The organism is Streptomyces sp. NPDC048191, assembly GCF_040652655.1.
Classification (GTDB): Bacteria; Actinomycetota; Actinomycetes; order Streptomycetales; family Streptomycetaceae; genus Streptomyces.
This window is the reverse complement of record NZ_JBEZMO010000003.1, coordinates 225042-281978: the sequence shown is the minus strand read 5'-3', so window position 1 is coordinate 281978 and position 56937 is coordinate 225042. Positions and strand designations below refer to the sequence as shown.

The window sequence follows — 56937 nt, the reverse complement described above, 5'->3', positions numbered from 1 at the left end:
GCCGTAGGAGTCGGAGCCGTCCGGCTTCGCCGCGTGGACCAGGAGCGGGGACATCCACATGGGGAAGAAGAGCACGACCGGCCACACCAGCCACAGGATCGCCGACAGGCGTGCCCCGCGCTCGGCCTCGTGCGCGCTGCCCGTCGCCATGTAGCGCTGGGCCTGGTTGAGCATGCCGCCGTTGTACTCGAAGAGCTTGATGAAGAGGAAGGCGAGCAGGAAGACCGTGCCGTAGGGGCCGACCAGCGGCTTGCCGTGGCCGTGCAGTGCGGGCTGGTTCCAGGCGTCGAAGAAGCCGATGTGCTTGTCGTTCAGCTTCAGTACGACCGCCACGAACATCGAGACACCGGCGAGCAACTGGATGACGAACTGCCCGAGTTCGGTCAGCGCGTCCGCCCACAGGCCGCCGATCGTGCAGTACACGGCCGTGATGGCGCCGGTGATGAGGATGCCCTGGTTGAGGGTGACCCCGGTGAACACCGACAACAGGGTGGCGATCGCCGCCCACTTGGCGCCCACGTCCACGATCTTCAGCAGCATGCCGGACCAGGCGAGCGCCTGCTGGGTGGACAGGTTGTAACGGTTCTTCAGGTACTCCAGCGGTGAGGCCACATGGAGCCGGGAGCGCAGCCGGTTGATGCGGGGCGCGAACAGCCTCGACCCGATGGCGATGCCGAGCGCGATGGGGAAGGACCAGGTGATGAAGGAGGTGACGCCGTAGGTGTAGGCGATCCCCGCGTACCCGGTGAACATGACCGCGCTGTAGCCCGACATGTGGTGCGAGATGCCGGAAAGCCACCAGGGCATCTTGCCGCCGGCCGTGAAGAAGTCGGAAACGTTGTCCACGCGCTTGTGCGACCAGACGCCGATCGCGACCATCACACCGAAGTAGCCGATGAGTACGGCCCAGTCGAGACTGTTCATGTGCTCGATCGTGAGTGCGGTCACATGAACGCGACAAGCAAGCGGCGGGTCAAGTCAGAGTAAAATTGTTCGACTTGATGACTGTCGTTCATCTACATGAACACTCCCGAAGGTGGCGGGAGTTGCCTCAACGCATCAGCTCCCCCGCGTTGACCAGCAGCGACTGCCCGGTGATGGCCCGCGCCCGGTCCGAGGACAGGAACACCGCCGCGTCCGCCACGTCCCCGTCCGTCGCCAGCTCCGGCAGCGCCATCCGCTCCGTCAGCCGCCCCAGCACCTCCGCCTCCGGCACCCCGTCCGTCTGTGCGGTGAATGTCACGTACGCCTGCACCGGCGGCCCCCACATCCAGCCCGGCAGCACGGTGTTGACCCGTATCCGGTACGGCCCGAGCTCCCGCGCCAGCGAGTACATCGCACTGGTCAGCGCCCCTTTCGACGCGGCGTATGCGGCCTGCCGCACCTGGGAGGGCGCGGCGAGTGCCGACTGCGTCCCGATGAAGACCACCGAGCCGCCCCCGCCCGCCCTCAGCGCGGGCAGGCAGGCCCGCGTCATCCGCAGCGTGCCCAGCAGGTTCACGTCGATCACCGACTGCCAGGTCGCGAAGTCGGCGTCCTGGAGCCCGCCGAAGCAGGAGTCCCGGGCGGCCACGTGGACCACCGCGTCGACGCCGCCGAACCGCTCCCGCGCCAGTTCCGCCAGCGCCTCGCACTGGCCCTCGTCGGTGATGTCCGTCGCCCGGAACGCCGTACGCGCGCCCTCCGGGTCGATCTCGGCCGCGCTCTTGGCGAGGTTCGCCTCGGTGCGCGCCCCGAGCACCGCGTTCCCGCCGTCCCGTACGACGGCCGCGGCGACCTGGTGGCCGAGCCCGGCACCCACTCCCGATACGACCACTGTCTTGCCCGCGAGCAGGGACATGCGCTGCCTCCCGCGCTATGGCGCTTTATCTGACGGAGCGTCAGAGTATGGCCCACGGCAGGAAAGGGGAACCGCATGAGCGAGGACACCCGCAGCGGGACGTACGGCGAACTGGCCGCCGTGGGCCCCTACGGCATCCGCCCGGGCCACGCCCTGATCACCATGGTCGAGCCGCACCCCGGCCACGAGTACGCCTACAACCGCTGGTACGAGGACGACCACTACTACGCCGGCGCGATGGCCATGCCCTGGATGTACGCGGGCCGCCGCTGGGTGGCGACCCGGGAGCTGCAGCTCCTGCGGTACCCGGAGAAGTCGGCCGTCGCCCAGCCGGTCACCGCCGGCTGCTACCTCTCCACCTACTGGATCACCGACGGCCGCTACGACGACCACATGAAGTGGACCGTCGCCATCAACAAGCGTCTCAACCGCGACGCCCGCGTCTACCACGACCGCACCCACGTCTTCACGGCCTTCCAGGACCACGAGACGACGGTGTACCGCGACGGCGCGGCGGGCCCACGCGACTTCCACGCCCTCGACCACCCGTACGCCGGGCTGGTGCTGGAGGTGGTCGACAGCGAGTCGCCGCAGCAGCGGGCCGAACTGGTGGAGTGGCTGCGCGCCCGGCACCTGCCCCGCCGCCTCGCCGGCTCCCCGGCGGCCATGGTCACGGTCTTCCGGCCGACGCCCCTGCCGGGCGACCGCATGACCTACGTCAAGCAGGTCGAGGGCGTCGACACCCGGGTGACGCTCCTGTGGTTCCTGGAGACGGATCCGAGGGACTGCTGGGAGGACCGCTTCACCGGGCTGGACGCGGACGTCTCCGGCTCGGGGCTGGGGCGGGTGGAGCTGGTGGCACCGTTCATCCCGACGATTCCCGGCACGGACGCCTACGTGACCGAGCTGCGCGGCTCTACTTGAGCTCGTCCGGGCAGGGAGTGCCGCGCGGCAGCTGGTACGGCGCGGCCAGCCGGTACGTCCCCGCACGCGGCGCCAGCAGCACCGTCCACTTGTCGCCGTTCGCGTCCTGCGGCGACTCCGTCAGACACCCGTTGACGTTCCGGTACGTCTTCGGCGGACCGGAGGAGACCACCTGCGGAGGCTTCAGGCTCTTGCCGTGCTCGTCGACGACGCTCAGCCATGGCGAGTAGGGGATCCTGATCAGGATCCGCCCGGCCTTGCGCACCTGCAGCGTCATCTCGCCCTGCTCGGCGCGGTCCACCACCGCGTTGGGCTCGGCGAGCGGCGTCGCGTCGGTCACCCTGAACAGCTGCCAGTTGGCGTCGCCCCAGACCTGGTTCAGATACGGCATCCCGCGCCGCAGCAGCGCCCGCTCCCGCTCGCCGCCGTCACCGTCCGGGTTGTCCTTCGGCAGGACGACGAAGTGGACGGCCCAGCGCTGGAGCCACTCGTGGTAGTTCGCCGAGTTGAGGGTGTCGTCGTAGAAGAGCGGGTTGCGCTCCATGTCCGCCTGGCGGTTCCAGCCGCGCGCCAGGTTGACGTACGGCGCGAGCGCGGAGGCCTCCCGGTGCGAGCGCGCCGGGACGACCTCGACCCGGCCCTTCTCGGCGCCGGCCTTCTGCAGCTGGTGGACGAGCGGGGCGAGCTCCCGGGCCCAGGAGGCGGCCGGGGTCGTATGGATGATGTCGTCCACCGACTTGAAGCCGATCCAGCCGGCGAAGCCGAGGAGCGCCAGCACCGTCGTGTACCACCTGCGCGACTTCGGCACCGTGAACGGCAGCGCGGCCACCAGCGCCGCACCCGCGAACATCATCGGCAGCCGGGAGATGTTCGACCCGATCTGCGAGCTGATCAGCCACACCAGGACCACGCTGACGCTGTAGACGGCGGCCGTCAGCCGGACCGTCACCCACTCCCGGGGCACGAGGAACAGGCACAGCAGTCCGTACAGCAGGGGCAGGATCACCGAGCCGATCGTCATCGGCTGGGTGCCCGAGAAGGGGAAGAGGAAGTACGACGCGGCGACCACGACCGTCGGCGCGATCCCCAGCGCCCAGGCGCCCGGCCGCCGCTTCTGCAGGAACAGCGCGACCGCGACCAGGCCCACGAACAGCCCCGAGACGGGCGAGGCCATGGTGGACAGGCCGGCCAGCGGGGCGGCCACCGTCGCCTTCGCCCAGCGTTTGTGCCGCCACCGGTACGGCCAGCAGAAGACGGCCGCGACGGAGCCGAGCGCGAACATCGTGCCGAGACCGAAGGTCACCCGGCCCGAGATCGCGTTGCACAGCAGCGCGACGACCCCGGCGAGTGAGGCCCACAGCGGGTTGCGCACCGCCCGGCTGCGGATCAGCACCATCGTCAGCAGGCCCGCCGACACGGTCCCGGCGATCATCATCGTCGTACGGACGCCGAGGACGGCCATCAGATACGGCGACACCACGCTGTACGACACCGCGTGCATACCGCCGTACCAGGCGAGGTTGTACGCCGAGTCCGGGTGCCGGCCGACGAACTCCGCCCAGGCGTCCTGCGCCGCGAGATCCCCGCCGCTGTTCGCGAACGTGAAGAACCAGATGATGTGCAGGACGCCCGCGAGGGCCGTGACGGACAGCACGGGGTGCCGCAGCAGCCGCTGCCGGAGGGGTTCGGCGGCGTCGAGAAGACGCGCGAGTCTCGTCGGGCGTACGACGGGACCGCCCGGACGATCCCCCGGGGTACGGCCGTCCGGGTGATCGGTGCGACCCTCCGGGTCGGCTTCGGACAGGCGTATTCGCGGGCCGGATCCCGGGCCCGGATCGGCGTCGTCGGCGCGTGTCGGCTCCGCTGTGGCCACCTGAAGGCACTCCCCGTGTCCCGTCTTCTGTTCGCGGCCGTGTTCCACGGTGTTCGCGGCCGGTTCCCGTCCAGTTCGCGGCCCTGTCCCGTGACCGGCGACCTGCCCCGTTTCGTGACGCTAGCACGCACCCCGCCGCGGGGCTCCCGGGTGGGGCACCGTCGACGGGGTGCGCGGGCGGGCCAAGGGCGGCGCGAGCGGCCCGGATGTCAGCCCAGGCGGGTCAGCTTCGCGCCGAAGCCGGGCTCGGCCAGATCCTTCTGCAGGGCCACCGGCACCTTCACGGCCCCGGCCGTACCGTCACCCACGGTGAGCGAGCCGACCTCGGTGCCGGCCTTCGCGGTGTGCGGCACCTCGCCCGTGGTGAAGGACAGCCTGACCTTCAGGCCCGCCCAGCCGGCCGCCGTGACGTCCTTCGTGGTCACGACCGGGGTACGGCCGCCGAGCCCGTCGTCGACGTACCCGACGACCGTGCCCTTCTTCAGGATCGTCGCCGAGGTCAGCGCGCCCTGCCCGGCGCGGATCAGCTTGTCCGCGGCGTTCACCGCCCCGGTGAGGATGGAGTGGTCGGAGGGGTCGGCGGGCTGGCGGATCACGGCGCCGACGATGGTCCGGGTCTCGCCCCCGACCTCCTGCTTGGCCGCGAAGACCAGGTTGCCGAGGGCGGAGGTGGTGGTGCCGGTCTTGATGCCGACGACGTTGTTGTGGCCGACCAGGCGGTTCCAGTTGGAGTGGTTGACGCCCTTGTAGTCGGTGTACGACATCATCGCCGCGACCTCGCGGAAGGCGGGCTCGGTCATCGCGGCCTTCGCCAGCCTCACCTGGTCCACGGCGGTGCTGACGGTGGAGTTCGTCAGACCCGAGGGGTCGGTGTACGTCGTGTTCGTCATGCCGAGCTTCTTGGCGGTGGCGTTCATCTTCGCCACGAACGCCTTCTCCGAACCGGCGTCCCAGCGGGCGAGCAGGCGGGCGATGTTGTTGGCGGAGGCGATCAGGATGCTCTCCAGGGCCTCGCGCTGGGTGATGCTGTCACCGGCCGTGACGCTGACCGTGGACTCCTGGCCCGCGTTCGACTGCTGCTCGGCGGGCTTGTCGATCTTGATCTTGGGGCCGTCGGCGCCGCTCTTGAGCGGGCGGTCGTGCAGGACGATGTACGCGGTCATCACCTTGGCGACGCTCGCGATCGGCACGGGCTTCTCGGCGCCGGAGGAGCCGAACGTGCCGATGCCCTGGACGTCCAGCGCGGCCTGCCCGTCGGCCGGCCACGGGATGTCCGCCTTGCTCCCGCCGAAGGTGTAGCTGTCCTTCGCGGTGAGGGCGAGGGTGGGGTCGGGGAGCGGGCGGAGGGTCTGTACGACTGCGAAGATGATCGCCAGGAGCAGGACCAGGGGGGTCCAGATCTTGACCCTCCGCACGATCGTGCGGACCGGGGTCTCCGGGGGCGGGGGCGTGTTCGTCAGCTCCGCCAGGAGGTCCAGCGGGGGCTTCGGGGGGAGGGGCTGCTGGGTGGTGCGCTCGGGGCCGACCTGGGGGACGGGCGTGGTGGCGTCGGGCTTGGCGGCCGGCTTGGCCTCCGGCTTGGCTTCCGGCTTGGCTTCCGGCTTGGTGGCCGGCGCCATGTCGTTCTTGAGCGCGACGAACTTGCTGGTGCGCTCGGGGTCGGGCGCGGGCTTCGCCCCGAGCTTGAGCATGGTGGTCGGCTGGTCGACCTGGGGGTCCCGCTTGGGCTGTATCGCCTTGAACGCGGTGGTGGGCTGGTCGACGGGGCCCTGCGGGGCGTCCGCGTCCTCCGCCTCGACTCCGCCGTCGGCGTCCGCGCCGCTCCCACCCGCACCACCCGTGCGGGCATCGTCCTCGGCCGTGGGTGACCCCTGTGGGGCGCCCTCGCCATCGGCGTCCTCGGACCCGTCCCCGGCCTCCTCGGCCTCGGCTTCGCCTTCGGCCGCCTTGACCTTCGACTTCGCGTCGGCGTCGGCCTCGTCTTTCCCGTCCGCGTCCGCGTTCGCGTCGGCTTCGTCCTTCGCGTCCGCGTCGGCCTCGCTCTTCGCGTCCGGCTCGGCCTTCGCCTTGCCGTCGGTCTCGGCTCGCGCGGCCTCGTCGGTCTCGGCCTTCGTCGCCGACTCGGCGTCACCCTCCGAGCCGGCCCCCGTGTCCTCGTCGGCCTCGGGGCCCGGCTCTGCCTTCGCGTCGGCGTCAGCCTTCTCCTCGGCGACAGCCCCTGCCTTGGGGTCAGCCCCCGCCTTGGCGTCGGCGTCAGCCTTCGCCTCGGTGTCAGGCTCCGAGTCGGCGTCAGCCTTCTCCTCGGCGTCAGCCTTGGCATCGGTGGTCTTCGACTCGGCGTCAGCCTTCGCGTCGGCGGTCTCCGACTCGGTCTCCGACCTGGCGTCCTCCACCTCGGCCTCGGCCTTCACCTCGGTCTCGGCCTCGGCCTTCCCCGTCTCCGTCTTGGCGTCGGCCTCCCCGGGCTTGGCCTTCTCCGGCTTGGCCTCGGGCTTCGTGTCCGCCTCGTCCGTGGGCGCGTTGGAGTTGTCGGTGCCGGCGCCGCGTACCCACGCCGAGACCGCCTTGCGGAGGGCGGCGTCCTCCTCGGGGGTCTCCTCGGGGGCGGGCTTCTTCGCGTCCCGCACCGACAGGATCTTCGTCGCGGTGTCCGCGCCACCGGGCGCGGAATCCTTTTCGCGGGCGACCGCGAGGCGCGGATCGCGTGCCTCGGGAACCGGACCCGCGCTCCCCGACGTCGGTTCTGCCGACGACTCGCGCTGCTTGGACCTGTCGGGGGACTCGCCCGCCACCGATGCCTCCTCATGCGCCGCACGCCCACGCGCGCGCCCTGTCCGAACCATGTACCAGTGTCCTGTGTGAGGGCTTAACCCCTGCGGTAGACGAGAACGACATACCTACCGGTTCCCTCACGAACCGGTCACGCACCCTCGACAGACCAATGTGAGAGGGGTCACCCTGTCATTCATCCACGCGGGGAGGCATGGATGGGCAGGAGCCGCAGAACACTTCCGGAGGAGCTTCTGCTGCTGGCACTGGACCCGGCCACGGGTACCACTGCGCAGCCGCAGTCGCTCGACCTCGGTCTGGCCGGAGCACAGCTAGTGGAGCTGGCGCTGGCCGGACGGATAGCCCCAGACGGGGATCGTATCGCCGTGGTGGTGCCACGGCCGACAGGAGATCCGACTCTGGACTGCGCGTTGGAGTTGCTGCGAAGGCGTGGCGCTCCCGTGCGTGCCGTCCATTGGATCGGCGGGCCCCGGCTGGGGCTCCGTCAGACGTATCTCTCGCATCTGGAGCGGTGCGGCATGGTGCACGCCGTGGCCGGCCAGATGTGCGGGGTGCTGCCGACGACTCGCTATCAGGCGACGGACAACGAGATCAGCCGGGAGATCAGGGCCCGGCTGGATTCCGCGATCCGCACCGGCGTACCGCCGGACCCGCGGACCGCGGCGCTCGCCGCCCTGGCGCACGCCGTCGGACTCGGCAAGCACCTGTACCCGGGCAACGAGGGGCGCTCGTCCCGGTCCCGGTTGCGGGATCTGATCCGGCACGACCCCATGGGCGGTCTTGTCGCGCATGCCGTGATGGACGTGCAGAACGGTGCGGCCGCGCAGCCGCGCCGGGGGCCGGCCGCCACCGGCCGGCAGGGCGCGGCCGGCGCAAGGTCCGCAGCGGAACCCGCTCGGGGGGTTCCGATGCAGCCGCACCGCGGGTCCATGGCACGCGCCGTGGCCCACTGAGCCGTACCGCCGGTTCGAGCCGTAACCCCGGTTCGCCCAGACCCGGTTCGGGAGCCGCTGGTCAGAGCGGGGCGGCGAGACCCTCGTGGACTCGCCGTCCCGCTCGACTGCGTCCACGGCACCCCATCGGGTGGCGAGCCGTGGCGAACTGACGCGTACGCGCCGCATATCCACCATTTCCCAGCGGTAGAAAGCACCTTGGTGGCAGTCTGCTCAACAGCAGATACGGAAAGTGTTAAGCAACAGGCAGGCAGCCGGAGGTGCACGTCCCGTGGCGTCCAATGTCAATCCCACCGTCAGGCGGCGCCGGCTGGGCCAGGAGCTGCGCAGGCTCCGCGAGCTCAAGGGCATGACGGCCGAGGAAGTGGCCGAGCGACTGCTCGTGTCGCAGTCGAAGATCAGCCGGCTGGAGAACGGCCGCAGAAGCATCAGTCAGCGCGACGTGCGCGATCTCTGCGGGGTGTACGAGGTCGAGGACCAGCGGATCGTCGACTCGCTGATGGAGATGGCCCGCGATTCCCGGCAGCAGGGGTGGTGGCACACCTTCGGGGACATCCCGTACAGCGTCTACATCGGTCTGGAGACCGACGCCGAGTCGCTGCGGGTGTACGAACCCCAGCTGGTGACCGGACTGTTGCAGACCCGCGCCTACGCCGAGGCCCTGGTGCAGGGCGCACTGCCGGAGACGTCGACCGCGGAGATCGAGAAGCGCGTCCAGGTGCGCATGCGCCGACAGGAACGTATCACCGCCGAGAACAACCCGCTCCGGCTGTGGGTCGTGCTCGACGAGGCGGCACTGAAGCGCGTCGTCGGCAGCAGGCTGGTGATGCGCGAGCAGCTGGAGCACCTGATCGAGATGTCCCAGCTGCCGCACGTCACCGTGCAGGTGCTGCCCTTCGAGGTGGGCGCGCATCCGGGGCTCAACGGCCAGTACGCCATCCTGGAGTTCGCCGACGCGGCCGACTCCAGCGTGGTGTACCTGGAGGGCGTCACCAGCGACCTGTACCTGGAGAAGGCCCAGGACGTGCAGAAGTACGCCGTGATGTATGAGCATCTGCGGGCACAGTCCCTCAACGTGGAGCAATCCCGGCAATTCATTGCGAAGGTGGCGAAACAGTACGCGGACTGAAGTGCTGTCACGGAGGGCGCCGGATCGTACACCGTCAGTCCGCTCCAGTGGAAGGTCCATCTGGAATATGCCATCCGGTCGAGTGAACGGCCACTCCAGCGGAGGCGGTTGCCCGGTAGCGTCGATCACGCCAATCAGACGACAAGGTTGGCGTGAACCGCACTACCGCAACTCGCAACAGGAGTGGACATGGCACTGATTCAGGGCGCTTCGGAGACGTGGATGAAGTCCTCCTATTCCGCGGGCAACGGCGCCTGCGTCGAGGTCAAGTCGCCCACCAACGCCGAACTCGCCGTCCGTGACTCCAAGGTCATCGAGGGCCCGATCCTGGCCTTCCCCGCCGATGCCTGGAACGCCTTCGTCACCTCGGTCAAGGCCTAGGGGGCCCTCCCTGACCTTCGTCAGTGAAGACCCCACGACGAAAACAACTTCACAAGCACCGCCAGAAGAGCCCTCTCGACCAGTCGCCGTCCTTGCCGAGGGGGCTCGGTCACATCCGGCGGCGCCGGCCGCTCACCGCACCGGGAACGCCACGTCGCACACCAGGTCCCCGGGGCCCGAAGCGTCCCAGTCCGCGAAGTAGACCTCACGGCAGGGGCCGGCCATCTCCAGGCCCTCGGCCGTCATCCACTGCTCCACCGCCTCGAAGGCGGCCAGGATCTGCGGGTGCGCCACCTGGGCCTTGGTGATCCGGGTGTAGGCCAGCCGGGCCGCGGGCTCCACCCGTACCGCCGTCTCCCAGGCCCGCCCCCGCCCGGCGGCCCACGCCCGGGCCGCCGCCTCGTCGGCCACCGGTACACAGGACTCCGCCGGGCCGTCGCTCTCCATCGACACCTCGGAGTGGTAGACCACGAACGGCGCCCCGGTCATGCCCCCGCACTCCCGTGCCGCCGCCTCCAGCCGCCCGAAGGACGCGCCGATCCACGTCGGCAACTCGTCCGCGAGCGTGTGCCGCGACTCGGTGACCACCACCTGTGCCGGCACGTCCACGGTCTCGATCACGAACTTCTCGTACATCTCGGAGCTCCTCCCCGACAGCCGTCCACGGAGGTACTCGGCGAGCGTCCGCTGCCCGGCCACCCGGGTCTCCACGTCCGCCCAGTAGGCGGCGAGCCGGCCGGCGGCCTCGGGACCCTCGGCGCCGAGCACCTCGGCGATCCGGGCCAGCGGCATGTCCAGCTGCCGCAGCAGGGCCACCAGCCGGGCGCGCCCAGCCTGGTCGGCGCGGTAGTAGCGGTAGCCGGTCGCCTCGTCGACGTGCGCGGGGGCCAGCAGGCCCAGGCGGTCGTACAGGCGCAGCGCCTTGGCCGACAGCCGGGCCCGCGCGGCGAACGCGCCGATGGTGAGCAGGCCGTCGGTGGGCACGTCGTCGGTCAGCCGGTCGTCGTCCACCGTGTCATCCTCCGTCACCGGGCGGATCCGCCGCCCGGTGACAGGGACGTTCGGCCCTGCCCCAGGGGCAAGGTCAAGCAATGCTCAGCCGAGATGGGCCTCGATGGCCGTCACGACCGCGTCCGACTCCGGCTCGGTCTGCGGAGAGAAACGGGCGACGACCGTGCCGTCCCGCCCGACCAGGAACTTCTCGAAGTTCCAGCGGATGTCCCCGCTGTGCCCCTCGGCGTCGGCGAAGCCCACCAGGCGCTCGTACAGCGGGTGCCGGCCCTCGCCGTTCACCTCGACCTTCTCGGTGAGCGGGAAGCTCACGCCGTACGTCGCCGAGCAGAACTCCGCGATCTCCTCGGCGGTGCCGGGCTCCTGCCCGAGGAACTGGTTGCAGGGCACGCCGAGCACGGTGAAGCCGCGGTCGGCATAGCGCTCCTGCAGCTTCTCCAGGCCCGTGTACTGGGGCGTGAGGCCGCACTTGGAGGCCACGTTGACGATGAGGACGGCCTTGCCCGCGTACTGGGGGAGGTCGGCGGGGCCGCCGGTGAGGGCGTCGATGTCGGTGTTCAGCACATTGGTCATGTGCGGGATGCTATGCGCTCCACCAGGGCGCCGGGACGGGGCATCGGGCGACCGCGGGCCCACCGCGGCCGGCCGCGCGGTCCCCGCGTCCGTTGCCGCACGGGGGGCGCTCGGGTCGGCACCTCCGGGAGGCACCCGTCAGCCCCGGCGAGCGTTCCCACCCCCGGCCGGCACCCGACCCGGTGCCTCCGCCAGGACATCCCCCGCCGCCGTCCTGCCGTACAGCACCGCCCGCCCCGCCCGCCGGCGCTCCACCAGCCCCGCCTCCCGCAGCACCTTCAGATGGCGGCCCACCGAGCCCAGCCCCTGCCCGGTCACCGCCGTCAGCTGGGTCGTGCTCATGGGGGAGGCGAGGAGGAGCAGGACCGCGGCGCGGGCCGGGCCGAGCAGGGCGCCCAGGGCGGAGGGCACGGCCCGGTCGGCCGGGTGGGCGAGGGCGCCGGCGCACGGGTAGACCGCCGCGTACCGCACCCCCTCCTCCCAGGCCACCCAGCCCGCCCGCTGCACGGTCACCGGGACGAAGACCAGCTCGGCTCCGGAGATCTCGCGCGGCGGGTACTCGTGGAGGTTGATCTGGAGCCGGTTCTCGCCGAGCCAGCGGGTGCGCCCGGGCCGCAGCGTGTCCAGCGCGCTCGCCCAGCCGCCCCGGCTCACCTGCGCCGTCCGGGCGACCACGTCCGCCTCCAGCACCCGTCGGCGCCGCTCCCAGGACGGTCGTACGGCCGCCTCCCACACCCACTCCAGCAGCGCGGCCGCCCGCTCGGGCAGGTCGTCCCGGTCCAGCTCGGCGGGGAGCGGACGGGCGAGGGAGGTCCGCAGATGGGCGCGGGCGACGTCCGGTGGGGTCGCCCGCACCCGGGCGACCGCGTCGGCGAACCCCTCACCGTCCCGGGGCGTGGGCGTCAGGAAGTCGGCGATCCACTCCCGGCCGAGCCCCGCCCGCACCAGTAGAGCCGTCACCGGCTCGGCCGCCAGCCGGGCCCGGTAGGCGGGCAGATGGACGCGCAGCCACTCCTGCTCACCGGGGTGCGCGGGATCGCCCGCGTACAGCAGCTTCAGACAGGCGAAGGTCTCGGCGAGCGGCGAGACGACGAACCGGCTGCGGGCGAGCGTGTCCGCGTTGAGCTGCCACCAGCCCACTTCCGCACCCCCCTCACGGCCGTACGACCGCCGCCTCCGGCACGGCTCAAGGACCTTTCGCGCTGTGGCGAAACAATAACGGGCCCGCCCACGACCGGCCGAGACTCCGGGGCATGCCCAGTTACCGATCCCTGTTCCGGACCCCGGAGTTCACCCCGCTCTTCCTCGGCTCGGCCGCGCAGACCGCCGCCCAGACCGTCGGCGGCCTCGCGCTCGGCACGCTCGTGTACCGGGCGACCGGGTCGCCGCTGCTGTCGGCGGTGAGCATGTTCGGTCCGTCGCTCGCCCAGGTGCTGGGCGCGACCTTCCTGCTGTCCGGCGCCGACCGGCTGCCGCCCCGTACGGCGCTGTCCGCGATCGCGCTGGCCTTCGCGGCCGGTACGGCGGTGCAGGCGCTGCCCGGCCTGCCGGTCGGCGCGGTCTTCGCGGTCGTCCTGGTGCTGGGACTCGTGGCCTCCCTCGGCGGCGGGGTCCGCTGGGGCCTGCTGAACGAGATCCTCGCCAAGGACGGCTACCTGCCGGGGCGTTCGCTGTTCAACATGATGAGCGGGCTGATGCAGATCGCCGGGTTCGCGACCGGGGGCGCCCTGCTCACCGCGCTCTCCCCGCGGGTGTGCCTGCTGCTGGCGGCGGTCCTGTATCTCACGGCTGCGCTCGTCCTGCGCCTCGGCCTGACCGCCCGCCCGCCCCGGACGGCGGGCCGCCCCTCCGCGTCGGCGACCCGGCGCACCAACGCCCTGCTGTGGTCGTCCCGCCCGCGCCGCCTCACCTATCTGGGCCTGTGGCTGCCCAACGGGCTGGTCGTCGGCTGCGAGTCGCTGTACGTGTCGTACGCGCCGCACGCGGCCGGCACCCTGTTCGCCTGCGGGGCGCTCGGGATGTTCGCCGGGGACGTGGCGGTGGGCCGGCTGCTGCCGCCCGCGGTACGGCGCCGGTCGGCGACCCCGCTGCTCCTCCTGCTGGCGACGCCGTACCTGGTGTTCTGCGCGCACCCGCAGCTGCCGGTGGCCGCGGTGTGCGTGACGGTCGCGTCCGCGGGCTTCGGGGCGAGCCTGGTCCAGCAGGAGCGGCTGATGGACCTGACCCCGGCCGAACTCGCCGGCCACGCCCTGGGCCTGCACTCCTCCGGCATGCTCACCCTACAGGGCGTGAGTGCAGCGCTGGCCGGCACGCTGGCCCAACTCACCTCACCTGCCGTGGGGATGACGATGATGGCGGCGGGCTCGGTGAGCGTGACGCTGACGCTGGCTATCGCGGGTCGGCGTTCTCCTGCGCCGGAACGGGAGCGGAAGCGTGCCCGGTCGGGGCCGGAGTCGGCTGGGGCAGCTGAGTCGGCTGAGGCGCGTTGAGATCGCCGTCGATCCTCTGCACGGGCCGGTCGAAGCGACGCGGACTCGGAGCAACCTCCGGCGGAAACCTCCGGTGGACAGGGCGGGTTACTCGCCCGTGGCACCGTCGATGGCTTCGCGGAGGAGATCCGCGTGCCCGATGTGACGGGCGTACTCCTCGATCACGTGCTCAAGGACGAAGCGCACATCGGTGTCACCGAACTCGGGGCTCGACACCGTGCGCGCAGGGTCGTCGGTCACCCGCGCGAACACCCGCCGTGACTCCTCGCAGGCCCTCACGTAGTCCTCGTAGACCTCCCGGGCCGGGGTCGGGTCGGACTCTTCGTACCACTCGTCACCGGCAGCGGTGACGTAGGTCCGGTACGGGAAGAACCGCGGGGTTGTGCCCGCCAGCGTCCGCTGGAACCAGTGCCGTTCGACCCCCTGCAGATGGCGCATGAGGCCCAGCAGGGTCAACCCCGAGGAAACCACGGGCCGTTGCCGCAGCTGCGCGTCGGACAGGCCCTCGCACTTCCACAAGAAGGTCGCCCGGTGGTGGTCGAGGTTCGAGGCGATCACCTCCAGCCATGAGCCCGATACCGTGCGCTCAGGCCGAACGATCTCGTGGACTACAACGTCGCTCACGCCGGGGCCTCCTTGCTCGTCATCGGGCCTGGTCGAGTACGCGCCCGCGCCGCGGGGACCGGGCGGCCCATCGCCACTCCGCGCCGAGCGCGTCCGCTCAGGAAGACTCCCCTCCGCGGCGGAACTCATCGGCGCGCCAGTGGTGGCCACATGGCAGTGGACATGCCGGGCTTGAACGCCCATGACACCGATCTGACCAGCGGACGGGCCGGCATGAATATCACTCGAACGACTCACGCGTCGTGTCCTGATTTGCCCCTTTAGCCCCGTACAAAAGGTCTCGACACTCCAGGCGGTGGTCGGGAGCGCCCTGCGGCGCCTCGATGGCCTGGGCATCCTCATTCACGAAAGGGCGTCACCATGATGGGTTCGGGACCCTGTCCGCCGAAGGGCGGGCTGTGCGGGCTGCTCTACGCTGTCGTGGGGCTTATCTGCGGTATCGGCAAGATCCTGGGATAGAGGTGACGACACTTACCGTCATCGTCCCGGCGCACAACGAGGAGCGCGGCCTGCCCGCCACCCTGGAGGCGCTTCTGCGCCAGACGGTTGCGGCCGAAGAGATCATCGTCGTCGACGATGGCTCTTCGGACCGTACCGGGCAGGTTGCCGCCAGTTATGGGGTGACGGTCCTCAGACCGCCGCGCAACCTCGGAAGCAAGGCCAAGGCGCAGAACTACGCGTTGCCGCACTGCCGGACCGATCTGGTGCTGGCGGTCGACGCGGACACGGTCCTGGCCGACGACTACATCGAGAAGATCAAGCCGGCGTTCACCGACCCGCGGGTCATGGTCGCGGCCGGCTGCGTGCAGAGCCGCTTCGAGCGCACCTGGGCGGAGCGCGGCAGATCGATCGAGTACTTGTACGGCTTCCACTGGAACCGGCCGATCGAGAGCAGCGCGGGCAGCCCGGTGGTGTGCTCCGGCTGCTGCTCGGCCTTCCGGCTCCAGCCCCTGGTCGAGTTCGGCGGCTTCCCGGAGCGGACCATCGTCGAGGACATGGACTACACCTGGTCGGTGCAGATCGCCGGACACCGCGCCGTGTACGTCCCCGACGCCGTCGCCTGGGCCGCCGACCCCGAGGACCTGACCTATCTGCGCAAGCAGAACTGGCGCTGGGCCTGTGGGTACTTCCAAAACGTCCGCCTCCACCTGCGCAAGATGATCGTCCGCAGGCCCATGCTGGCCCTGTGGGTCCTGGCCAAGCTGTGGGACATGGCGACACTGCCGGTCTGGCTGTTCCTGGCCGTGTACACGGCCAGCAGCGGCGGGCCGCTCGCCACCGCCTTCGCCTGGATCATCGCCTGGTGGTTCGCCTCCTGGACCCTGCTGGTCCTGCTCCCCCTGATCTACGCGTCCCGGCGCCGCAAGATCCCCTTCCGGCGCATTGCGCGCAACTACCCCTACTCCTTCGCCACCAAGGCCGTGGACGCCTACTACGGGTGGAAAGGCTTCATCCTCGAACTCGTCCTCGTCCCGCTGGGCCTGTCCAAAGGACTCGTCGTCTACGAGAAAGGCCGGGCCGACACACCCGGTGCCACGCCCGCCGTGCCCAGCCCGAACCAGGGCGGACACCAGGGCGCCGACCGCGAAGGTCTACCCCTTCAGGCCGGAAACAGCCCAGTGGCGGACGCGGTACCGCCGGACCGACCCAAAGCCGATGTCTGACAGGAATTGCCGGACAGAGCCGGACAGCCCAGCGGGGCCTCGACCCCGGCTGACGCCTTCCCGCGAGACCACCTGGTCAAAGGCCCCGGACCAAGACCGGTCCGGGGCTTTTCCCATACACCCCCGACGGGGCACCAGGCAGATGGGAACGGGTGTGCCGCGGTTCCTCGGTGGGAATGGCGCGGTCAGCATCGCTGTGTGGTTGGGGTTCCCGCGGCGACATCAGCAGCAGCGTTTGGCGGAGTCGGTTGTCCGTGAGTACCGGCAGCCGGCCCATGGGCGTGACGGTTGCCGACCGTCGTTGCGCTGGTCCGCGCGCGCCCAGGTTGGGGCGCGCTGGTCGACGGGGACATAGTGGAGCCTCGTACCTGCGCCGTGAACAACGACCATCCACGACGCCGAGGCGGCAGGGCCTGCACTCCTCGGGCATGCCGACCCTGCAGGGCGTGAGCGCCGCGCCGGCCGGCACCCTGGCCCAACTCACCTCGCCCGCTGCGGGGATGACGATGATGGCGACGGGCTCGGTGGGCGTGACGCCGGCGCCGGCTATCGCGGGTCGGCGTTCTCCTGCGCCGGGAGGGGAGTCGGCGGGACGGGGGGCGGAGCGTGCTCGGTCGGGCCCTGCTCGGTCGGGGTCGGAGTCGGCTGATCCTGCTGAGTCTTCTGAGGTGTCCTGACCTCGCTGTCGATCTTCTGCACGGCGCGGTCGAAGTAGCGCAGCAGCTCGACGGGGAACGGCATGACGAGGGTGGAGTTCTTCTCGGCGGCCACCTCGACGACGGTCTGGAGGAGCCGCAGCTGCATGGCCTCCGGCGTGTCCGACATGATCCTGGAGGCGTTGGCGAGCTGCTGCGCGGCCTGGAACTCACCGTCGGCGGTGATGACCCGCGCCCGCCGTTCCCGCTCGGCCTCGGCCTGCCGCGACATGGACCGCTTCAGCGACTCCGGCAGCTGAACGTCCTTGATCTCGACACGGTCGATGTGGATGCCCCAGCCGGCGGCGGGGCTGTCGATCATCAGAGCGAGCCCCTCGTGCAGCCGCTCCCGATCGCTGAGCAGATCATCCAGGTCGCTCTTGCCGATGATGGACCGCAGCGAGGACTGGGCGACCTGCCCGACGGCGAAGACGTAGTCCTGCACCTCGATGGCCGCACGCACCGGATCGGTCACCCGGAAGTAGACGACCGCGTCGACCTTCACCGACACGTTGTCCTTGGTGATGCCTTCCTGGGTGGGCACGGGCATGGTCACGACCTGCACGTTCACCTTGCGCATACGGTCGGCGAAGGGGATCAGGAAGGTGATGCCCGGCTGCCGGTGCCCGGGCAGGGCCTTGCCCCACCGGAACACGACCCCGCGTTCCACCTGGTTGACCACCCGCATCCCGCTCTTCAGCACGAGCAGCGCCAACAGCACAACCACGACGACCGCCACCACAGTGCCTTCCATGGCACTCCATTCCTCGCAACGGCAGGGACACCGGGAAGGACACTGACCACGACCGAATGGATGCGGTGACCCGCGTCAGGAGTGGGTCAAGAATCGGGGGTGGCGGCGGAGGGCGTTGACGAGGCCGCCTCAGCCGCCATCACGGACGCGGACTGTGCAGCCCACAGCCAGGAGGGACGGTTGTCCCGGGACTCTCTGTGCGACGCGGAAAGCGCACGTGTGTCACAGAAGCCAGCTGTGTTTTGTCTCCGCTGTGAAGCAAGTTGCGTGAGGCCCGGAACCGCCCATGCGAGTGGTTAGTTCCGGGCAGCCTACGGAGGTGCAGCACCATGAACGAGAAGCGATCCGAGGATGAGTTCGGCCCCAAAATGCTGGATGACGTCAAGCCGCCCTTCGTACCCGAGGGCGCTTCGGCGATGACCACCCTCGTCGAGTGGCCTCCTGGTCATCCCGGGATGCCTCCGCACCGCCACTCGGGCCCGGCTTTCGGCTATGTGATCGAGGGCGCCATCCGGTTCGAGCTCGAAGGTGAGCCGGAGCGCGTGATCAAGGCCGGCGAGACGCTGTGGGAGCCGGGCGGTGAAAAGATCCATTACCAGAACGGCAACGCCTTGCCGGACGCACCGTCCAAGTTCGTTGTGGTCATGATGTGCGCGCCGGGCCAGCCGATGTACACGTTGGTCGACGAGGAGGAGCTGATGGAGCGGGCCCACCTGCGCGCCCCGCGTCCCACCGACTGACCTGCGGACTGCTTGTCCTGACACGGGGGTTCCGGATGGCGCAGCGGTGCCTCGCGGCCACTTCGCGGGGGCACGGGTCCGCTCACGGCCGCTGCCCTTCGCCGCCGCCAACACGCAGCGTTACCGCCGAGCCCCGGAGGGCGCTCGCCCATGCGTCGCGCACCGCGTCGTCGCAACCTGGACTCATGACCGTATGACGCGGCGGTGCGCGATCGCAGGTGCCCCGGCCCCAGGCATTCCGCAACGCCTCCCCCTCGACGGCATCGGCAGGAGCACCCTGACCGCCCGCCCGCCGCTCCTGCCACGAGTGGCTCCCCTGAGCCGCCCGGCCCACTCCTGGAGGCCCCGACGATGTCGAAGAACGAACCCGCGGCAGGCAGCGCTGAACGCCGACCGCGCTCAGAAGCCTGGAAGACGGCACTCACCGTGCTGCAGTCGGAGAAACCACCGTTCATCCCGGCAGGCGCAGAGGCGATGACGGCCCTCGTCGAGTTCCCGCCCGGCGATCCCGGCACCCCTCCGCACCGGCACTCGGGACCCGTCTTCGGCTACATGCTGGAGGGCGAGATGCTCTTCGAGCTGGAGGGCGAACCGGAGCGGGTCGTCAAGGCCGGCGAGACGTTCTGGGAGCCAGGCGGTGACGTCATCCACTACCAGGACGGCAACAACCGGACGGACGCGTGGAGCCGTTTCCTCGTCACCATGTTGTGTGAGCCGGGTCAGCCCATGCTCACCCTGGTCGAGGAAGAAGAGCTGACCGAGCGCCGACACCTGCGAGCTCCCCGCCCTGGCGCGTGACCTGCGCCGCCCTGCCGCCGCCGGTGCTTGCGCCGGTGCTCTTGCCGGGTGCTTCTCGCGAGCGGCCCCCGAAGGCCGGTTCGGCGAGGCAGCACCCCTGGGGAAGTCGGGAGCGCGAGACGGTCGGCGGAGCCTTGAGGGGCGGGTCAAGAGTCTGGTGCTCTTGAGCAGGGCGTGCGGGTGCTGGTGTCGGCCGAGCTGAAGGGGGGAGCTATTTTCCGCGCCGTACGCGCCGAGTTCCTACGACGGCCGAGAGGAGCAGCACCACGAGGCAGCACATGGTGATCACCGTGCCCCAGGATTCGCCCACCCACCACCGGCCGGCTGCACACGCGAGCCCCAGCACCAACGCGACCCCACCGTGGGACATCTCTTCACGGAGTTGTCGGTCTCGCAACCGTTCCCTTTCCCCCGTGACGCTCCTGACCCGCGGCGCGCTCTTGGAAGTGACCCCGCGCGGGTCATGGCGCCCACCCTCCGGGGGGAGGCTTTGCAGGCGCCGACGTGCTGGGGCGGGTCCGGTTCCCCCCGTGCCGGGCCCGCCCCTGCTATCCCGGAGCGGAGAGCCGTGTGGTGGCGGGCGCCCCAGAGGTGTGACGGCCCGTCACCCTGGTGCGCTGTAGGAGTGGGCCTGCGGACCCAGGGGCCACGGGGCACCCGCTCGCCCCCTGTACTCGAGCGGGTGGTCGCGCAATGAGGGGCAGGCAGGTGAATCCCCCGTCGTCTGCCCGCCCCGTGCTCACCCCGGCGCCCGGTCCGGCAGGGAGTGTGCGTCGGCCTGGGCAACGGGACCCGACGACGGCGAACCACAACCACGGGACATGCACGGGACATGGGGGAAAGACGAGCAACGCGACGATCGGGGTGGGTGTGCAGGGTCTGCTGGCGGACCGCTACGAGTTGCAGGAGTTGCTGGGACGCGGCGCGATGGGTGAGGTGTGGCGGGCCTGCGACCAACTCCTCGGGCGGCCCGTGGCCGTCAAACTGCTGCACGCCGAGGAGGCGGAGGATGCCGAGCGATTCCGTCTGGAGGCGCAGATCTCGGCCCGGCTCAACCACCCCAACGTCGTGGGCATGTACGACTTCGGTTCGTACCATGGTCGGCCCCACCTGGTCATGGAACTCGTCGACGGCTGGAACCTGGCCCAGGAGCGCTCCCTGCGCGGAGCTCTGGATCCGGCCGAGGCGGCAGCCATCACGGCCCAGGCGGCCGCCGGCCTCTGCGCGGCACACCGGCGGGGAGTGGTCCACCGGGACGTCAAGCCCGCCAACGTGATGCTGACCCCCGACCGCATGGTGAAGATCACCGACTTCGGCATCGCGCGCTTCGCCGAGGAGGCCGCCAGCGGCCTGACCGCCACGGGCAAGATCATCGGCACCGCCGACTACCTGGCCCCGGAACGCGCACTGGGCCGTCCCGCGCAGCCCGCGTCCGACGTCTACTCCCTCGGCTGTGTCCTGTACGAACTGCTCACCGGGCGGCCTCCGTTCAGCGGAGCCACGTCACTGGCCGTGGTCCAGCAGCACGTCAGTGCCACACCAGCACCGCCCGACCGCCTGCGCGCGGGCATACCGCAGCCGCTCTCCGACTACGTGCTGCACATGCTCGCGAAGGACCCGGACCACCGGCCCACGGCCGAGCAGGCGGCCGCCTGGCTGGCAACGCAGAACGGGACACCACGACCGGCCGAGCACGACGGCACCATCCACATGCCCGCCCCGGCAGTTCCGTCGTCTCCGGCCCCGCACGCCGGTGAATCCCGCTCCGGTACGCACTCCCGCCCCAGCGGTCGCCGCAAACTGGCCTCAAACGCCGTTCTCGCCGGCGTCGGCCTCGTGCTGTTCGCCGGCGCCACGGCCCTCGGCGCCTCGCTCGGTTCCGGCACCCCGGCACCTACGTCTCCGGCCTCTCCCGCACCCCCTCGCACAGCACCCACATTCGCCGGTCGGACCCCGGCCACCACGCCATCGCCTGCCCCTCCGTCCGCCAGGGCGACACACAGGCCGGAGCACGGTGGCGACCAGGGCGGCGCGTGGTCGGGCAAGCACGCCGCCGGGAACGGAGGAAAAGGACGGAAGCGGCACGCCGCCGACTGAGCCGCCGGGAGGTGCCGCTTCGGACGGAGGTGCCTCCCGTCTTGGGGACAGGTAACGGCCTTGCTGCCATGGTCGAAGCCGGTGATGCTGGGCCGATGCCAGGGCAGCGCAGAAGAAGGCGTCACCAGCAGGACGAGGCGCGGCGGGCTGCTGCTCGCTTCGCCCCTCACGCGGGCCGCTGGGAGGTGCTTTTCGAAACTCAGGACGAGTCGGAATGGCACGCTCATATCCGCCGTCTCCGAGCATCGAAGCAGCTCGACTGGGCGGCTATGCGGGCGGACACGTTCTGTGGTCGTCTGACGCAACCGACCACCTTCCGGTTGAGCCTGTTCGTGCCGAGGGCCAAGCCCGCTTCGGACCAGCACTCATCCAAGTAGTGCCACGCGTGTGGCACGCTCCCGATAATGACGAAGGGCCGGTCCGGGACGGAGCCCCTCCTGAGCCGGCCCTTCTCCCTGTGCCACCCCGGCAGGGTTCGGCCGGCAAGCCCGCCCCTGGCCACATGACGTCGGGCCAGGGGAAACCGCAGTCGCTGACGGCACCAGCCGTGCATTGCACACGTACGGCGCTCAGCTGCGCGCCCCTCGTCATGAGCTCGTAGCCTTGATTCATGGCGGAAGCCAGACCCGACGGCGGGCCGGACGACAGCCACAGAAAGGGTGACGTCTCCGGGCGGACACCTTCCGGCGGCTCAGCGCTCGCTGCCGCCGCGGCCGAGAGTGGCGCCGGAGCCGTCCAGCTCCCCGCATGGATCAAAGCCGTCGGCTGGTGCGGTGTCGCTGGGCTGATCTACCTGCTGATCTGCGCCGTGAGCATCATCAGCCGCGGCTTCGCGGGGCTGGGCACCGACGCGGCGCACACCATGTTCGCCTTCGCGGCGAACCCGTGGGTCGGGCTGAGCGTCGGCGTTCTCGGTACGGTCCTGATCCAGTCGTCGACCACGACGACGGCCATCGCGGTCACCGCCGTAGGGTCGGGCGCGTTGCCCATCCAGGGTGCGATCCCCATCATTTTGGGCGCGAATGTCGGCACCACGGTGACGACGAGCCTGGTCGCGCTGACCTTCATCGGCGACCGCACCGAGTTCCGCAGGGCGCTGGGCGCCTCGACCGTCCATGACTTCTATAACTGGCTCGCGCTGCTGATCTTCTTCCCGATCGAGCTGATCTGGCATCCGCTGCAATACATCAGCGGGACGTTGACCAATGCGCTGTACGGCACGGACTGGCTGCCGAATCCAGCCCACTTCAACTTCATCCGGGCAGCTACCAGGCCGGTGGAACACGGAGTGATCCACGCGACCTCGCACGTCAGCAGCACACTCGGTCCGCTGTTCACCATCGTGATCGGTGCCGCGCTGATCCTGGTCGCCGTCCGCTACCTGGGCAAGCTGCTCAAAGTGCTCATGGTCGGCAGGGCCCGCGACATCCTGATCAAGGCCGTCGGCCGCAACGCCTACCTCGCCATGGCGTCAGGCATGGGAGTAACCGTCGTCACCCAGTCCTCGACCATCACCACGTCCGTGCTGGTCCCCTTCGCCGGCACGGGCATCCTGACACCGACGCAGGTGTATCCCGTCGTCGTCGGTTCCAACCTCGGCACAACGTTCACGGTGGTCTTCGCGGCGTTCGCAGGCGTCGGACAGGACACGAAGATCGGCCTGCAGGCAGCCTTCGTGCACCTGATCTACAACCTCTTCGCGATCGTCGTGATCTACGTGATACCGCTCCTGCGCCCCGTACCGCTGTTCTGCGCCGAGAACCTCGCCCGCATCGCCTCCGAGCACCGGTGGGTCCTCGCCGTCTACCTCGTCACCGTCTTCATCGCGCTGCCCGCCCTGGTCATCGTGTTGGTGGGCGTGCTCTGAGAGCGGCGTCCGACGGCGCAATCGGTCAGGCCGAGTGCCCAGGAGCGATCCACTCGTCCAGCGGAGCGGCCTCCGCACCCACCATGGTCGCCGACAACCGCCGACAGCCAAGCCGCACGACGCAGCGTTGATCGACCGCACGACCTCAGGTCAGAGACCGGCCCGGCACCCGAATCGGGCCGGCAGTGGACGCACGGCGGTACCTGCCGACGCAACGCATCGAGTGCCTGCTCGCGTGTCGCTGGACGGCACGGCCCGCTCTTGGCGGCTGCCCAGCAGTCACCGGCCGGCTGGCGGCTGCGCTGGGCCGGAGTGAAGCTTGGAGCTGGAGTGACGGATGGGGTTCAGCAGCCGAAGTGAGTGTGGAGGCGCAGTGAGCGGCCTGGTCGTCGTAGGAGTGGATGGCTCGTCGTCGAGTGATGCCGCGGTGGTGCACGCCGTCCGGGATGCCCAGCGGCGTCGTGCAAAGCTGCGTGTGGTGCACGCTCTCAGTTGGCCGGTGAGGCCCATGTACGCACCGTTGGATATAGCGCCAATGATTCGCCTGGCGGATGACGCTGCACAACATGCCCGGAGCGTGGCGCCCGATGTTGAGGTCACCGATGCTGTGATGGTCGGCGATGCGGTTTCGGTGCTGTCGGCCGAGTCGCGAACCGCAGACCTGGTGGTCGTCGGCCGCCGAGGCATGGGTGGCTTCATCGGCATGCTGCTGGGCTCGACGGCGGTGTCCCTGACAGCCCACAGCCAGTGTCCCGTGATGGTGGTCCGTGAGGAACCGGACGGCTCCGGGCCGATCGTGCTGGCCGTCGACGGCTCCTCCGCCGGCGAGAAGGCAGTCGAATTCGCCTTCGACGAAGCATCGTTGAGGGGAGCCGAGATCAGAGCCGTGCACGCGTGGCTGCCCGACCATGCGCCGGCCGGTACGGGGGCGGAGAGCGCGGAGCGTCTACTTGCTCAGGCAGTCGCCGGTCGTGGGGGGAAGTATCCCGACGTCACTGTCACACAGGAGGTACTGAGCGGCGAATTCCGCGAGGTCTTGATTGAAGCAAGCAGGAACGCTCAGTTGATGGTGGTCGGAGCCAGAGGGCGCGGTGGCTTTTCAGGGATGCTGCTGGGTTCGGTGAGCCAGGCGCTGCTGCACCACGCGCACTGCCCGGTCGCCGTCGTCCGGGGGACTGCCTGACCAGTGCCGTACGCGGCCGACGAGCCGGTCGCGGAGTCCGGCTGCTCAGGAAGAGGCGACCCGAGCGTGGGTGACCGCCCTCGTAGATGAAGCAGATGTCAAACCCGGTTCCTGGAGTTCCGCCGCTACCTGCGAACCCTCTACCCGCCCGAGGTCCGTATCGCGATCGTCTGTGACAACTTCTCCCCGCACCTGACCACACCCCTACACCACGCCGACAACGACCGACGCCTGCACTCCGTCGTCGACAGGGCCAACGTCGCCCAATGGCACGGCAGTAGCTACACCTGGGACGGGATATGGACAGCCGCCATTACGGCACGTTCCACCCGAGCACGACTGGCAGCTTGTGCTCGTAACCCAGCGTGTTGATCGTCCCCGGATGCGGGTGCCCGAACTGCCGCGCGGCCGACGCGTCGAGCCCGAGCCAGCGCGCGGTGAGTATGCGTGACAGGTGGCCGTGCGCAACGACGGCCACGTCGCCCTTGTCCAGCAGCGGCCGGACCCGGTCGAGGAAGGCGTCGACCCGCACCGTCACGTGCCCGAGGTCCTCGCCGGCGTCGACGCCGTCGCGCCACAGCTCCCAGCCGGGCTTGAGTTCCTGGATTTGCTCGGCGGTCAGCCCCTCGTAGCGGCCGTAGTCCCACTCGATCAGGTCGGTGTCGGGCTCCGCGCCGCTCAGCCCCGCCAGTTCGGCGGTCCGTACGGCGCGAGTCAGCGGGCTGCTGTAGACGGCGACGAACTCCCGTTCGGCCAGCCGAGGTGCGAGCGCACGCGCCGCATCCTCCCCCGCCTTGGTCAGCGGTAGGTCAGTGCGGCCGGCATGCTGTCCGGTCCGGCTCCATGCGGTCTCGCCGTGCCTGATCAACACCAATTCGCCCATGGCTGAGGACCATATCTCACATCGAACACAGGGCGAACGTTGCCTGATACGGCACTAGCCGCAGCAGTGGAGCTCGTTGGCGACGGCAGACCCGCCGACCGCGACCAGGCCACCGTCGCGTGGGAATCGCGCACGTCGTCGCCGGCCTGTTCGGCTGCGCTAACCGAGATCGGGTTCGTCATGGATGGTCAACGCTCCGGCGAGGTCGAGGTCGGCGTTGGTGCCGTGTGCCCCGGCGCGGACGAGCAGCACTGCGCCGAGCGCGGTGCTCCAGAACGTCCTGGTCTCCACGCTGAGCGGTCGACGGGTCCTCCAGCCGCGACTGTCGATGAGCTGGCTCACGAAGCGCTCGGATTGCCGGAACAGCAACTGGAGGTGCTGGTCGACCACGGGGGCGAGTTCGGGCTTGGAGATCCCGGCGGCGAGTGCTCGCGCGACTGACGGGAGCGAGGGCATGGCCAGTACGGCGCGGGCGACGTTGCGCCGAAATGTCGCCGCATCAGGGGCTTGGCGACCGATGCGTTCGATCCGTCGGGCGTCGTGCAGCAAGCCGAGAAAGGCGGCGTGCACGAGCAGCGAGTCCTTGGAGCCGAAGTAGTAGGTGACGTGATTGGGGAAGACGCCCGCCGCGTTCGCGATCTCCGCGACGCTCACCTCAGCACCGGGCCGCTCCTTGCAGAGCCGGGCAGTTGCCTCAATCAGCCGGCGCCTCGTCACGCGACCGCGGTCACGCGACCGAGTCGACGTTGATCGAGCTTCGGTTCGCTTCTTCTCCACACCCAAATTGTATGTGATACAACAAGGCGGTCCACTTGTATCGCATACAAGAAAGGTTGAGGGCATGCACCGGACTGAAGTCGTCGTGACCGGACTCGGCGCGATCACACCACTCGGGGCAGACATGGCGTCCACCTGGAAAGCCCTGCTTGCCGGCGAGTCCGGCATCCGCGGCGGCGTCCTACCCGGCCACGAGGACACTGGTCTTCCCGACACCGTCGCGGGGACGATGGCGATCGACCCCACCGAGTTGCTGCTGCCGGTGCGGGCCAGGCGGCTCGACCGCTCGCAGCAGGCGGCCTTCGCCGCGGCGGCCGAAGCCTGGGCCGACGCCGGTGCCCCAAAGGTGGACCCGGACCGGCTCGCATCGGCGATCGGCACGGGAATCGGGGGCGTACGGACGCTGCTGAAGGAAGACGACGTGCTGGAGGCGGCCGGGACGCGGCGCGTCTCGCCACGTACGGTCCCGATGCTCATGCCCAATGCGGCGGCGGCGCTGATCAGTATCGAATACGGTGCACGAGCCGGGGTCTATACGCCCGTCTCGGCGTGCTCTTCCGGTGCCGAGGCGATCGCCCTGGGGGCCAGGCTCATCCGCGCCGGCGAGGCGGACGTGGTGATCGCGGGCGGGACCGAGGCCGCGATCACCCCGATCACCGTCGCCGGCTTCGCTCAGGCACAAGCACTGTCGCGGCATACCGCCGAACCCGCGTCTGCGTCCCGGCCGTTCGCAGCGGACCGCAGCGGATTCGTCCTCAGTGAAGGCGCTGCCGTCGTGGTGCTCGAAAGCGCCGAGCATGCCGGCGTCCGAGGCGCGCGCGTCCACGCGGTGCTCGCGGGTGCCGGCATCGCCGCCGACGCTCACCACATCACGGCGCCCGCCGCCGACGGCTCCGGTCAGATCTCGGCCATGCGGAAGGCCCTCGCGCAAGCCGGTTTGGCTCCCGAGCAGATCAGCCACATCAACGCCCATGCCACCGGAACTCCGGTCGGCGACGTCGCCGAGGCGCACGCGATCGGGAAGGTCTTCGGCCGCGCCACCGTGACGGCCCCCAAGGCGGCGCTCGGTCATCTCTTTGGCGCCGCCGGCGCGATCGAAGCACTCATCGCCGTCCTCAGTGTGAAGCACGGCGTCATCCCGCCGACCCGCAACATCACCGCAGCCGGCGTCGGTCCCGACATCGATCTCGATGTCGTCGCAGAGCGACGAGACGTCCCGCAGGAGGCCGTGCTCAGTAATTCCTTCGGCTTCGGCGGGCAGAACGTCTCGCTCATCGTCACCAGTGCACGACACCACGCGTCCCGTACCGCCTCGACGACGCCATGACCCACGCGAACGCACCGTAGTACGACCAGATGGTCAAGTACGCCACCGCCCTGCGCCTGGGCACCGCCGAGGCGGAGCAGGTGCTGCGGCGCTTCACCCACGGCGGCCCCAAGCACCCGACCTGCCAGGCCCTCGAAGAGCTGGGCCGCACGGTGCGCACGATCTTCGCGTGTGACTGCGGAGGAAGAAGCCGAGTGACGAGGACCGGCGTCGGCTGGCCCCGCTGTTCTGGTCGAACATCAACCCGCACGGCACGCTCCGCCTCGACAAGGGCCTCGACCTGTCGGGCGTGACCATTGCCGGTCAGCGTGCCGCCGTGAGCGAGCGAGCCGAGGCGGCCCCGCCACCCGCTGAGAACTATGATCACTCACCCAAATGAGTAGACAGTGTCTACGGTGCGTGATAGACACTGTCTATGGCTGATGAGAGCTCCCTTCGGGAGCGGTTGATCGATGTCGGGGTCGACCTTGTGCTGACCGAGGGCTCCGCGTCCGTGGGCCTGCGGGAAATAGCCCGGCGAGCGGGGGTGTCGCACGGAGCGCCACGCCGGTACTTCCCCACGCACCACGCGCTGCTCTCGGCTATCGGCCGTCGCGGCTTCGAGGACCTCGCAGCCATGTTCGAGGCCGCGGTCGCGGGCACGACCACACCGCGCGGCCAGCTGGAGGCCCTCGCACGGGCGTACGTCGGGTACGCAGTGGAACGCCGCGGCATGTTCGAACTCATGTGGCGGCACGACCTGTTCGACGGCGCGGCGCAGGCATCGGACCAACCGAGGCTGCGCGAGTCGACCCTCCCGCTGTTCCGGCACTTCACCGGACTCGTCACCCGATGCCTGTCGGAGAGGGAGGCCGCGCGCAACGCCGACGGGCCGAACGAGGCCGGACCGCCACCTGCGGTGACCGCCGCCGCCCTGTGGTCGAACCTGCACGGCGTGGCCCAGCTCTGGGCCTGGGGCAGCCTGCAACTCGCCCTCGGCGCCCCACCGCTGGACGGTGACCCCGGCGACGACCAACGCGACCGGCTCATCGCGGCAGTGCTGGACGCCCATCTCGGCCCGGAGACCTCATGACCGCCCCCGCACAGCGGCAGATTGCACTTCTGGTCAGCGTCGTCGGCGCGATGATCGTCGCACTGGACGGAACCATCCTGCTCATGGCGCAGCCCGGTATGCGGCGTGATCTCGGCGCGAGCGTGGCGCAGATCCAGTGGACGAGCACCGGCTATCTGGTCGCCGTGGCCGCGTTACTCGTGATCGCCGGGCGCCTCGGGGATCGGTACGGTCACCCGCGCCTGCTGTTCGTCGGTGTCCTCGGTTTCGGGGCTGCCTCGGCCGGGATCGCGCTTGCGCCGGCCGTCGGCTGGGTGATCGTCCTGCGCGCGGTGCAGGGCGGGTTCGCCGCGTTCCTGCAACCTGCGACGCTCGCGCTGCTACGGCTGGCGTATCCCGCGGACCGGCTCGGCACGCCGATCGCCATCCGCACCGGTGCGATCGCGGTGGCGGCAGGGTCCGGTCCGCTCCTGGGCGGTGTTCTCGTGGCTCATCTGGGATGGCGCGCCGTCTTCTGGGTCAACGTGCCCCTCGCGTTCGTCATCGCCGTTCTCGCCCTCGCCGTGCGGACGCCGGCACCTCAACGTGCCAACTCTCCACGGCTCAACCTCACCAGCACGGGCCTGCTGGCGGTCGCGCTCGCAACCCTGGTCCACGCCTTGTCCGACGTACCCGCGCGGGGGTGGACCGCCGCGCCGACGCTGCTCGAATTCCTCGCCGTCATCGGCGTCGCGACGGTGCTCACCTGGCACGAACGCCGCACCACGCACCCGATCGTTCCACCCGCCGTAGCGCGGTCCGTACCGGTGACGGCGTCGATGGCGATCCTGCTGTTCACCACCGCCGGCGTGTTCGGCGCGCTGTTCAGGGCCACGTTCTACCTCCAGGACGTACTTCGCCTCGACCCACTCGCCAGCGGTCTGCGCGTGCTCCCGCTGACCGTGCTCATGGTCCTCGGCTCACCCGCCGCGGTCGCGGCACTGCGCCGGTACGGTGCGCGCCGCATCGCGATCGCCGGTTCGGTCCTCGTCGTGGCCGGCATCGCGGGGCTGTCCCGGCCCGGTCCCGCCAGCACATGGATGGCCATGGCTGCAGTCTTTGCCGCCATCGGTGCCGGGTTCGCCACCGTGATGGTCACCGCCACCGGGACCGTCGTCGGTGACGCACCGCCCGGGTACGCCGGAGTCGTCAGCGGGCTCAAGCAGACCGCCATGAACATCGGGCCGACCTTCGGCATCGCCGTCGCGGCCAGCGCAACCGGCTCAACTGCTTCAACCATGAGCTCCACTCTGCTGATCCTGGCCGCACTCGCCGCTCTCGGCCTGCTGCCCGCGTCGCGGCTGCCCCGGCGCCCGGCCCACCAGGAAGGAGACGACACGACCGCCTCACGCCCGGCGCAAGCACCAACAACACAGGCGGCACCCGCTCGACACACAACCAGTTGAGCAAGGTGATCCAGCCTCTCCGCTGCCACCAGCCGATCGTCTTGCGCGCGATGGACAGCTCCCGGTTGACGGTGTCGGCGTCCATCTCGTCTGCCGAGCCGCCGCCAGTTCGGCAAGGATCTCCGGCAATGCCGGGTCGTCGATCGCGACGACGGGGAAGACGGGCGGCTTCGCGCCCCCGCGGGCCGGGCCGGTCGGCGCCGGGGCGCCCTGCGCCGCTTCACGGGCGAGGAGGAAGTACCCGGCTACGACGCGGGCCTGGTCCCCGACTTCGAGTTTCACGCCAGCCTCGTACGTACCGCTCTCGCCGCACGGAGGCGGACCTGGCGATCGCCGAGGCTGCAGCCCGGCTCACACCGCGCGCCCGCGCCTCCAAGGACGACGCTCCGGAAGCCAAGCGCAAGGCCGGAGAGCCGGAGGCGAACGTGCCGGACGGTGTTGATCCGTCCGGAGAAATCTCGGGATCTGGCGCCCCGTCCGCTCACGCACCGCTCACCCAAACGGCCCCGGACGAGACGTCCGAGGCCGAACAAAACCCTTCCCTGGGGGAGAAGCCCCAGGTCAGAGCGGTAATGCGTAGTGCCCCCGGCAGGATTCGAACCTGCGACACCCGCTTTAAAGGAGTTCGTTCTCGCCCCGGACCGGCGGGGGCCCGCCTAAGGCACCGGTGCCGCACACGACCGCTGGTTGCCGCCGCCGTCCGCTGCCGTTGATGTCACTCGTGGATGTCAGAGGCCCAGCTTCGGGAAGGGGCAGGCCTCCAGCGGCTCGTCCGGCCGGTCGGCCCACCCCCACCAGACATGCCGACCGGCACACCGCCACAACGCGCGGCAAGTCCGCCGGCCATCATCCTCCCGCTTGCAGAGCACGAACCCGCCGAACCGCATGGCCTGGCTGCACTCGGGACAGGAGGGGGCTTCGTCGGTCATGCGAGCACCCTATGGGTGACCGCTTCGTCCCGAACGAACCTTGCTGGGCGCTCGACCTCGTGCTGGTGTGTCTCTCACCTGCAGCGACGGTCCGCAGGCGTCCGCGGTTGTTCACCGCTGTGCGTCGGCGTTGTCACGCAGTTAGACACTCACTCCCCGTCGGCCAGCGCTGGCACTTCATGCTCGGGGAACAAGCCGCTGGCTCGCATCGCCTCGGCGGCTCGTGGGTCCATCAGGAAGACGAGTCCCTCATTGCCACCTGCGTAGAGGGTGTGAGCACGCAGCGCGCTACGCCCGGCAGCGGCGAGCAGCTGGTTGACGACAGCCAAGGGACGGACGGTCGACAAAGCCCACGGATCCCCGCCCTCCCAGTCCTCGGGCCTCAAAACCATGCAACGGATCCCGTTGATCGAAACTATGTAGTCGTCGACATCCGGGACGGTCTCGACCTCCAGCACCACGCCGTATCGCACCAGGGCCGGTGCCAGCGCTCGAAGGAACCTCTCGACCCCGCCTTCGGCCAGTTCCTCTCCGTCCGCGAAGAACTCGATCTGCTCGAAGAGAAGGTCGAAATGCAGCGGATGGCAGCCGGTCGCGACCTCGGCCATTGCGGACTCACGCAGCTCCGCCGACAGGTGATCCCACAATCCGTAGCGGTTCAGCGCCTCGGCCATCACGCGATGACGCTCATCACCTCGGCACGGATCATCGCCTGCGTCCCTGGGTCGAAACCGTCTGGCCGCTTCACCGTCAAACTTCATGGGCCGACGGTACCGTGATGATCTGACATTGCCGCTCGTGCCAAGTAGGTAGGCCAACCGGTGCCAGACATGAAGTCACACTTTGATCTGGACCCCAGGTCAGGCACCCGAGCTCCCCAGACGGCCCGGGCGTGGGTGTCGTTCACAAGCCTCCTCCTGTGGATCGCAGATCCTTCAACACCTGCCCCCGATACTCCGGGCAGTAGACCGTTACGCCTACTATCAGCAGCTCGTGTGCGTCCTTCAGCAGCATCCCCCAGTCCTGCCCCATTGGGTGCAGGCCTCCTCCGTCGGGGTCCAACACGTACTCGACGCTGTGCTCTAGATCCAGTTCGTGGCACCACTTCGGTGGAAAAGTAAGGAGCTCCGCATCAGTCGGATGCTTATGGGTGTACGCCAGGCTGGCGGCCGACTTGAGGTAGCGGTCCTTCTTACTACCGGTCGGCGTAGCTATCGGATTCACAGCAGCGTAACGACCTGTGTCTCTGCTTCCACACGCCGTGAGGCTGGCAAGCAAGACGACGGCCAGCAGCATGGTGGTGCGACGCATGGTTCCTCCTCTGTTGGTGCCGAGGGTCATCATGCGTCGGCTCGGTGCACCGTCCCAGTGCTGTAGTCGTGCTGTGACCTGGGTACTTATGGAGCGAACGCGGGCCACAGCCCCCACAAGCCCAACGAGCCTCGCGCTGTGTGCGCGAATGGATCGCCGTCGGCACTGGCTTGCCACCGGCCCAGTCTTCCTATCCCACGACTCACCCCGGCTCCCGTCCCGTACGCCGTCGACCCACACACCGTGGAGCGGGCGTAGTTCATGGCGTCCAGGTGGAGCGCGCCACTGTACGAACGACCTGGACGCCATGGGCCGCGTCTGCTCGGCTCTGCCTGGGTCGATGGCGTACGGGACGGGAGCACTCCACGCACGCCACAACGAACCCGCGGTCGGGAACGGCGCCCCCTCCCCCCGGTGCCGGCCGATCCCCCGCCGGGGGCATGTCCTGACCATGCGCCGCGTCGTGCGGTGATCGCCTTATGGCCTTCGGCCCTTCCCAAATGTGGGCGCGCGTCGGCGCAGCGCGGGCGGAGCGGGCCGAAGGCAGGAGCGTCGCCCGCAGCGGAGCCGGGAAGCGCGCCCGGCGGAGCGGAGCGCAGCCGGGGCTTGATGAGGTAGGGAAAGTCTTATCCCGCTGAGATGAGCCGCGCTTGTCTTGTCTCGGTTGATGCTTGACGTTGTGGCTTCACCTGATGCTTGACACCGAACCCGGAGGACTCTATGCAAGCCTGTCCGGCTCAGAGCCGAGATAGAGCGCAGCCAGCCGAGGTAGGCGTCGGCGCATCTGCTGGGCATCGTCGAAGTCGAACGACTCGCCCATGTCACCGCTGCCGTCCGCGCTCGTGGTGTGAGCAGCCGTGTATGTCTCCCATGCCTCCCAGAAGGCATCCGTGTCACCCGTCAGCCGCTCGTACGCCTTGGACGATACGAAGTTGAAGTCCTCATCGAAGATGACGTCCTGGTCGCCGATGGCTGCCGCAGCACGCACGGCAGGATGCCCGGCAAGCGCGTCCGGAAGGGCAGCTATCTGCTCGTACCACTCGCGTCCGAGTGCTACCAAACCTGCGGTGAAGTCGCTGAACCGGTCATCAGAGCAGCCCCCGCCGATGAGGTAGGCGGCCGCCCAAACGTCCCAGCGGTAAACCGCGTCGCGCAGACGGGAGAAGTGGTACTCGAAGGCGAGGATCTCTCCTGCGGGCAGGGCCGACAGGTGGTTGGCGATAGCAATGCTGGGTGGCCTGTCCCCGTCCTTCGCTGCGTCGAGCACACGCCAGAATGCTTCCGTGTCCATGGCGTGCAGTCTGTCAAGGTGCCGTGACAGCCTCCTGCGCAAGAGACGATCAGTTCAGGCGCTGAGGAGGTTTCGGCCGTCGTGGCTCCGCACGTGCGGGCCGTTGCCGTCCAAGGCATCCAAGAGCCTGACCGCGTAGACCTGGGCCATACGCTGCCCGTGCGAAAGCGAGGGAGCGGTGGCAGGAGTCCGACTACGTCTTCACCACCCGCACCGGCCGCCCGGTCGAGCCCCGGAACGTCTACCGCTCCTTCACCCGCATCGCCCAGTCCGCCGGCCTCCGCGTCATCCGGGCACGACGCCCGGCACGGCACCGCGACCCTCCTCACTGCGGCCGGAGTCGCGCCCCGCGTCGTGATGGAGATCCTTGGCCACTCCCAGGAGGCCATGAGCCACATGGATCGGCTGTTGCGGAAGCGTCCCGGTCGTCAGTGACCGCCCCCGTTGATGTCGAAGCTGGATGTCAAAGGCCCCGGACCATGATCGGTCCGGGGCCTCTTCCCTGGTGCCCCCGGCAGGATTCGAACCTGCGACACCCGCTTTAGGAGAGCGGTGCTCTATCCCCTGAGCTACGAAGGCGGGGATGTGTGGGCAAAGGTGTTGGAAATCCGCCCACATCGGACGGATCCCGACCCCTGAGGGCCCCAGACATCCACAGAGCGCCCCACCAGAGTGGTGCACCGCGCACAGTCTAGCGGTTGCGGCAGCGCACCGAGGCGTCATGCCCTGCTGTTGTGTGGCCCCGCCCCCTGTGTGCCGAGCCTCCTGTGCCGGCCGGCGGAGCGTGTCGTGCGGTGACGTGCACCGACCTCGTGGCTACCGTGTCCGGCGGGTGATGCCGAGGGCCACGGAGTTCTTGGCCCAGGCGTACCCGATGTAGATGAGCAGAGCGCTGTCGGCTCCGTACGCGGGGATCCGTCGGGAGGCGGTGTGCCTCATCCAGGGTGGAGAATCCGGATTCGCTGTCCTGGCGGAACCCGATGAGGCGTTCTCCGGCTTCGGTGCCTGGCGGAATAATTCGGAGGTGCTCGGTCCTGTTGAACCTCATGCGCTTCGTCCTTGGATCCAGCGATCTATCTTCCTGAGTTTCGTGAACTGGAATTCTTTCCACGTGAGGACCGTTTCGAAAGTGCACCTCAAGGACGTGATAGAAATGACTTTCTCCTCCATTTCTGTATTCTATCTCCCGAACAGGGATCGGCGTGTATAGAGTTTTCCCTTCCACGGTGCCAGACGCTCGCAAGCGCGTCCTTCGGCCGCGTAGACGTCATGGGTGCATCCGATGGCCGCATAGCGATATTTCTTCAGGGGTTGGGGTCTGAGTCCGTCGTACTGACGCGTGAACATCAGGAACCCCGCAAGGGCCGCTTCTCGCCCGTTGGCGATTCAGATGCTGCCGGACTTCTCGGGTGCCACCGGCGTCGTCACTGCAACGCGCACAGCGCCAGTGGCTGATGGGGCGACCTGGGCCACGCTTTCATCGTTGACGTTACGTGCAACGAGCGCGGGAACGCCGGCCTCTGTCAGGACATCACGCACGGTCCAGCTAGCACTCTCGAAGTAGGTTCGCACACGCGCCAGCGCCTGAGCGGTCTCCTCCTCCGAGAGCGGTTGGGTCGACCAGGAATGGTGGACATAGGTGCCCTCGGCGTCCTGGTAGACGCTGATTCCGTCCCCCTCCTGCGCTGGGGCATGTCGTACATAGAGTGCATCGTAGATCCGGCTGGAGTGGGCGAGAGCCAGATGTTCGGCGTTCTCGTCGACCCGCGTGCGGTGGAAGGCAGTCGAGTCGGCCGAGGATCCCTGACTGGGGGCGAAGCAGGGTGAAGTCACGGAGATGGCTGCGAGTCCCTCGCCTTTGCCACGATTCACGACACCGGTGAGAGCTGTCATCCAGAAGTCATCGGGTTCGGTACGCATGCTGACGGAGGGGAACGGATCGGACCAGTTGCCATCCTGTGACTGGAACTTGTAGCCCAGCTTCACCCAGGCGTCCCGAGCCTGCCGTACCAGCGTCTTGGCGTCACTGCCTGGAACCCCGGTCAACTGATAGGTGAGTCGGTACTGCACACGGTCGTCCGGGCCGCCGTCGTCCCGGGCCATGCATGCACCCAAAGGGCGAAGTCCAGTACGCTTAAGGGTCGGCTTGGGTGACATACCCTCCACCGCCTGATGAACGATCTCCTCTGCGCGCGCGCTTGCTTGCTGTTCATCCATGGTGGCCTGCTTGGATTTCGTTGCGCCATTCCCGTTGCCGCTCTGCTGGCTTCCGCAAGCCGTGATGGCGACTGCCGCACACAACAACGCAATGACTGACACGATTCGGTTCGGTTTCACGCGGTTCCTCCGGTTGCGATCTTTGCCATATTTTTCAGTGAATCCCCTTCCCAGTACTGAGAATGGGCAGGCATGAGATTCCAATCCCAACCCGGAAGATGTCCATTGCCAACCTTGAAGGTGCGTCCACCAAATTCATCAGATGTCGGGTCAGCCCCGTACATGGCCGAGTGGTCGTCAAAGAGGTGCCGGTATGCGTTTGGGTTCAGTGGCGCCAGCGGACCTGCCTCCGGTGGGGCCATGTTGACCAGGTCGTTCTGAGCAGTCGCCGACCAGACGTGATCCACGGGAATGTGCAGTTCCTTGGCGTGATTGACCCCAGTACCCGGACTTCCGACCAGGATCGCGTTGTCCACCGGCAGATCCGGGTGGTCACGCATCGTCTCGCCGGCCACGAGAGAGCCGTAGCTGTGCCCCAGGAGGGTGGAATTCGCGTGCCCCCCATGATGGGTTGTATCAAGGCCAGCCAGAAAGTTGCTGAGCGGCGCGCGTGCATTGTCGGCCCAGTGGGTGTCGTAAGTCGCATCGGGCACGAGACTCTGCGGGGCATCATAACCAAGCCACATTATCGAAGCCGTCGAATGCGTGGGATCCGTGATGCTTGCTTGGTCTTGAAGCACCTCAGCTCTTGAAATGAGACCATCGACGCCGTTCAGGTTCGAGCCAGTCCCCGGCACGTATGTCACCACATTATCGGCCGTGTCCGGATTTCCGATGGACACGACAGCATGCCCGAGATTCTTGTTGTCGAATCCGAGCAGATAAGGTCGAGTGCTCTCGTCTCCGACGAAGTCGTCGTAACGGTTCTGGATCGCATCCATGCCGTCGATCCGCCCCTGCAACTCCTTCCGCTTGGCTTCCCATTTCTGCCATGCTGCTTCGCTTTCAGGGGTCCTTACCGGGACGTCCACCTCTCCACCCGTGTTGGGGTTGAGCTGGTGCATGGTCTGAAAGCGGGCGGGCTCCTTCGCCATCCAGGCGTCCAGGTCGACCTGAGCGGAGCCGCGAGCCTCGGCAAGCACGGTACGGTTCGCCTCATCACGCACAGTGGTGGGAAGGCCGTCCATCCACCCGACCGAGTCAGGGTGGACAGCCACGTAGTCAGCCCGCTGCTGGTCGGTAAGGCTCTTCCACCACTGCGCGTTCTCCTTGGGAGTTCCGTGCTTGGGGGGCTCCTTGATCGAATGCAGGTAGTCCTCGGCTCCCTCGAGAACACCGGCGGTGTCCTTCTTGACGTCCACCCAGTCCTGGTCGGAGACGGTCAGGTCATCGTCGGCCTTCAGCGCCCGCAGCTTCGGCGCCCACTTCTCGTCGGCCGCCGTAGCCTCCTTGAGGGCGTCGGCGATGCGGTCGGCGTACTCCTGGGCGTACCGAGCGTTCGGATTGGGGTTGAATCTGGCTGCCTGTCGGCCGATCGCATCTGCGGCAGGGTCCCCGATCAGGGCGGTCACGGTACCGCCTTCCGGGATTTTGCCGTCGGTCTTCTCGCCGGCCGAAGGGTAACTGACCGAGCCGTCGGAGTTCACAGTGAAGTTCTTGGCGCGCGCGTCCTCGACGGCGGCGTCCAGCTTCCTCTTGGCCGCCTCCATGTCGTAGGCGAACCCGTCGAGCGCCGTACTGATCAGGCCGCATTCGGCCTGCGTGTAATGGAAGTTCTTCGCCAACTCCTGTAACTGGCCCTCAGCCGCGGTCGCCGCCTCACCCTCGTTGGCCGATTTCATGGCGCCGATGATCTGCATGTCGATACGGTCCTTGGCCGTGCTGGCCATGTCGCTCACCGCGCGGAACCCGTTCGCCGCATCCGAGTACTCGGACGGCTTCAAAGCCGTCAGCGTCTTGTAGTCCATGAGATCCGATCACCGGCCCCTGGACTGACCGCCGACCGCTGGCGTGTCCTTGTACTCGGTCTTCAGCTTCGCGATCTCGGCACTGATGGCCTCGTCCGTCCTGAGTTGGTCGTTGCCCACCTTCTCCAGCAGGCCGGACAGCTTCTCGCAGCGCCCGCTCACGTTCCCGACGTAGCGCTCCCAGGACGTGTGGACCTCCCGCTGGGCAGCGGCGGTCAGGCACCCAGAATCCTTGCCGAGGCTCTTCTGGCCATCCTCCAGCTTCGCCAGCGCCTTGCTGCTGTTGTCCCGCAGGTCGCCGACGTCGGCACCCGTCTTGGACCAGGCGGCCTTGTCAGACCTGAGTTTGCCGGGTACGCCGCTTCCTCCACCCACCGGGTCAGCCAAGTGGTCGATCTGCATCCGATCGGTGCTCCGCTCCGCTGCGGCGGCCTTGAGCTGTTCCCACTCGTCCCACGCCATGCGCGCTTCTCCCCGTGTCTCGTTGTACGCCGCCGATTTGTGGTGAACGTCCGACCGCAACGCTGTGGTGGTCGAGAAGCACAGTAGTAACGCTGCGTCGAGTGCCCCATCCGTATCGGCCACCAGCCCGTCTGAGTATGCGTACTCAGTCAGCACCCGGCCCTCGATCGGACGGGGGGACGTTGTCCGGTGGGACCGGGGGCGCGTACGACGACGGCGTGAACCCGCGGGCGGCGTAGTGCGCTTGGCCCGAGGCGGGCGCCGTCATTGGGAGCGGCGCTGGGGTTGTCCGACGCTTCCGGACGGCGATGGCAGCCGCGATCGCCACTCCGAGAAGTGTGACAGCACCGACGCCCAGCGTGATCCAGTGGTTGCCGGTGCTCTCGGACGCTGCCACTGCCGCAGGCGAGTTGCCACCCTTTGCCTGAGCATCGGAGCCTTCGGCGCCCGAACCTTCCGGTGAAGCCGACTGAGATGTCGCTGCTTTGAAGTCCGGAAGCGGGTACAAATTCGCAGGGCCGGGGTCGCCGGGGTTCTGCAGGGCGATGCGAGGGCGGACGATGCCGTAGCCGATGGAGGCGTTGCGCTTGGCGCCGTTGGTGGGGGCGCCGATGGTGTTTAGCATGACGCGGAGGACCTGGTTGTTGGTCCAAGTCGGGTGCTTGGACCAGATCAGGGCGGCGCTTGCCGAGGCGAGGGCGGTGGCGTCGCTTGTCCCATGGGTTTCGCACAGCCCCGTCTTGCTCCCGCAGGCGTGAACCATGTCCTCGCCCGGTGCTGCCATGTCCACCTGGGGCCCGGTCTCGGACTCGGCGGTCCTGTGGAGATCCTTGCCCACGGCCGCGACACCGACGACGCCCGGCGTGGCGGCCGGGTACATGACCTCGTTGGCCCCGCGTCCGTCATTCCCGACCCCGGCGAAGATCAACGATCCCTTTTCGAAGGCGTATGTGACCGCCGCAGTCAGCTGCGGTGAGCCCTCCGGCGCGGCCTGGGAGATGTTGATGACCTTGGCGTGCTCATCGGCGGCGTATCGGATCGCTTGTGCGACAGCCTCGTTGAAGCGTTTGTCTCCCTCGGCCTGGTTGGCTGCTGAATTTCCCTTGGGCAGGCGGATGGGGAGGATTTTGACGCCAGGGGCGAGTCCGAAGGCGCCGTTTCCGCCGCCGTATGCGCCGGTTCCCGCGATCAGGCCGGCCATGCCGGTGCCGTGACCTTCGTAATCGGTGTGCTCGTCTCCTGGCTGTTCCGGGGCGAGGTCCTTGCCCTTGAGTACCTGGCCCTTCAGGTCGGGATTCGTGGGATCAACGCCGGTGTCGATCACGGCGACCGTTACGCCCTTGCCGGTGCTGGTCTGCCACATCTGCTCGGCCTTCATGGCGTCGAGGAACCACTGTTCCCTGCGCGTCGACTCCGCTTGCGACGGTGCTGCGGCGGCGCCCACAAACAGCAATCCCAGGGCCGCCGATACGGCAGCCTGACGGTGCCGGTGACGCACTTCGCTGGTGAGCATGTATATCCCTCTACCTGTTACTGACCTGTCAGTCGACCACGGACGGCACGTCGCGACGGTCCTTCTGCCGTTGTGCTTCGTCCTCGCTTCCGGTGCCGTTGTTGCGTTTGCTCCGTCTTGGGTCTTCTCGTCGGGCGCCTGCCGCCTGACGAGCTTGCGGCGTGCCGCCGCTACTCGCACCGGCGGCTCGCGTAGCGGCGGCAGGCGTTCCGCCTGAGATTCCGCCTCGCTCCACAGCGCCACTTGCCGGGGAAGCCGTACGAGCACCCGAACGCCCCGGCTGCAGCGTGTTGGCGCCGACCACACCCCTGTTCGGCACGGGGACACGGCCGCCTGAGCCTGTTGCTTGGCGCCCTGCAACCTGCCCCGAAGATCGAGCGCCTGCGGCAGGCCCCACCTGACCACTAGCGGTCGGTCCCTCGGCGCCCACGACCGTCCCCCTGGGGATGGCACCCGGCGAGTTGCCCGCAGGGGAGGGAAGCGGTCGGCCGCCGATGACGCCGCGGCTACCGCTCGGCACACGGCCTGGAGCGGACGTCACTGCTCCCTGCTCAGGCAGAGCCGGGGTCCGGCCTCCGAGTCCGGGCACGGTCGGAGTCCGGCCTCCGAGCTCAGGCGGGGCCGGAGTCCGGCCTCCGATTGGGTGCCGCGGGCCGGTTGGCTCCGAGAACGCGCCGGGGCTCAACCGGCCCGATGGCATTTTTGGGCTCAACGGGCCCGAGGGCAGGCTCGGACTGCTAGCGAACGGCGATGGAGGCGTCCCCGTCGCCGGCGTGGCCGGTGGGGCGACAGCATTTGCATGGCTTGCGCTCGGAAGACCGCCCGTGATGTTCGGCGTGTGCTGCACTTGCGGCAGCGAGGTGACGGAGTCAATCCCCATCCGAGTGGGGTGCTCCACCTCCACCGGCACGGCGTGCTCCACCGGCACGACGTGCGCAGGTGGTGCCCCAACGGGGGACTTTCGCTCGCCGCCGGGGGCGGGAACACCAGCAGGACTCTCCCGGCCTTGCGTCACGTGTACGGCGGCGGTGCCATCAAGGGATGAGGCGGCTCCCGGAGCGGAATCGCCGGGGCGAGCCTTGGCTCCACCACCGTCAATCGACTGAGTTCCTCCCGGCACAATCGCCTTCGGCGGTGGCGGAAACTTCGGCCGCTCCAGCCTGTTCATCTGCGTGGCCGACCACTCGTAGGTCTGCCCCAGCTTCCGCATCTGCGCCGCCGCCTCCAGGCGGACCTTCTCCTTGTGCGCTGCCAGCTCGCTCTTGGACTTGGTGTTGACCGCCGCTGCGTCCGGGTCGTTGTGTGCTGCCTTCGCCGCGTCCAGGTTCGCCTGCGCGCCCTTGGTGTCGCGCGGAATGGATGTCTGCGCCTCCGCGATCGCTGCGGAAGCCTCCCTCAGCCACTTCCCAGCGCCTTCACTGAAGTCACCTAACCGCAAGGTGGAGTTGGCGAGGTCGGCAGACCAGGTGCGGAACGCGTGCGCGCCCTCGCCCTTCCATTCCACCCACTGCGGGCGGACCTTGAGCTCCTCGGCGATCTTGCGGATCTCCGCGGCGGCCGCGGTGAGTCGGTCCGCGGCGGCCTGGACCGTGCCGGCGTCGGCCTGGTCGAGCCACTCCAGCATCTGCTCGTGGCTCATGTCCTCGAAGGACGTACCGCTCCCGGATCCTTTGCGAGGCATCAGAACTCCCCCGTTCCCGTCCGTTCCCCCAGCTCCATCAGATCGAACCGCCCGCGTCGCCACCCGTCGGCGCCGGCGTCGACGGCTGCCCCGCCTGCGTCCCGTTCCCGCCGCGGTGACCCTTGCTCGGCCTCTCGGGGTCGTAACCGTCGCCGTAGTACTTCGTCGTCTCCGCGCTGATCGCCGCCATGCGGTCGCGGACGTCCAGGTCGACGTTCTGGTAGCCCTTGTGCGAGGCCATGACAGCGATGTTCATGCCCTCCATGGAGTCTGACAGCAGCTTCGACAGCGTCTCCAGCTCGCTGATCACCGTCTCGTACGTGCTGAACAGCCCGGCCGCCTCCGCCCACGCACCGGCCCCGCCCCCGAACTGATGGCGTGCGAGCTGCTCCTGCCCAATCTTGCCCGGACCCGCCTGCGAGCCCTTCAGGTCGTGGATCAGGGCGTCGACGCGCTTCTGGAAGGTGGTGAAGGACGACAGTTCCGTGGTCACGTCGGAGACGGCTTCGCGTGCCACGTCGAACAGGCCGGACACCCACGACGACGTGCCCGACGTCGACCCGACATCGCTCGGAAGCACAACACCCTCCCCGTATCGTCAGAACAACCGACCGTTCACATCCGCACCAGCAACTTTAGCTACCAGCAGTGACAGATCGAAGTCGGGCTGTAGCAGCGAGCGACCGAGAAAAGACCATCCATGCGGGGCCGCTCCGCCGGCAACCACGAGTTCCAGGGACTCGTCAGGCATGCCACCACCCAACACCCCGGCGTGATGAAGCGCATGAGCACTTGTACTCAGATGCGGGAGCGCGGCAGTTCTGAATGGCCGATACCCGACACTGGGTGGCGCAGAGGTGACCTTGACCAGCTCCGTTACGGCTGGTCCGCTTACTACCGATGTGGCGTCGAGATCAGCGCGATCCGGGGGTGTGTACGTGATCTGGGTGCACCTGTATGTGCCGTGCCGACCAACTCGCGGCTCACTCCGCACCGCGACACGAAGGGTGCCCGGGTCAGGAGCCCCACGGGATCGGGATACACCGCCGAGACGCTGTTCGCACAACGAGACAGCGGAGCTGCCGGCATGAGGATGCGGCGCGGCGCTCGCCGTCGTCGCCGGTGGCGGCGCCATCACCACGATGCTCGTGGGTCTGGTGACGAACGCGGTGTCGGCGCAGTCTCACTGGCCGTCCTGGTGGGGGTGGCTGCAAAAGCATCCCTGGCTGTCGTTCGTCCTCCTGGGGGTGATCGCGGCCGCGCTGGCGGCGGTCCTCTCGCCGGCCCTCGCATCAGGACCCTGAGCCAGTGGTCCGAACGGACGATGGATCGGGCCCGCCCGGCGCCGCCCTGGTGCTGCGGTCGCTGCCTCGCGACACCTCGGCGTTCACCAACCGGTCGGCCGAGCTGGAGTCGCTGGTCCTGTCGGTCCGTGCCGCGCAGGAGGCCGGCGAAGGTCTGCCGGTCCATGTGATCGACGGGATGCCGGGCGTCGGGAAGACCGCCTTCGCCGTGCACGTGGGGCACTCCTCTCGGAGCGGTTCCCGGACGGACAGCTTTTCGTGAACCTCAACGGGCACACTCCCGGACGCAGCCCCGTGCAGGCCACCGAGGCTCTAGCCTCGCTGCTCGCCGCCGCCGGTGTGCCGACGCAACAGATCCCCGTCGGTGACGACGTCGGAGCAGTCACAGATGCCCGGGCGGCCATGTGGCGCAGCCAGCTCGCGGGGAAGAAGGCGCTGCTCATTCTCGACAACGCGGGCAGCTACCGGCAGCTGGAACCGTTGCTCCCCGGCGGGGACGAATGCCTGGGGGGAGGGGGCGGGCGTCCGACTAGTCCGTCTCCCGACCGGTTCACCCGCCGCGCGGAGCCCGCTGCGCGGAGCCCGGCGTGTCGTGCCTCAGTGCGCTGCCACTGGGCTGAACCGGGAAGCCAGGTGGAGGTCCGACTCGATGCGGTCGGCGGTCGTGCGGAGGGCGGGGAGGACGTCGTGGACGCAGTCCTCCAGGGTGCGACGGGCCGCGTGTGTGGCCACGTTCAGCGCGGCGACCGCCCGGCCGGCGCGGTCCCGTACCGGTACGGCGACGGACCGCAGGCCCGACTCCAGCTCCTCGTCGGCCAGGGCGTATCCCCGGGCGCGGACCTCGGCCAGGGCCGGGGGGAGGGGGGAGGCGGTGTCCGCGAGGAGGACGCGGCCGAGGGAGGTCGCGGCGGCGGGCAGGCGCGCGCCGACCGTGATGTGGACCGTGAGGACCCGGCTCGCGCCCGCGCCGGCCGTGTACTGGATCTCCGTGCCGTCGGAGGTCAGCACGGCCAGTGCCGTCGGCTCGTGCAACCGGTCCGCGAGCGCCCGGAGATGAGGTTCGGCCAGGCGGGGGAGTGTGGTGCGGGACAGCGGCGGATAGCCGAGGTCCAGGACCCGGGGGGTGAGGGCGAAGGTGCGGTCGGGGCGGGCGTGCACCAGGCCGAGGTGTTCGTGGGTGAGCAGCGCGCGGCGCGCCGTGGCCCGGGCCAGCCCGGTCGCCCGTGCCACCTCGCTCAGGGACAGCGCGGCGCGGCCCTCACCGAAGGCGGTCGGCACGGTCAGGCCGCGTGCCAGGGACTCCACGAAGTCCCGGCCCAGCCGGTGCTTGGACGCCGTCGTCCAGGACGCCAGGCCCGCGGGGGCGGGGCCCGGCGTGGGCGGTGGTGCCGTGCGCAGGTCGGTCTCCATCGCCGCCACCGCCGTACGAAGGCGGGGCAGGAGGCTGGTGCGCAGGTCGGTCGCGGAGCGCCGGCTGGTGTGGCTGACCACGCTCGCCACGCAGGCCAGGCGGCCGGAGTCCGGGTGCCGTACGGGTACGGAGACCGCGACCAGGCCCGGTTCGATCAGCTGGTCGTCCACCGCCCAGCCGTCCCGGCGCGCCCGCTCCACCCGGTGGGCGAAGGCGGAGTCGTCGGTGGGGGCCTGGCGGGGCGGTACGGCGGGGAAGGCCGCGTCCGTCGGGTCCGCCGCGCGGCGGGCGCGCCAGCGGTTCCAGTCCGGCTTGGTCCACTCGGTCGCGAACAGCGGCCCCGGCGCGGTGCGTTCGGCCGGGAGCAGGTCGCCGATGCGGAAGCTCACGGACATCGCGCGGCGGCGGGTCGCCTGGTGGATGAAGCGGATGCCGTCGAGGTCGGCGACCGCGAGCGACACGGATTCATCGAGCTCGTCGGCGAGGGCGTCGGCGCGGGCGCCGAGCAGCGCGGGCAGGCGGAGGGCGGCCAGGTAGGCGTTGCCCAGCTCCATCACGCCGGGGGCCAGGACGACGTCCCGGCCGTCGAGGCGGACGTAGTCCATGCGGGAGAGGGTCGCGGTGATGCGGTCGACCGTGGAGCGGGCGAGGCCGGTGGCCCGTTCCAGCGCGCTCGGGCTCAGTGTGCCGCCCGCCTCGGTGAGCCGCCGCAGCACGCCGACCCCGCGCAGCAACGGCCCGACCGCTTCCCCCGCTTCGGCGCGGGCGTCGGCATCCAGGGCGGTGTTCGCGGGCATCGGCTCTCCGGTACGGCGTACGGGCACGCCTACGGTAATCCCCGCACGGCGCTCCCCAGGCCCCGTGAGCCGGCCGCGACCGCCCGGGTCCACGCCCAGCTGCGGGCGGACCCCTACCGTCGCGTCACCCGCACCCGGTAGTTCCCGTCGTCGTCCGTGCCGACCACCTCGACGGTGATGCCGTGGCCCGGGTCCTTGAAGGTCTCGCCGGGGGAGTAGGGGGCGTCGGAGAGTTCCGCCTGGACGTTGGGGCTGCGGGTGCAGCCGCCGCTGCCCCGGTGGCTGTCGTACACCGTGACCGGGCCGCGTCCGGTGTCGATGGTGCCGTCCACCTTGTAGATCAGCACGCCGGGCTTGCACACCGCCTCGTCGTTGCCGCCCTGCACGCGGACCTCCAGCGCGTACGAGCTCTGTGCGCTGACGGGTACGAGGACCAGCTTTCCGCCGCCCGGCTTGTACAGCGGTGTCAGCTCGTACTCGACGCTGCTTTGGGTCGCCGCGCAGCCCACCTGGGTGCCGTCCAGCCAGCCCAGCTTCCACTTGTGCCAGCCGAGCAGGTCGTTGTTGGCCCCCCAGTCCTCGCTCATGATGTCCCAGTGCCCGACGGTGCCCCCGCCCTCCTGCGTGTACAGGTCGGGCAGGCCGAAGGTGTGCCCGTTCTCGTGCGGCAGCACCCGGTAGCCGGTGCGGGAGTAGGAGCCGGAGCCGTCGTCCTGGCGGGAGTAGATGAAGGACGCGTTGGCGACGGGGACGCCGTCGGCGACGGGGGCGTCGGTGTTGCCGGCGAAGGTCACGGACAGGACGGTGTCCAGGGCGGAGGGGCCGGCGTTCGGGGTGACCAGGACGTTGAGGATGTCGTACGAGCGGAAGTCCACCTTCGGGTCGGCCGTGGCCACGATGTCCTGCACCAGCTGCCGGTAGCCGGGGTCGAAGGGCGCGCCGCGCTGTATGCCGTACTCCTTGAAGGACTTGGGCATCCGCAGCCAGGTGGTGACCGGTGTCTCCGGCTGGTAGTCGAGGCGTCCGTAGGACGCGGTGCGGAACCACTCCTGGGTCTGCGGGAAGAAGTCGTGGAAGCGGTCCATGGCGCTGCCCTGGCCGGGTGCGTCGGAGAAGTCGACCATCAGGGTCAGGGCGCGGAGCGTGCCGGTGGAGTGGGCGTAGCCGTGCGGGGTAGGCAGGCCCTCGGTCATCTGTACGTCGACGGCGCCGTGCACGGTACAGGGGGCGGAGCGGGCCAGGCCGACGGGCCCGGCGGCGGTGGGCGCCGTCAGGTGCCCGGTCCCGGCCGAGGTGCTGACGGCGAGGGTCAGCGCGGCCACCACGGTGAGAGCGGACGCCCGGCGCATGCGTATGCGGCGGCGGGGGCGGGCGGCGCGTATGCGGGGACGGGGCGCCTTCGGCTGCATGCATGGGCCTTTCGCTCCACGGCAGCCGCTGGTCACCGGCTGCACCCTTGCGATCACCCTGTGTCTCGGGAGGGTGGTACGCGCGCTGGGCGAGACCGATCGTGGGAATGCGGGGACGCACGAGGGTGAATCCCGGCGGAATGTGAGTGTGGCTCAGGTCACAGGGATTCTTTTCGCGGGCGGGAAATATCCGGGGAGCGTTTCCCCGTTTAGCCCTGTGTCCGAGCGAAACGGGGACCGCCTCCCCGGATCGCCCACTCACTTCCGAGGAGTCCACCGTGCCGACCGCGACCACCCCCGTACCGCGCAAGGTGCCCCGGCCGCGCGCCGACGCCGTGCGCAACCGGGAGCGGATCGTGACCGCGGCCCGGGAGATGTTCGTCGAGCACGGCCCGGACGTGCCGCTCGACGAGATCGCCCGCCGGGCCGGCGTCGGCAACGCCACGGTGTACCGCAACTTCCCCGACCGTGAGGCCCTCGTCCGCGAGGTCGTCTGCTCCGTCATGGACCGTACGGCCGAGGCGGCCGAGGTGGCCCTCGCCGAGACCGGGGACGCCTTCGCCGCACTGGAGCGTTTCGTGCACGCCGCCGCCGACGAGCGGATCAGCGCGCTGTGCCCGATGATCTCCGGCAGCTTCAACCAGAACCACCGCGACCTGGAAGCCTCCCGCGAGCGCGTCGAACAGCTCGTGGAGGAGGTCATGGGCCGGGCCAGGGCGGCCGGGCAGCTGCGGGCGGACGTCGGCGTCGGCGATGTGATCATCGCCGTGGCCCAGCTGAGCCGGCCCCCGGCCGGCACGGACTGCCTGCACGGCGACCGTTTCGTCCACCGCCACCTTCAGCTGTTCCTCGACGGCCTGCGGGCGCCCGCCCGCTCCGCCCTGCCGGGCACGGCCGTGAGCATCAAGGAGCTGCGCGAGTGCTGACCGATTAGTTCGGCTCCCGACCCCAGTCCACCCATGGGCCGGGACGACCGGCGGCCCGGCCGTCACCGTCGACGAGCCACAACTTGACGTTCCGTTTTTTCACCCTACTCCCTCTTTTTTTCGCCCTACTCCCTCTTTTCTCGATCTTTCCCGCCCGTTTTCCGTCACGTTCCGTCACGAAGTCCCGAAGTGGGTACCCCCATGTCCGAAACAGCCCTCAAGGCTCGCGGCGCCGCCGCTCCGGCCGGCGACGCCAACCGCTGGAAAGCGCTCGTCTTCATCGCGCTCGCCCAGCTGATGGTCGTCCTCGACGCCACCATCGTGAACATCGCCCTGCCGCACGCCCAGACCGACCTCGGCATATCCGACGGCAACCGGCAGTGGGTCGTCACGGCCTACGCCCTCGCCTTCGGCGGTCTGCTGCTCTTCGGCGGCCGGATCGCCGACAAGTGGGGCCGCAAGCGCGCCTTCGTCACCGGCCTGGCCGGCTTCGCCCTGGCCTCCGCGCTCGGCGGTGCCGCCACCAGCGGCCCGATGATGTTCGGCGCCCGCGCCCTCCAGGGCGTCTTCGGCGCCCTGCTCGCCCCGGCCGCGCTGTCGCTGCTCGCGGTGATGTTCACCGACGCCAAGGAGCGCGCCAAGGCGTTCGGCATCTACGGCGCGATCGCCGGCGGCGGCGGTGCCGTCGGCCTGATCCTCGGCGGTTTCCTCACCCAGTACCTGAACTGGCGCTGGACCTTCTTCGTCAACATCCCGTTCGCCATCGTCGCCGCGGCCGGCGCCTACTTCGTCATCCGTGAGCCCGAGGGCGGCCGCAACCGCGCCCCGCTCGACATCCCCGGCGTGATCCTGTCCTCCCTCGGCCTGATCGCCCTGGTCTACGGCTTCACCCGGGCCGAGTCCGACGGCTGGGGCGACGCCCTGACCGTGTCGATGTTCGTCGCCTCCGCGGTGCTGCTGCTCGCCTTCGCGGTCGTCGAGTCCCGGGTCAAGGCGCCGCTGCTGCCGCTGCGCGTGGTGACCGACCGCAACCGCGGTGGCATCTACCTCTCGCTCGGCCTCGCGATCATCGGCATGTTCGGCCTGTTCCTCTTCCTGACGTACTACCTGCAGGTCGTGAAGGGCTACTCGCCGGTCAAGACGGGCTTCGCGTTCCTGCCGATGGTGGCCGGCATGATCACCGGCTCCACCCAGATCGGCACCCGGCTGATGACCCGGATCCCGGCCCGCTTCCTGATGGGCCCCGGCTTCCTGGTCGCCGCGCTCGGCATGCTGATCCTGACCCAGCTGAAGATCGACTCCTCGTACGGCACCCAGCTGCTGCCCGCGATGGTGCTGCTCGGCCTCGGCATGGGTACGGCGTTCATGCCGGCGATGTCCCTGGCCACCCAGGGTGTCGAGCCCCGGGACGCCGGTGTCGCCTCCGCGATGGTCAACACCTCGCAGCAGGTGGGCGGCGCGATCGGCACCGCCCTGCTGAACACCATCGCCGCCTCGGCGACCACCTCGTACGTCAAGGACCACATCGCCGGCGCCACCGCCCGGCCCCAGCAGCAGCTGGTGCAGCTCCAGGGCATGGTGCACGGCTACAGCACCGCGATCTGGTTCGCCGTCGGCATCCTGGCCGTGGCCGCCCTGATCGCCTTCACCTTCGTCAACGCCGGCCGTCCGGGCGGCACCGAGGTGATCGTCGGCGAGAGCGCGGGCGTGGAGGACGAGGTGCCGGTGCCGGTGGTGGCCCACTGACCGTGAGCCGTTAGCGGAGCCAGGGCAGGTCCGCACCCGCTTCGTCGGGCTGGAGGCCCTCGGCGACGATCTCCATGATCTCGCCGAGGGTCTTCTGCTGTTCCGGGCTGAGCCGGTCGAACATCGCCTGCCGTACGGCGGCCACGTGGCCGGGCGCGCTGCGCCGGAGGACCTCGGCGCCCTCGTCGGTGAGCACGGCGAACTGGCCGCGCTTGTCGGAGGGGCAGTCCTCGCGCCGTACCCAGCCGTTCTTCTCCAGCCGCGCGATCGCGTGCGACAGCCGGGAGCGGGTGATCTTGGCCCGCATCGCCAGCTCGGTCATCCGCAGCCGGCGGCGCGGGGACTCGGCGAGGCCGACGAGGAGGCCGTAGTAGATGTGCGGCATGCCCGCGTCGCGCTGCAGCTGCCGGTCGAGATGGTCCTCCAGCAGCGTGGTGGCGTGCAGATAGGCGCGCCAGACGCGCTGTTCCTCGTCGGTGAGCCAGCGGGGCTGGGCGGCGGGGTCGGGAGCCGGGTTCATGTGTCCCACTGTACGAGGCAGCTCCTTGAAACTTGAACAAGTGCGGCGTAGGGTTCGGGGTAGAACTTGAGAGTTAAAGCATCCGGATCCATGGAGCCGCCGCCGTGTCCACCGCCGCCCAGGAGAAGCCCGCCGCCGGGCCGGAGCGCATGCCGGCCCTGTACCTCAGCCACGGCGCCCCGCCGCTCGCCGACGACCCCGTCTGGCCCGGCCAGCTCGCCGCCTGGTCCGCCGGCCTGCCCCGGCCCAAGGCGATCCTCATGGTCTCCGCCCACTGGGAGGAGGCCCCGCTCGCCCTGGGCGCGGTGCGGACGGTCCCGCTCGTCTACGACTTCTGGGGCTTCCCCGAGCACTACTACCGGGTGCGGTACGACGCCCCCGGCGCCCCCGAGCTGGCCGAATCCGTGCGCAAGCTGCTGCGCACCCCAGGCACCCCCGTCCAGGACATCCCCGACCGCGGCCTCGACCACGGCGCCTACGTCCCGCTCGTCGAGATGTACCCCGCCGCGGACATCCCCGTCCTGCAGATCTCCATGCCCACCCTCGACCCGGTCCGCCTGATGGACATCGGCCGCAAGCTCGCGCCGCTGCGCGACGAGGGCATGCTGATCGTCGGCTCCGGCTTCTTCACCCACAACCTGGCCGCGCTGCGCCACGTCGGCAGCGGTGTGCCCGGCTGGTCCTCCGAGTTCGACGACTGGGGCCGGCGCGCCTTGGAGGCCCGCGACTGGGACGCCCTGCTCGACTTCCTGGACAAGGCCCCGGCCGGCCGCTACGCCCACCCGCGCACCGAGCACTTCGCCCCGCTCTTCGTCACCATGGGCGCGGCGGAGGCGGGCGGCGAGCTGGACGCGCAGAAGTCCGTGATCGACGGGTTCTGGATGGGAATGGCGAAGCGGTCGGTGCAGTTCGGCTGAGGCGGGGTCCGGGCCCGGTGGTCCGGGACCGCCGGAGCCCGGTGGGTCACAGCTCCTTCTCGTACCAGGCCACGTCCCAGTAGCGGCCGAACTTGCGGCCGACCTCGCGGTACGTGCCGACGTACCGGAAACCGAAGCGGGCGTGCAGCCGCTCGGAGGCCTCGTTGGGCTGGGCGATCCCGGCGTAGGCGCGGTGCACGTCCTCGTCGGCCAGCGCCTTGAAGAGGGCCTCGTAGAGGAGCGTGCCGATGCCGCGCCGGCCCGAGTCCGGGGCGAGGTACACCGAAACCTCCACGGACGTGACGTACGCGGGCTTCGGCCGGTAAGGGCTGGATGTGGCGTATCCCAGAATCTCCTGTGACTCCGCGTCCGTGGCAACCATCAGCCGGTGCGGGCCGTCTTCCGGGTGGGAGAGCAGCCAAGGGCGGCGCTCTTCCGGAGCGAAGATCGCGGTATCGAACGTGATGGCCGTCTCGCGTACGTAGTGGTTGTAGATCGCGGTGAGGGCGTTGAGGTCCCCCTCGACTCCCGGCCTGACCTGCACCTCTGTACGTTCCGTCGGCATCTCGCCTCCCATGTGGCGGAACAGGGTACTGCATGATCAGAAAAATAGGGGGGCGGGTTGGGAATTCTGTCCGGATTCCAGTCGTTGTCTCCCACGGATGCAGGGCACTCGGAGAGAGTCCCAGAGTCACTCCCCTCGGTGCCGAGCGTTCATCAGGACCACCCGCCAGCCCACCATCGCAAGGGAGCACGCATGGCAACCCGTGCCGTCGCCCGTCGTCAGTCCGCCACCGGCGAGACGGCCGACTCGGCAAGCAGTGTTCGCGCTCATGGCGGCGAGATCGCGGACCGCGACCTGGTCGGCATGTACCTCGACGAGATCGCGCGTACGCCGCTGCTCGACGCCGCAAAGGAGGTCGAGCTGTCCCAGACCATCGAGGCGGGTGTCTTCGCACAGCAGATTCTCGACGGTGAGGAGGAGTCGCCGTCGGACGCCTCACGCGAGGAGCTCGAAGCCCTGGTGGCCGCCGGTGAGCGGGCGAAGGACATCTTCATCCGTTCCAACCTCCGCCTCGTCGTCGCGGTGGCCCGGCGCTACCCGCGCAGCGGCCTGCCCCTGCTCGACCTGATCCAGGAGGGCAACGCCGGTCTGGTGCGCGCGGTTGAGAAGTTCGACTACCGCAAGGGCTTCAAGTTCTCGACGTACGCCACCTGGTGGATCCGTCAGGCCATCACCCGGTCCATCGCCGACCAGTCCCGCACCATCCGGCTCCCCGTCCACCTGGTGGAGGAGCTGGGCCGTATCCGCCGCGTGCAGCGCGAGTTCAACCGTGAGAACGGCCGCGACCCGGAGCCCGCGGAGATCGCCGCGGAGCTGGGCGCGACACCGGAGCGCGTCATCGACGTCCTGGACTGGGCCCGTGACCCGGTCTCGCTGAACATGTCCGTGGACGACGAGGGCGAGACCCAGTTCGGCGACCTGCTGGAGGACACCTCGGCGGTGAGCCCGGAGCAGTCGGTCCTCACCCTGCTGCGTAGCGAGGAACTGGACGACCTGATCGGCCGCCTGGACCAGCGCACGGCCTCCATCATCAAGATGCGCTACGGCATCGAGGACGGCCGCGAGCGCACCCTGACCGAGGTCGGCAAGGAGCACGGACTGACCCGCGAGCGCATCCGCCAGATCGAGAAGCACGCGCTGCTCGAACTGAAGAAGCTGGCCCGCCAGACCGGCTTCGACGCGGCGGCGTAACGGGGTTCGACGGGGGCGCCGGTGCCGGGTGCGGATCCTGTGAGGGACTCCGTGGGGTACGCGGGCGGCACGCGCCGCCCGCCCACCCACCACGGGCGCGGTGCGCCGCCGGATACGAACGTGGTGCCCAGCGGAGCCCGCTGACTCGGGCGTGCGGTCGTCACCGTCGGCCTGGAGCGCCTGCGCGTACGGCCTGCGGGGGTCTGTGGTGCTTGTGGGGTACGGCCCGCGGGGTATGTGGTGCTTGTGGGTACGGCCCGCGGGGGTATGTGGTGCTTGTGGGTACGGCCGCGGCGGTCTGTGGTGCTTGTGGAGTACGGCCCACGGGGGCTTGTGGAGTACGGCCCGCAGGGGCCTGTGGTGCTCGTGGGGTACCGCCTCCCGGGGCTTGTGGTGCCCGTGGGTGTATGCGTGCGGGGGCGTGTGTGATGCCTGTGGGCGTACGGTGCCTGGGGGAGCGCACGCCGGTGGCGGAAGACGGCGCAAACATGGCGTGGTCCCATCGCTTCAACTCCCAGGTCCGCGGGAAAAACTCCTGCGGGCCCCACATCAGCCAGGCCCGGGAACCGCACTCCCCCTGCACCACACGGATCGGCCGACCCCACACGCCCATTCGGCACGACCCACGCCACACAGCCAGGTCCCGACGCACATCCCCCCCGGCGCCGGGACCTTCCCGAGCCGGGTCTCGGCACCTATCCCCCCCAGGTGCCGGGGCCCGGCTTCATCTGTGTCCGCTGGGTCTGCGTGCCGCAGAGCCCCGGTTCGTCAACTGGATGGCGCCAACCCGGGGTTGAGAGCCTCATCGGTCAACTGTCCGGGGGCCGGATACAGGTTGCTATCAGGCCACGGCCGCAGGAGCCCGCAGCGTGCTCGCCGCCCAGTCGAGCCGGGGGCGAAGGCTCCGGTGCCGGCCGGCCGTTGACGAGGGCCGGCGGACGGCGGTGCCGGGACGGTGGCGCACCTGGAACGGCGGCCCACCCCGTACCTGAACCCCGGGGTGGACCGCCGGATGGCAGATTCTGCCACATGGACATAACCTGCCGGGATGAGCACCACCCCGCGTAGCACCTCCAGCACCGCCCACCAGCAGCTTTCCGCGTCCGCGCCGGTCTCGCTGACCGAGCGCCGGAAGGCCGAAACCCGGACGGAGATCGCCCGCGCCGCGGCCGCCCTGTTCGTCCGCCAGGGACTGAGGGCGACCCGCGCCGAGGACATCGCGCAGGCCGCGGGCATCGCACCGCGTACGTTCTACCGCTACTTCGCCACCAAGGAGGAAGCGGTCGCCCCCCTCTACGCGACGGGCGCCCAGCGTTGGGCGGAAGCCGTCCGCTCGGCCCCGGCCCACCTCACGGTCCCGGAGGCCCTGGAACACGCCGTCCAGCACACCCTCACTCCCGGCGTCGCCGTCTCGGCGGCGTCCTGGGAATGGGTCCGCACCCTGATCCGCCTGGCCGACACCAGCCCCGCCCTGCGCAAGGTCTGGGCCGAGGTGTGCCAGGAGTCGGACCAGACCCTGGCCGAGATCCTGGCGTCCCGGGTGACGCCGAAGGGGGGCGGGGAAGGCGGAGTTGCCAACAGTGGCGCCGAGGAGGCCGCGGCGGGCGGAGGTCATGAGGAGGGTGGAGGGTACGAGGGGCACGGCGACAACGTTGCCTCCCGGCCTGCGACCCCCGCACCGGTCACCCCGGACCTCCAGCCCGCTGCCCCGGGCCGCCGTCCGGTCACCCCGGACCTCCGCTTCGCCGCGGCCGTCGCCGGCGCCGCCGTCCGCGTGGCCGTGGAGTCCTGGGCAGCCACCTCCTCCCCACCCACGGGCCCGGAGGGCCCCGCTGCCCTGGCCCTGCGCCACCTCGCGTCCTTGCGTGGATTCGAGTGGGGCGCCACCCGGAGCTAGGGCGCCGGCCAGGGGGCCCTCACCGGGCCGCGGTGGCACGGCGGCACGCGGCGCGGGGCGCGGTGCCGGGACAGTACGGCGTGCGGGCGTGCGGGCGTGCGGGCGTGCGGGAGTGAGGGAGTGCGACGAGGCGACCGAGGCCAGGCCCGCCACAGACCGGCACGCCTCTCGAGCGGTCAGACGGGCCCGTCACCGCAGCGCCCCAGTCTCATCCCAGTCTCAGTCCCAGTCCCACTCCCACTCCCACCCTCCTCCCCATCCGCTCCCGCCCGACTCAGTCGGCGCCCCAACTCCCGCACACACGCGACCAGTTCACTGGGCTCCCGCACCGCGAACTCGTACCCCGTCATCGCCAGCCGCATCGCCAGCCACTCCACCGGATCCCCGGAGGTGCCGCGCAGCAGGCAACCGCCCTCGCCGTCGTCCTCCGGTACCCCGACCCACGCCGGCACCTTCACGGACACCTGCTCCGCCGGCGCGGCGAACCGCACCGCGAACTCGTACGTCTCCTGCCGCCGGTGGATGGACTGCCGCAGGTACTCGGCGGCGTTCCCCGTCGGCAACTCCCGCGGGGCGAACCGGGCCCCGGTGGCGAACGGCTGTCTCACCCGGTCCACCCGGAAGGTCCGCCAGTCGGCGCGATCGAGGTCGTAGGCGACGAGGTACCACCGCCGGCCGGTCGACACCAGCCGGTGCGGCTCGGTCAGCCGCCGCGACTCTCCGCCTTCCTTGTCGCGGTAGGAGAACCGCAGCCGCTCGTGCCCCGCCACCGTCGACGCCATCACGGTCAGTGTCTCCGGCGCGATACTCGCCCCGTCCCCGCTGGTCAGCGCCGTGGTCGCCGCCTGCAGCGTGGATACCCTGTGGCGCAGCCGGGCCGGCAGCACCTGCTCCAGCTTGGCCAGGGCCCGTACCGACGCCTCGTCGACGCCCTCCACCGCATGCCCGGCGCCGGCCCGCAGCCCCACCGCGATCGCCACGGCCTCCTCGTCGTCCAGGACCAGCGGCGGCATCGCCTTCCCCGCGACCAGCCGGTACCCGCCGTCAGCGCCCTTCGTGGCCTGCACCGGATAGCCCAGCTCCCGCAGCCGGTCGATGTCCCGCCACACCGTACGACGCGACACTCCGAGGCGCTCGGCGAGTTCCCCGCCGGGCCACTCGCGCGGGGTCTGGAGGAGCGAGAGCAGCTGCAGGAGCCGTGCCGGTGTGTCCGTCGTCATGCGTACGAGAATGCCGCAGAACTAGGACATGATCTGACCTACTGGGGTCCTACCTTCATTTCATGACCTACGGCGACGACAACACTCCCCCGTCACAGACGACTCGCACCCGGCCTCCCGCGGCCGCTGCCACGGCGCGCGCCGAACCGTCCCCGGACCGCGCTCGCTGGTTCGCGCTGGCGATCGTCATGACCGCCGCGTTCATGGACCTGGTCGACGTCACGATCGTCAACATCGCCATTCCGTCCATCCAGCGCAGCGCCGACGCCTCGGTCAGCCAGATCCAGTGGATCACCGCCGGCTATGCCCTGGCCTTCGCCGCCGGTCTGATCACCGGTGGTCGTCTCGGCGACATCCACGGCCGCAAGCGGCTGTTCCTGACCGGTGTCGGTGGCTTCACCCTCGCCTCCGCCCTGTGCGGTTTCGCCGCGAACCCGGAGATGCTGGTCGCCTCCCGTTTCCTGCAGGGCGGTATGGCGGCGATGATGGTGCCGCAGGTGCTGTCGATCGTGCACGCCACCTTCCCCGCCCACGAACGGGGCAAGGTGTTCGGTCTGTTCGGCGCGGTCGTCGGCCTGGGCGCGGTCTCCGGACCGCTGCTCGGCGCGCTGCTGACCGAGTGGAACCTGTTCGGCCTCGAATGGCGGCCCATCTTCCTCATCAACCTCCCCGTCGGCGTCCTGGCCTGGATCCTGGGCCGCCGCTTCATCACCGAATCGAAGGCCCCCAAGGCACTGAAGCTGGACCTCGTCGGTGTCGCCCTGGTCTCGCTGGGCCTGCTGATGCTGCTCTACCCGCTCACGCGCGGCCGCGAGCTGGGCTGGCCCCTGTGGGGGTACCTCTGCATGGCCGGCGCGCTCGTCGTCTTCGTGGCGCTGGTGTCGTACGAAAAACGGAAGGCGGCCCGGGACGGTTCCCCGCTCATCGAGCTGTCCCTCTTCCGGGTGAAGAGCTTCGCCGCGGGCATCGCCGTACAGACCGTCTTCGGTGTCGCGCTCGGCATCTTCTTCCTGGTCTGGACGCTGTACATGCAGATCGGGCTGGGCTGGAGTCCGCTGCGGGCCGGGCTGACCGGCGTGCCGTTCTCCCTCGCGGTGTCCACGGCGGCCGGGATGTCGGTGCAGCAGCTGGTCCCCCGGTTCGGGCGGAAGGTGCTCCAGGCTGGCGCGCTGATCATGGCGGCGGGCGTACTGCTCTATCTGTGGGAGGCGCACCGGTACGGCCTCGCCATCGCGTCCTGGCAGATGGCCCTGCCGCTGGTCGTGATGGGCGCCGGGATGGGACTGATCGTCGCCCCGCTGACCGACGCGGTGCTGTCCGAGGTGCCGCGCGAGCACGCCGGCTCCGCGTCCGGGCTGATCAACACGGTGCAGCAGATGGGCAACGCGCTGGGTCTGGGGCTCGTGTCGGTGGTGTTCTTCGGTGAGGTCGGCGACCGGTTGTCCCGGGCCGAGGTCGGCCCGGCCTTCGTGCACGCCTTCCAGCACGCGCTGTGGTGGGTCGCCGGGATCATGGGCGCGATCTTCGTCCTGATGTCCGCCCTCCCGAAGCGGCCGGCCCAGCATGGGGAGGGCGCGGCGGAAGAGGAGCAGCCGACGGCACAGAGGGAACCCGAACTGGTCCCCTGACCAGGCGCGACGAGGCCCGGCACCGATCAGGTGCCGGGCCTCGTCGCGTTGTCCGGGTGCGTTCCGAAGACCGCCGGGCGGGACGCGGAAGTCCGTTCATGCCCGATTGAAATCCGAACCTGTTTACTTTCCGGAAAGCCGAGCGTAGCCTCCCAGTGAAACCACAC

At 69.6% G+C, this 56937-nt stretch carries 47 protein-coding genes, 1 tRNA gene and 6 pseudogenes (1 of these 54 cut by a window edge); 25 read left to right on the top strand and 29 right to left on the bottom strand.

The window, feature by feature from the left end; all coding sequences use genetic code 11:
• A protein-coding gene (locus tag AB0D93_RS07085) for a sodium:solute symporter family protein (protein WP_362114259.1) crosses the window boundary here: on the bottom strand, positions 1-924 show its 5' portion. Its footprint begins 636 nt before the window's first position; only the first 924 of its 1560 coding nucleotides appear in the window; the start codon lies at positions 922-924; the stop codon falls past the left edge of the window.
• A gap of 127 nt (positions 925-1051) precedes the next feature.
• Entirely contained in the window at positions 1052-1840 is a 789-nt protein-coding gene (locus AB0D93_RS07080) for an SDR family oxidoreductase (RefSeq protein ID WP_362114256.1), read from the bottom strand.
• A 75-nt stretch (positions 1841-1915) separates the two neighbouring features.
• Between AB0D93_RS07080 and AB0D93_RS07075 the strand changes: the two genes are divergently transcribed.
• On the top strand, positions 1916-2764 hold the full coding sequence (locus AB0D93_RS07075) for a hypothetical protein (protein ID WP_362114253.1): 849 nt from the start codon (positions 1916-1918) through the stop codon (positions 2762-2764).
• Here the strand turns inward: AB0D93_RS07075 and AB0D93_RS07070 are convergent.
• Both AB0D93_RS07070 and AB0D93_RS07065 read right to left on the bottom strand, forming a co-directional pair.
• Positions 2757-4637, bottom strand: a complete 1881-nt coding sequence (locus AB0D93_RS07070) for an MFS transporter (RefSeq protein WP_362114250.1) — start codon at positions 4635-4637, stop codon at positions 2757-2759. The two genes, AB0D93_RS07075 and AB0D93_RS07070, sit on opposite strands and share 8 nt — an antisense overlap.
• A 209-nt stretch (positions 4638-4846) precedes the next feature.
• Positions 4847-7429, bottom strand: coding sequence for a D-alanyl-D-alanine carboxypeptidase (locus AB0D93_RS07065; protein WP_362114247.1), 2583 nt, complete (start codon positions 7427-7429; stop codon positions 4847-4849).
• Between the two features lie 195 nt (positions 7430-7624).
• Between AB0D93_RS07065 and AB0D93_RS07060 the strand changes: the two genes are divergently transcribed.
• The 3 genes from AB0D93_RS07060 (at position 7625) to AB0D93_RS07050 (ending at position 9890) form a co-directional block, all read left to right on the top strand.
• Complete coding sequence (locus AB0D93_RS07060) at positions 7625-8380, top strand: GPP34 family phosphoprotein (protein ID WP_362114244.1); 756 nt, start codon at positions 7625-7627, stop codon at positions 8378-8380.
• Positions 8381-8651: 271 nt separating this feature from the next.
• The gene (locus AB0D93_RS07055; protein ID WP_362114241.1) at positions 8652-9509 is read left to right on the top strand and encodes a helix-turn-helix transcriptional regulator; all 858 of its coding nucleotides are present in this window, start codon (positions 8652-8654) and stop codon (positions 9507-9509) included.
• Between the two features lie 189 nt (positions 9510-9698).
• Positions 9699-9890, top strand: a complete 192-nt coding sequence (locus tag AB0D93_RS07050; RefSeq protein WP_362114238.1) for a DUF397 domain-containing protein — start codon at positions 9699-9701, stop codon at positions 9888-9890.
• Positions 9891-10022: 132 nt separating this feature from the next.
• Here AB0D93_RS07050 and AB0D93_RS07045 read toward each other — a convergent pair whose 3' ends face one another.
• From AB0D93_RS07045 to AB0D93_RS07035, 3 genes are all read right to left on the bottom strand, one after another.
• Positions 10023-10919 (bottom strand): MerR family transcriptional regulator, encoded by an 897-nt coding sequence (locus AB0D93_RS07045; protein ID WP_362114235.1) that lies wholly within the window; start codon positions 10917-10919, stop codon positions 10023-10025.
• A 66-nt stretch (positions 10920-10985) separates the two neighbouring features.
• Positions 10986-11474, bottom strand: coding sequence for a glutathione peroxidase (locus AB0D93_RS07040; protein ID WP_362114232.1), 489 nt, complete (start codon positions 11472-11474; stop codon positions 10986-10988).
• Between the two features lie 138 nt (positions 11475-11612).
• Positions 11613-12614 (bottom strand): winged helix-turn-helix domain-containing protein, encoded by a 1002-nt coding sequence (locus AB0D93_RS07035; protein ID WP_362114229.1) that lies wholly within the window; start codon positions 12612-12614, stop codon positions 11613-11615.
• Between the two features lie 113 nt (positions 12615-12727).
• Between AB0D93_RS07035 and AB0D93_RS07030 the strand changes: the two genes are divergently transcribed.
• Positions 12728-13963: an MFS transporter gene (locus tag AB0D93_RS07030; protein ID WP_362114226.1), complete on the top strand. Its 1236-nt coding sequence runs from the start codon at positions 12728-12730 to the stop codon at positions 13961-13963.
• Between the two features lie 87 nt (positions 13964-14050).
• Here AB0D93_RS07030 and AB0D93_RS07025 read toward each other — a convergent pair whose 3' ends face one another.
• Entirely contained in the window at positions 14051-14587 is a 537-nt protein-coding gene (locus tag AB0D93_RS07025; protein WP_362114223.1) for a DinB family protein, read from the bottom strand.
• A gap of 461 nt (positions 14588-15048) precedes the next feature.
• Here AB0D93_RS07025 and AB0D93_RS07020 point away from each other — a divergent pair, with 461 nt between their 5' ends.
• A complete protein-coding gene (locus tag AB0D93_RS07020) occupies positions 15049-16251 on the top strand; it encodes a glycosyltransferase family 2 protein (RefSeq protein ID WP_362114220.1) in 1203 nt (400 codons plus the stop codon).
• Positions 16252-16797: 546 nt separating this feature from the next.
• Here the strand turns inward: AB0D93_RS07020 and AB0D93_RS07015 are convergent.
• Entirely contained in the window at positions 16798-17700 is a 903-nt protein-coding gene (locus AB0D93_RS07015) for a slipin family protein (RefSeq protein WP_362114217.1), read from the bottom strand.
• Positions 17701-18029: 329 nt separating this feature from the next.
• Between AB0D93_RS07015 and AB0D93_RS07010 the strand changes: the two genes are divergently transcribed.
• The 4 genes from AB0D93_RS07010 (at position 18030) to AB0D93_RS06995 (ending at position 23202) form a co-directional block, all read left to right on the top strand.
• Positions 18030-18440, top strand: coding sequence for a cupin domain-containing protein (locus AB0D93_RS07010; protein ID WP_362114214.1), 411 nt, complete (start codon positions 18030-18032; stop codon positions 18438-18440).
• 351 nt (positions 18441-18791) lie between these two features.
• Positions 18792-19238, top strand: coding sequence for a cupin domain-containing protein (locus tag AB0D93_RS07005; RefSeq protein WP_362114211.1), 447 nt, complete (start codon positions 18792-18794; stop codon positions 19236-19238).
• Positions 19239-20108: 870 nt separating this feature from the next.
• Positions 20109-21335, top strand: a complete 1227-nt coding sequence (locus AB0D93_RS07000) for a protein kinase (protein WP_362114208.1) — start codon at positions 20109-20111, stop codon at positions 21333-21335.
• A gap of 610 nt (positions 21336-21945) precedes the next feature.
• Positions 21946-23202 (top strand): thymidylate synthase, encoded by a 1257-nt coding sequence (locus AB0D93_RS06995; protein WP_362114205.1) that lies wholly within the window; start codon positions 21946-21948, stop codon positions 23200-23202.
• Here the strand turns inward: AB0D93_RS06995 and AB0D93_RS06990 are convergent.
• A pseudogene (locus tag AB0D93_RS06990) lies at positions 23139-23477 on the bottom strand (DUF6233 domain-containing protein); the annotation flags it as partial. The gene AB0D93_RS06995 and the pseudogene AB0D93_RS06990 sit on opposite strands and share 64 nt — an antisense overlap.
• 98 nt (positions 23478-23575) lie before the next feature.
• Here AB0D93_RS06990 and AB0D93_RS06985 point away from each other — a divergent pair.
• Both AB0D93_RS06985 and AB0D93_RS06980 read left to right on the top strand, forming a co-directional pair.
• The gene (locus tag AB0D93_RS06985; protein WP_362114202.1) at positions 23576-24385 is read left to right on the top strand and encodes a universal stress protein; all 810 of its coding nucleotides are present in this window, start codon (positions 23576-23578) and stop codon (positions 24383-24385) included.
• 93 nt (positions 24386-24478) lie between these two features.
• Positions 24479-24757, top strand: a pseudogene (locus AB0D93_RS06980) (hypothetical protein); the annotation flags it as partial.
• On the opposite strand, the gene AB0D93_RS06975 reads toward AB0D93_RS06980, so the two are convergent.
• Together AB0D93_RS06975 and AB0D93_RS06970 are read right to left on the bottom strand one after the other, a co-directional pair.
• The gene (locus AB0D93_RS06975; protein WP_362114199.1) at positions 24699-25268 is read right to left on the bottom strand and encodes a histidine phosphatase family protein; all 570 of its coding nucleotides are present in this window, start codon (positions 25266-25268) and stop codon (positions 24699-24701) included. The pseudogene AB0D93_RS06980 and the gene AB0D93_RS06975 sit on opposite strands and share 59 nt — an antisense overlap.
• A gap of 159 nt (positions 25269-25427) precedes the next feature.
• Positions 25428-26045 carry a TetR/AcrR family transcriptional regulator C-terminal domain-containing protein gene (locus tag AB0D93_RS06970; RefSeq protein ID WP_362114196.1) on the bottom strand — a complete coding sequence of 206 codons (618 nt, stop codon included), beginning with the start codon at positions 26043-26045 and terminating at the stop codon, positions 25428-25430.
• 64 nt (positions 26046-26109) lie between these two features.
• On the opposite strand from AB0D93_RS06970, the gene AB0D93_RS06965 reads away from it, so the two are divergent.
• The 5 genes and pseudogenes from AB0D93_RS06965 to AB0D93_RS06945 form a co-directional block, all read left to right on the top strand.
• Complete coding sequence (locus AB0D93_RS06965; protein WP_362114193.1) at positions 26110-27372, top strand: beta-ketoacyl-[acyl-carrier-protein] synthase family protein; 1263 nt, start codon at positions 26110-26112, stop codon at positions 27370-27372.
• A gap of 20 nt (positions 27373-27392) precedes the next feature.
• Positions 27393-27751: pseudogene (locus AB0D93_RS06960) on the top strand (Tn3 family transposase); the annotation flags it as partial.
• A 36-nt stretch (positions 27752-27787) separates the two neighbouring features.
• Positions 27788-28444, top strand: a complete 657-nt coding sequence (locus AB0D93_RS06955) for a TetR/AcrR family transcriptional regulator (protein ID WP_362114190.1) — start codon at positions 27788-27790, stop codon at positions 28442-28444.
• On the top strand, positions 28441-29868 hold the full coding sequence (locus tag AB0D93_RS06950) for an MFS transporter (protein WP_362114187.1): 1428 nt from the start codon (positions 28441-28443) through the stop codon (positions 29866-29868). The genes AB0D93_RS06955 and AB0D93_RS06950 overlap by 4 nt, the downstream gene beginning before the upstream one ends.
• 207 nt (positions 29869-30075) lie before the next feature.
• Positions 30076-30180: pseudogene (locus AB0D93_RS06945) on the top strand (transcriptional regulator); the annotation flags it as partial.
• 416 nt (positions 30181-30596) lie between these two features.
• Here AB0D93_RS06945 and AB0D93_RS06940 read toward each other — a convergent pair.
• From AB0D93_RS06940 to AB0D93_RS06920, 5 genes and pseudogenes are all read right to left on the bottom strand, one after another.
• Positions 30597-30797 (bottom strand): dehydrogenase, encoded by a 201-nt coding sequence (locus AB0D93_RS06940; RefSeq protein WP_362114184.1) that lies wholly within the window; start codon positions 30795-30797, stop codon positions 30597-30599.
• Between the two features lie 149 nt (positions 30798-30946).
• A complete protein-coding gene (locus AB0D93_RS06935; protein WP_362114181.1) occupies positions 30947-31558 on the bottom strand; it encodes a hypothetical protein in 612 nt (203 codons plus the stop codon).
• Between the two features lie 142 nt (positions 31559-31700).
• Positions 31701-32108: a hypothetical protein gene (locus tag AB0D93_RS06930; RefSeq protein WP_362114178.1), complete on the bottom strand. Its 408-nt coding sequence runs from the start codon at positions 32106-32108 to the stop codon at positions 31701-31703.
• A 718-nt stretch (positions 32109-32826) separates the two neighbouring features.
• A complete protein-coding gene (locus AB0D93_RS06925) occupies positions 32827-33399 on the bottom strand; it encodes a DUF4240 domain-containing protein (protein WP_362114175.1) in 573 nt (190 codons plus the stop codon).
• Positions 33400-33453: 54 nt separating this feature from the next.
• A pseudogene (locus AB0D93_RS06920) lies at positions 33454-33555 on the bottom strand (NUDIX hydrolase); the annotation flags it as partial.
• Between AB0D93_RS06920 and AB0D93_RS06915 the strand changes: the two are divergent.
• A pseudogene (locus AB0D93_RS06915) lies at positions 33552-33834 on the top strand (tyrosine-type recombinase/integrase); the annotation flags it as partial. The pseudogenes AB0D93_RS06920 and AB0D93_RS06915 overlap by 4 nt on opposite strands.
• A 68-nt stretch (positions 33835-33902) precedes the next feature.
• Here the strand turns inward: AB0D93_RS06915 and AB0D93_RS06910 are convergent.
• From AB0D93_RS06910 to AB0D93_RS06880, 7 genes are all read right to left on the bottom strand, one after another.
• Positions 33903-33978, bottom strand: a tRNA-Arg gene (locus AB0D93_RS06910).
• Between the two features lie 237 nt (positions 33979-34215).
• A complete protein-coding gene (locus AB0D93_RS06905) occupies positions 34216-34338 on the bottom strand; it encodes a hypothetical protein (protein ID WP_362114172.1) in 123 nt (40 codons plus the stop codon).
• A 447-nt stretch (positions 34339-34785) separates the two neighbouring features.
• Positions 34786-35736: a hypothetical protein gene (locus tag AB0D93_RS06900; protein WP_362114169.1), complete on the bottom strand. Its 951-nt coding sequence runs from the start codon at positions 35734-35736 to the stop codon at positions 34786-34788.
• Positions 35733-37583 (bottom strand): alpha/beta hydrolase, encoded by a 1851-nt coding sequence (locus tag AB0D93_RS06895; protein WP_362114166.1) that lies wholly within the window; start codon positions 37581-37583, stop codon positions 35733-35735. The genes AB0D93_RS06900 and AB0D93_RS06895 overlap by 4 nt, the downstream gene beginning before the upstream one ends.
• Before the next feature lie 9 nt (positions 37584-37592).
• Entirely contained in the window at positions 37593-38045 is a 453-nt protein-coding gene (locus AB0D93_RS06890) for a hypothetical protein (RefSeq protein ID WP_362114163.1), read from the bottom strand.
• Between the two features lie 145 nt (positions 38046-38190).
• Positions 38191-39558, bottom strand: a complete 1368-nt coding sequence (gene mycP / locus AB0D93_RS06885; protein ID WP_362114160.1) for a type VII secretion-associated serine protease mycosin — start codon at positions 39556-39558, stop codon at positions 38191-38193.
• 1718 nt (positions 39559-41276) lie between these two features.
• Complete coding sequence (locus AB0D93_RS06880; RefSeq protein WP_362114157.1) at positions 41277-41819, bottom strand: hypothetical protein; 543 nt, start codon at positions 41817-41819, stop codon at positions 41277-41279.
• 728 nt (positions 41820-42547) lie between these two features.
• On the opposite strand from AB0D93_RS06880, the gene AB0D93_RS06875 reads away from it, so the two are divergent.
• A complete protein-coding gene (locus AB0D93_RS06875; protein ID WP_362114154.1) occupies positions 42548-42805 on the top strand; it encodes a hypothetical protein in 258 nt (85 codons plus the stop codon).
• A 335-nt stretch (positions 42806-43140) separates the two neighbouring features.
• Here the strand turns inward: AB0D93_RS06875 and AB0D93_RS06870 are convergent, their stop codons facing one another.
• Both AB0D93_RS06870 and AB0D93_RS06865 read right to left on the bottom strand, forming a co-directional pair.
• Complete coding sequence (locus AB0D93_RS06870; protein ID WP_362114151.1) at positions 43141-44751, bottom strand: IclR family transcriptional regulator C-terminal domain-containing protein; 1611 nt, start codon at positions 44749-44751, stop codon at positions 43141-43143.
• A 113-nt stretch (positions 44752-44864) separates the two neighbouring features.
• Positions 44865-46160, bottom strand: a complete 1296-nt coding sequence (locus tag AB0D93_RS06865) for a M6 family metalloprotease domain-containing protein (RefSeq protein WP_362114148.1) — start codon at positions 46158-46160, stop codon at positions 44865-44867.
• Positions 46161-46438: 278 nt separating this feature from the next.
• Here AB0D93_RS06865 and AB0D93_RS06860 point away from each other — a divergent pair, with 278 nt between their 5' ends.
• Together AB0D93_RS06860 and AB0D93_RS06855 are read left to right on the top strand one after the other, a co-directional pair.
• Positions 46439-47086 (top strand): helix-turn-helix domain-containing protein, encoded by a 648-nt coding sequence (locus AB0D93_RS06860; protein WP_362114145.1) that lies wholly within the window; start codon positions 46439-46441, stop codon positions 47084-47086.
• 201 nt (positions 47087-47287) lie between these two features.
• Positions 47288-48832, top strand: coding sequence for an MFS transporter (locus AB0D93_RS06855; protein WP_362114142.1), 1545 nt, complete (start codon positions 47288-47290; stop codon positions 48830-48832).
• Positions 48833-48842: 10 nt separating this feature from the next.
• Here AB0D93_RS06855 and AB0D93_RS06850 read toward each other — a convergent pair whose 3' ends face one another.
• Entirely contained in the window at positions 48843-49352 is a 510-nt protein-coding gene (locus tag AB0D93_RS06850) for a MarR family transcriptional regulator (RefSeq protein WP_362114139.1), read from the bottom strand.
• 149 nt (positions 49353-49501) lie between these two features.
• On the opposite strand from AB0D93_RS06850, the gene AB0D93_RS06845 reads away from it, so the two are divergent.
• Positions 49502-50269 (top strand): class III extradiol ring-cleavage dioxygenase, encoded by a 768-nt coding sequence (locus tag AB0D93_RS06845; RefSeq protein ID WP_362115083.1) that lies wholly within the window; start codon positions 49502-49504, stop codon positions 50267-50269.
• A gap of 46 nt (positions 50270-50315) precedes the next feature.
• On the opposite strand, the gene AB0D93_RS06840 is transcribed toward AB0D93_RS06845, so the two are convergent.
• On the bottom strand, positions 50316-50834 hold the full coding sequence (locus AB0D93_RS06840; protein ID WP_362114136.1) for an N-acetyltransferase family protein: 519 nt from the start codon (positions 50832-50834) through the stop codon (positions 50316-50318).
• A gap of 192 nt (positions 50835-51026) precedes the next feature.
• On the opposite strand from AB0D93_RS06840, the gene AB0D93_RS06835 reads away from it, so the two are divergent.
• Together AB0D93_RS06835 and AB0D93_RS06830 are read left to right on the top strand one after the other, a co-directional pair.
• Complete coding sequence (locus AB0D93_RS06835) at positions 51027-52025, top strand: sigma-70 family RNA polymerase sigma factor (protein ID WP_362114133.1); 999 nt, start codon at positions 51027-51029, stop codon at positions 52023-52025.
• Positions 52026-53073: 1048 nt separating this feature from the next.
• The gene (locus AB0D93_RS06830) at positions 53074-53922 is read left to right on the top strand and encodes a TetR family transcriptional regulator (protein WP_362114130.1); all 849 of its coding nucleotides are present in this window, start codon (positions 53074-53076) and stop codon (positions 53920-53922) included.
• A 176-nt stretch (positions 53923-54098) separates the two neighbouring features.
• On the opposite strand, the gene AB0D93_RS06825 is transcribed toward AB0D93_RS06830, so the two are convergent.
• Positions 54099-55142 (bottom strand): YafY family protein, encoded by a 1044-nt coding sequence (locus AB0D93_RS06825; protein WP_362114127.1) that lies wholly within the window; start codon positions 55140-55142, stop codon positions 54099-54101.
• A 188-nt stretch (positions 55143-55330) separates the two neighbouring features.
• On the opposite strand from AB0D93_RS06825, the gene AB0D93_RS06820 reads away from it, so the two are divergent.
• Positions 55331-56770: an MFS transporter gene (locus AB0D93_RS06820; RefSeq protein WP_362115080.1), complete on the top strand. Its 1440-nt coding sequence runs from the start codon at positions 55331-55333 to the stop codon at positions 56768-56770.
• Positions 56771-56937: the final 167 nt, after the last annotated feature.

Coding starts and splice junctions, on each gene's coding strand:
- AB0D93_RS06865 (WP_362114148.1), bottom strand. CDS start 46,160: ATGCAGCCGAAGGCGCCCCGTCCCCGCATACGCGCCGCCCGCCCCCGC.
- AB0D93_RS07030 (WP_362114226.1), top strand. CDS start 12,728: ATGCCCAGTTACCGATCCCTGTTCCGGACCCCGGAGTTCACCCCGCTC.
- AB0D93_RS07005 (WP_362114211.1), top strand. CDS start 18,792: ATGTCGAAGAACGAACCCGCGGCAGGCAGCGCTGAACGCCGACCGCGC.
- AB0D93_RS06935 (WP_362114181.1), bottom strand. CDS start 31,558: ATGAAGTTTGACGGTGAAGCGGCCAGACGGTTTCGACCCAGGGACGCA.
- AB0D93_RS06975 (WP_362114199.1), bottom strand. CDS start 25,268: ATGGGCGAATTGGTGTTGATCAGGCACGGCGAGACCGCATGGAGCCGG.
- AB0D93_RS06825 (WP_362114127.1), bottom strand. CDS start 55,142: ATGACGACGGACACACCGGCACGGCTCCTGCAGCTGCTCTCGCTCCTC.
- AB0D93_RS06850 (WP_362114139.1), bottom strand. CDS start 49,352: ATGAACCCGGCTCCCGACCCCGCCGCCCAGCCCCGCTGGCTCACCGAC.
- mycP (WP_362114160.1), bottom strand. CDS start 39,558: ATGCTCACCAGCGAAGTGCGTCACCGGCACCGTCAGGCTGCCGTATCG.
- AB0D93_RS06940 (WP_362114184.1), bottom strand. CDS start 30,797: ATGACCGACGAAGCCCCCTCCTGTCCCGAGTGCAGCCAGGCCATGCGG.
- AB0D93_RS06950 (WP_362114187.1), top strand. CDS start 28,441: ATGACCGCCCCCGCACAGCGGCAGATTGCACTTCTGGTCAGCGTCGTC.
- AB0D93_RS07060 (WP_362114244.1), top strand. CDS start 7,625: ATGGGCAGGAGCCGCAGAACACTTCCGGAGGAGCTTCTGCTGCTGGCA.
- AB0D93_RS07040 (WP_362114232.1), bottom strand. CDS start 11,474: ATGACCAATGTGCTGAACACCGACATCGACGCCCTCACCGGCGGCCCC.
- AB0D93_RS07080 (WP_362114256.1), bottom strand. CDS start 1,840: ATGTCCCTGCTCGCGGGCAAGACAGTGGTCGTATCGGGAGTGGGTGCC.
- AB0D93_RS06925 (WP_362114175.1), bottom strand. CDS start 33,399: ATGGACACGGAAGCATTCTGGCGTGTGCTCGACGCAGCGAAGGACGGG.
- AB0D93_RS06820 (WP_362115080.1), top strand. CDS start 55,331: ATGACCGCCGCGTTCATGGACCTGGTCGACGTCACGATCGTCAACATC.
- AB0D93_RS06895 (WP_362114166.1), bottom strand. CDS start 37,583: ATGGACTACAAGACGCTGACGGCTTTGAAGCCGTCCGAGTACTCGGAT.
- AB0D93_RS06890 (WP_362114163.1), bottom strand. CDS start 38,045: ATGGCGTGGGACGAGTGGGAACAGCTCAAGGCCGCCGCAGCGGAGCGG.
- AB0D93_RS06930 (WP_362114178.1), bottom strand. CDS start 32,108: ATGCGTCGCACCACCATGCTGCTGGCCGTCGTCTTGCTTGCCAGCCTC.
- AB0D93_RS06855 (WP_362114142.1), top strand. CDS start 47,288: ATGTCCGAAACAGCCCTCAAGGCTCGCGGCGCCGCCGCTCCGGCCGGC.
- AB0D93_RS06845 (WP_362115083.1), top strand. CDS start 49,502: ATGCCGGCCCTGTACCTCAGCCACGGCGCCCCGCCGCTCGCCGACGAC.
- AB0D93_RS06830 (WP_362114130.1), top strand. CDS start 53,074: ATGAGCACCACCCCGCGTAGCACCTCCAGCACCGCCCACCAGCAGCTT.
- AB0D93_RS06840 (WP_362114136.1), bottom strand. CDS start 50,834: ATGCCGACGGAACGTACAGAGGTGCAGGTCAGGCCGGGAGTCGAGGGG.
- AB0D93_RS06835 (WP_362114133.1), top strand. CDS start 51,027: ATGGCAACCCGTGCCGTCGCCCGTCGTCAGTCCGCCACCGGCGAGACG.
- AB0D93_RS07075 (WP_362114253.1), top strand. CDS start 1,916: ATGAGCGAGGACACCCGCAGCGGGACGTACGGCGAACTGGCCGCCGTG.
- AB0D93_RS07015 (WP_362114217.1), bottom strand. CDS start 17,700: ATGGAAGGCACTGTGGTGGCGGTCGTCGTGGTTGTGCTGTTGGCGCTG.
- AB0D93_RS07010 (WP_362114214.1), top strand. CDS start 18,030: ATGAACGAGAAGCGATCCGAGGATGAGTTCGGCCCCAAAATGCTGGAT.
- AB0D93_RS06905 (WP_362114172.1), bottom strand. CDS start 34,338: ATGAGGCACACCGCCTCCCGACGGATCCCCGCGTACGGAGCCGACAGC.
- AB0D93_RS07050 (WP_362114238.1), top strand. CDS start 9,699: ATGGCACTGATTCAGGGCGCTTCGGAGACGTGGATGAAGTCCTCCTAT.
- AB0D93_RS06955 (WP_362114190.1), top strand. CDS start 27,788: ATGGCTGATGAGAGCTCCCTTCGGGAGCGGTTGATCGATGTCGGGGTC.
- AB0D93_RS06995 (WP_362114205.1), top strand. CDS start 21,946: ATGGCGGAAGCCAGACCCGACGGCGGGCCGGACGACAGCCACAGAAAG.
- AB0D93_RS06965 (WP_362114193.1), top strand. CDS start 26,110: ATGCACCGGACTGAAGTCGTCGTGACCGGACTCGGCGCGATCACACCA.
- AB0D93_RS06870 (WP_362114151.1), bottom strand. CDS start 44,751: ATGCCCGCGAACACCGCCCTGGATGCCGACGCCCGCGCCGAAGCGGGG.